The organism is Kocuria sp. CPCC 204721 (assembly GCF_040980945.1).
Classification (GTDB): Bacteria; Actinomycetota; Actinomycetes; order Actinomycetales; family Micrococcaceae; genus Kocuria; species Kocuria marina.
On record NZ_JAVKPO010000013.1, the window covers coordinates 1 to 57,671 of the forward strand.

At 69.3% G+C, this 57,671-nt stretch carries 47 protein-coding genes, 4 tRNA genes and 2 pseudogenes (1 of these 53 running past the window's edge); 30 read left to right on the top strand and 23 right to left on the bottom strand.

Annotation, left to right across the window (positions count from 1 at the left end; all coding sequences use genetic code 11):
* Nucleotides 1-1,056: pseudogene (locus RF637_RS10870) on the top strand (IS1634 family transposase); the annotation flags it as partial.
* Nucleotides 1,057-1,126: 70 nt separating this feature from the next.
* Here the strand turns inward: RF637_RS10870 and RF637_RS10875 are convergent.
* A complete protein-coding gene (locus tag RF637_RS10875; RefSeq protein WP_368844833.1) occupies nucleotides 1,127-2,137 on the bottom strand; it encodes an A/G-specific adenine glycosylase in 1,011 nt (336 codons plus the stop codon).
* Here RF637_RS10875 and RF637_RS10880 point away from each other — a divergent pair.
* Nucleotides 2,136-2,861: a hypothetical protein gene (locus RF637_RS10880; RefSeq protein WP_368844834.1), complete on the top strand. Its 726-nt coding sequence runs from the start codon at nucleotides 2,136-2,138 to the stop codon at nucleotides 2,859-2,861. The two genes, RF637_RS10875 and RF637_RS10880, sit on opposite strands and share 2 nt — an antisense overlap.
* A gap of 151 nt (nucleotides 2,862-3,012) precedes the next feature.
* Here RF637_RS10880 and disA read toward each other — a convergent pair whose 3' ends face one another.
* The 3 genes from disA to RF637_RS10895 form a co-directional block, all read right to left on the bottom strand.
* The gene (gene disA, locus RF637_RS10885; RefSeq protein WP_368844835.1) at nucleotides 3,013-4,089 is read right to left on the bottom strand and encodes a DNA integrity scanning diadenylate cyclase DisA; all 1,077 of its coding nucleotides are present in this window, start codon (nucleotides 4,087-4,089) and stop codon (nucleotides 3,013-3,015) included.
* Between the two features lie 108 nt (nucleotides 4,090-4,197).
* Complete coding sequence (radA, locus tag RF637_RS10890) at nucleotides 4,198-5,589, bottom strand: DNA repair protein RadA (protein WP_085108164.1); 1,392 nt, start codon at nucleotides 5,587-5,589, stop codon at nucleotides 4,198-4,200.
* Between the two features lie 57 nt (nucleotides 5,590-5,646).
* Nucleotides 5,647-6,804, bottom strand: a complete 1,158-nt coding sequence (locus tag RF637_RS10895) for an aromatic acid exporter family protein (protein WP_085108132.1) — start codon at nucleotides 6,802-6,804, stop codon at nucleotides 5,647-5,649.
* A 252-nt stretch (nucleotides 6,805-7,056) separates the two neighbouring features.
* Here RF637_RS10895 and pstS point away from each other — a divergent pair, with 252 nt between their 5' ends.
* The 4 genes from pstS to pstB all read left to right on the top strand — a co-directional run bounded on the left by pstS (nucleotide 7,057) and on the right by pstB (nucleotide 11,197).
* On the top strand, nucleotides 7,057-8,169 hold the full coding sequence (gene pstS, locus RF637_RS10900; RefSeq protein ID WP_368844836.1) for a phosphate ABC transporter substrate-binding protein PstS: 1,113 nt from the start codon (nucleotides 7,057-7,059) through the stop codon (nucleotides 8,167-8,169).
* A 149-nt stretch (nucleotides 8,170-8,318) separates the two neighbouring features.
* Nucleotides 8,319-9,266, top strand: a complete 948-nt coding sequence (pstC, locus tag RF637_RS10905; RefSeq protein WP_368844837.1) for a phosphate ABC transporter permease subunit PstC — start codon at nucleotides 8,319-8,321, stop codon at nucleotides 9,264-9,266.
* The gene (gene pstA / locus RF637_RS10910) at nucleotides 9,266-10,381 is read left to right on the top strand and encodes a phosphate ABC transporter permease PstA (RefSeq protein ID WP_085108135.1); all 1,116 of its coding nucleotides are present in this window, start codon (nucleotides 9,266-9,268) and stop codon (nucleotides 10,379-10,381) included. The genes pstC and pstA overlap by 1 nt, the downstream gene beginning before the upstream one ends.
* A gap of 36 nt (nucleotides 10,382-10,417) precedes the next feature.
* Nucleotides 10,418-11,197, top strand: a complete 780-nt coding sequence (gene pstB / locus RF637_RS10915) for a phosphate ABC transporter ATP-binding protein PstB (protein ID WP_064846305.1) — start codon at nucleotides 10,418-10,420, stop codon at nucleotides 11,195-11,197.
* A gap of 178 nt (nucleotides 11,198-11,375) precedes the next feature.
* Here the strand turns inward: pstB and RF637_RS10920 are convergent, their stop codons facing one another.
* The 4 genes from RF637_RS10920 to glsA form a co-directional block, all read right to left on the bottom strand.
* Nucleotides 11,376-12,407 (bottom strand): inorganic phosphate transporter, encoded by a 1,032-nt coding sequence (locus RF637_RS10920; RefSeq protein ID WP_035959146.1) that lies wholly within the window; start codon nucleotides 12,405-12,407, stop codon nucleotides 11,376-11,378.
* Between the two features lie 6 nt (nucleotides 12,408-12,413).
* Nucleotides 12,414-13,031 carry a hypothetical protein gene (locus tag RF637_RS10925; RefSeq protein ID WP_270258915.1) on the bottom strand — a complete coding sequence of 206 codons (618 nt, stop codon included), beginning with the start codon at nucleotides 13,029-13,031 and terminating at the stop codon, nucleotides 12,414-12,416.
* Between the two features lie 260 nt (nucleotides 13,032-13,291).
* Entirely contained in the window at nucleotides 13,292-13,912 is a 621-nt protein-coding gene (locus RF637_RS10930; protein ID WP_035959140.1) for a hypothetical protein, read from the bottom strand.
* A gap of 43 nt (nucleotides 13,913-13,955) precedes the next feature.
* Nucleotides 13,956-15,797 (bottom strand): glutaminase A, encoded by a 1,842-nt coding sequence (gene glsA / locus RF637_RS10935; RefSeq protein WP_144998942.1) that lies wholly within the window; start codon nucleotides 15,795-15,797, stop codon nucleotides 13,956-13,958.
* A 278-nt stretch (nucleotides 15,798-16,075) separates the two neighbouring features.
* On the opposite strand from glsA, the gene RF637_RS10940 reads away from it, so the two are divergent.
* A tRNA-Lys gene (locus RF637_RS10940) sits at nucleotides 16,076-16,151 on the top strand.
* Between the two features lie 143 nt (nucleotides 16,152-16,294).
* Here the strand turns inward: RF637_RS10940 and RF637_RS10945 are convergent.
* A complete protein-coding gene (locus tag RF637_RS10945; protein ID WP_368844838.1) occupies nucleotides 16,295-16,693 on the bottom strand; it encodes an SRPBCC family protein in 399 nt (132 codons plus the stop codon).
* Nucleotides 16,694-16,793: 100 nt separating this feature from the next.
* On the opposite strand from RF637_RS10945, the gene RF637_RS10950 reads away from it, so the two are divergent.
* From RF637_RS10950 to RF637_RS10960, 3 genes are all read left to right on the top strand, one after another.
* Nucleotides 16,794-17,834 (top strand): hypothetical protein, encoded by a 1,041-nt coding sequence (locus RF637_RS10950; RefSeq protein ID WP_368844839.1) that lies wholly within the window; start codon nucleotides 16,794-16,796, stop codon nucleotides 17,832-17,834.
* Between the two features lie 598 nt (nucleotides 17,835-18,432).
* On the top strand, nucleotides 18,433-20,589 hold the full coding sequence (locus RF637_RS10955; protein ID WP_368844840.1) for an ATP-dependent DNA helicase RecQ: 2,157 nt from the start codon (nucleotides 18,433-18,435) through the stop codon (nucleotides 20,587-20,589).
* Between the two features lie 81 nt (nucleotides 20,590-20,670).
* Nucleotides 20,671-21,804, top strand: coding sequence for a glycosyltransferase (locus RF637_RS10960; protein WP_368844841.1), 1,134 nt, complete (start codon nucleotides 20,671-20,673; stop codon nucleotides 21,802-21,804).
* 22 nt (nucleotides 21,805-21,826) lie between these two features.
* Here RF637_RS10960 and RF637_RS10965 read toward each other — a convergent pair whose 3' ends face one another.
* The gene (locus RF637_RS10965; protein ID WP_260850679.1) at nucleotides 21,827-23,329 is read right to left on the bottom strand and encodes a lipopolysaccharide biosynthesis protein; all 1,503 of its coding nucleotides are present in this window, start codon (nucleotides 23,327-23,329) and stop codon (nucleotides 21,827-21,829) included.
* Between the two features lie 10 nt (nucleotides 23,330-23,339).
* The gene (locus tag RF637_RS10970; protein ID WP_368844842.1) at nucleotides 23,340-24,461 is read right to left on the bottom strand and encodes a glycosyltransferase; all 1,122 of its coding nucleotides are present in this window, start codon (nucleotides 24,459-24,461) and stop codon (nucleotides 23,340-23,342) included.
* Nucleotides 24,462-24,661: 200 nt separating this feature from the next.
* Between RF637_RS10970 and RF637_RS10975 the strand changes: the two genes are divergently transcribed.
* Together RF637_RS10975 and RF637_RS10980 are read left to right on the top strand one after the other, a co-directional pair.
* Nucleotides 24,662-24,750, top strand: a tRNA-Ser gene (locus RF637_RS10975).
* Between the two features lie 179 nt (nucleotides 24,751-24,929).
* Entirely contained in the window at nucleotides 24,930-26,888 is a 1,959-nt protein-coding gene (locus RF637_RS10980; RefSeq protein ID WP_368844843.1) for a S8 family serine peptidase, read from the top strand.
* Between the two features lie 141 nt (nucleotides 26,889-27,029).
* On the opposite strand, the gene RF637_RS10985 is transcribed toward RF637_RS10980, so the two are convergent.
* On the bottom strand, nucleotides 27,030-28,520 hold the full coding sequence (locus RF637_RS10985) for an MDR family MFS transporter (protein WP_368844844.1): 1,491 nt from the start codon (nucleotides 28,518-28,520) through the stop codon (nucleotides 27,030-27,032).
* 246 nt (nucleotides 28,521-28,766) lie between these two features.
* Here RF637_RS10985 and RF637_RS10990 point away from each other — a divergent pair, with 246 nt between their 5' ends.
* Nucleotides 28,767-30,770, top strand: coding sequence for an FAD/NAD(P)-binding protein (locus tag RF637_RS10990; RefSeq protein WP_368844845.1), 2,004 nt, complete (start codon nucleotides 28,767-28,769; stop codon nucleotides 30,768-30,770).
* 158 nt (nucleotides 30,771-30,928) lie between these two features.
* On the opposite strand, the gene RF637_RS10995 is transcribed toward RF637_RS10990, so the two are convergent.
* Entirely contained in the window at nucleotides 30,929-31,864 is a 936-nt protein-coding gene (locus RF637_RS10995) for a sugar-binding transcriptional regulator (RefSeq protein WP_368844846.1), read from the bottom strand.
* Nucleotides 31,865-31,897: 33 nt separating this feature from the next.
* Nucleotides 31,898-33,172 carry a NupC/NupG family nucleoside CNT transporter gene (locus RF637_RS11000; protein ID WP_240918957.1) on the bottom strand — a complete coding sequence of 425 codons (1,275 nt, stop codon included), beginning with the start codon at nucleotides 33,170-33,172 and terminating at the stop codon, nucleotides 31,898-31,900.
* A gap of 122 nt (nucleotides 33,173-33,294) precedes the next feature.
* On the opposite strand from RF637_RS11000, the gene RF637_RS11005 reads away from it, so the two are divergent.
* From RF637_RS11005 to RF637_RS11015, 3 genes are all read left to right on the top strand, one after another.
* A complete protein-coding gene (locus RF637_RS11005) occupies nucleotides 33,295-34,590 on the top strand; it encodes a thymidine phosphorylase (protein WP_131333989.1) in 1,296 nt (431 codons plus the stop codon).
* A 100-nt stretch (nucleotides 34,591-34,690) separates the two neighbouring features.
* Nucleotides 34,691-35,347, top strand: coding sequence for a deoxyribose-phosphate aldolase (deoC, locus tag RF637_RS11010; protein ID WP_085108293.1), 657 nt, complete (start codon nucleotides 34,691-34,693; stop codon nucleotides 35,345-35,347).
* Nucleotides 35,347-37,047 (top strand): phospho-sugar mutase, encoded by a 1,701-nt coding sequence (locus RF637_RS11015; RefSeq protein ID WP_368844847.1) that lies wholly within the window; start codon nucleotides 35,347-35,349, stop codon nucleotides 37,045-37,047. The genes deoC and RF637_RS11015 overlap by 1 nt, the downstream gene beginning before the upstream one ends.
* 40 nt (nucleotides 37,048-37,087) lie before the next feature.
* On the opposite strand, the pseudogene RF637_RS11020 reads toward RF637_RS11015, so the two are convergent.
* Nucleotides 37,088-37,393: pseudogene (locus RF637_RS11020) on the bottom strand (sortase); the annotation flags it as partial.
* Nucleotides 37,394-37,838: 445 nt separating this feature from the next.
* A tRNA-Ser gene (locus RF637_RS11025) sits at nucleotides 37,839-37,926 on the bottom strand.
* Between the two features lie 181 nt (nucleotides 37,927-38,107).
* On the opposite strand from RF637_RS11025, the gene RF637_RS11030 reads away from it, so the two are divergent.
* From RF637_RS11030 to RF637_RS11045, 4 genes are all read left to right on the top strand, one after another.
* A complete protein-coding gene (locus RF637_RS11030) occupies nucleotides 38,108-39,091 on the top strand; it encodes an NAD(P)H-quinone oxidoreductase (protein WP_368844848.1) in 984 nt (327 codons plus the stop codon).
* Nucleotides 39,092-39,208: 117 nt separating this feature from the next.
* Complete coding sequence (locus RF637_RS11035) at nucleotides 39,209-41,494, top strand: carbon starvation CstA family protein (protein WP_368836095.1); 2,286 nt, start codon at nucleotides 39,209-39,211, stop codon at nucleotides 41,492-41,494.
* The gene (locus RF637_RS11040) at nucleotides 41,494-41,712 is read left to right on the top strand and encodes a YbdD/YjiX family protein (protein ID WP_085108305.1); all 219 of its coding nucleotides are present in this window, start codon (nucleotides 41,494-41,496) and stop codon (nucleotides 41,710-41,712) included. The genes RF637_RS11035 and RF637_RS11040 overlap by 1 nt, the downstream gene beginning before the upstream one ends.
* A 51-nt stretch (nucleotides 41,713-41,763) precedes the next feature.
* Nucleotides 41,764-42,348 carry a hypothetical protein gene (locus tag RF637_RS11045; RefSeq protein WP_368844849.1) on the top strand — a complete coding sequence of 195 codons (585 nt, stop codon included), beginning with the start codon at nucleotides 41,764-41,766 and terminating at the stop codon, nucleotides 42,346-42,348.
* Between the two features lie 519 nt (nucleotides 42,349-42,867).
* On the opposite strand, the gene RF637_RS11050 is transcribed toward RF637_RS11045, so the two are convergent.
* The 4 genes from RF637_RS11050 to tmk form a co-directional block, all read right to left on the bottom strand.
* Nucleotides 42,868-42,943: transfer RNA gene (locus tag RF637_RS11050), tRNA-Thr, on the bottom strand.
* 126 nt (nucleotides 42,944-43,069) lie between these two features.
* Nucleotides 43,070-44,638, bottom strand: coding sequence for an alpha/beta hydrolase (locus RF637_RS11055; protein WP_368844850.1), 1,569 nt, complete (start codon nucleotides 44,636-44,638; stop codon nucleotides 43,070-43,072).
* A 14-nt stretch (nucleotides 44,639-44,652) separates the two neighbouring features.
* Nucleotides 44,653-45,780, bottom strand: coding sequence for a DNA polymerase III subunit delta' (locus RF637_RS11060; RefSeq protein ID WP_368844851.1), 1,128 nt, complete (start codon nucleotides 45,778-45,780; stop codon nucleotides 44,653-44,655).
* Nucleotides 45,777-46,433 carry a dTMP kinase gene (gene tmk / locus RF637_RS11065; RefSeq protein ID WP_144998970.1) on the bottom strand — a complete coding sequence of 219 codons (657 nt, stop codon included), beginning with the start codon at nucleotides 46,431-46,433 and terminating at the stop codon, nucleotides 45,777-45,779. The genes RF637_RS11060 and tmk overlap by 4 nt, the downstream gene beginning before the upstream one ends.
* Nucleotides 46,434-46,526: 93 nt before the next feature.
* On the opposite strand from tmk, the gene RF637_RS11070 reads away from it, so the two are divergent.
* Both RF637_RS11070 and RF637_RS11075 read left to right on the top strand, forming a co-directional pair.
* On the top strand, nucleotides 46,527-47,657 hold the full coding sequence (locus RF637_RS11070; protein WP_085108318.1) for a PLP-dependent aspartate aminotransferase family protein: 1,131 nt from the start codon (nucleotides 46,527-46,529) through the stop codon (nucleotides 47,655-47,657).
* Between the two features lie 9 nt (nucleotides 47,658-47,666).
* On the top strand, nucleotides 47,667-48,014 hold the full coding sequence (locus tag RF637_RS11075; RefSeq protein WP_085108320.1) for a DUF2516 family protein: 348 nt from the start codon (nucleotides 47,667-47,669) through the stop codon (nucleotides 48,012-48,014).
* An 81-nt stretch (nucleotides 48,015-48,095) separates the two neighbouring features.
* Here RF637_RS11075 and RF637_RS11080 read toward each other — a convergent pair whose 3' ends face one another.
* Nucleotides 48,096-48,911 (bottom strand): SAM-dependent methyltransferase, encoded by an 816-nt coding sequence (locus tag RF637_RS11080; RefSeq protein WP_085108356.1) that lies wholly within the window; start codon nucleotides 48,909-48,911, stop codon nucleotides 48,096-48,098.
* A gap of 68 nt (nucleotides 48,912-48,979) precedes the next feature.
* On the opposite strand from RF637_RS11080, the gene RF637_RS11085 reads away from it, so the two are divergent.
* Nucleotides 48,980-49,738 (top strand): phosphoglyceromutase, encoded by a 759-nt coding sequence (locus RF637_RS11085; protein WP_167318797.1) that lies wholly within the window; start codon nucleotides 48,980-48,982, stop codon nucleotides 49,736-49,738.
* Nucleotides 49,739-49,933: 195 nt separating this feature from the next.
* Here the strand turns inward: RF637_RS11085 and phoU are convergent, their stop codons facing one another.
* Complete coding sequence (phoU, locus tag RF637_RS11090; protein WP_085108323.1) at nucleotides 49,934-50,632, bottom strand: phosphate signaling complex protein PhoU; 699 nt, start codon at nucleotides 50,630-50,632, stop codon at nucleotides 49,934-49,936.
* 233 nt (nucleotides 50,633-50,865) lie between these two features.
* On the opposite strand from phoU, the gene RF637_RS11095 reads away from it, so the two are divergent.
* Both RF637_RS11095 and RF637_RS11100 read left to right on the top strand, forming a co-directional pair.
* Complete coding sequence (locus tag RF637_RS11095) at nucleotides 50,866-52,053, top strand: cell wall metabolism sensor histidine kinase WalK (RefSeq protein ID WP_064846277.1); 1,188 nt, start codon at nucleotides 50,866-50,868, stop codon at nucleotides 52,051-52,053.
* Nucleotides 52,050-52,730 (top strand): response regulator transcription factor, encoded by a 681-nt coding sequence (locus RF637_RS11100; RefSeq protein ID WP_085108326.1) that lies wholly within the window; start codon nucleotides 52,050-52,052, stop codon nucleotides 52,728-52,730. Before RF637_RS11095 ends, RF637_RS11100 begins: the two co-directional genes overlap by 4 nt.
* A 168-nt stretch (nucleotides 52,731-52,898) precedes the next feature.
* Here the strand turns inward: RF637_RS11100 and RF637_RS11105 are convergent, their stop codons facing one another.
* Nucleotides 52,899-53,438 (bottom strand): hypothetical protein, encoded by a 540-nt coding sequence (locus tag RF637_RS11105; protein ID WP_082943372.1) that lies wholly within the window; start codon nucleotides 53,436-53,438, stop codon nucleotides 52,899-52,901.
* Nucleotides 53,439-53,738: 300 nt separating this feature from the next.
* Between RF637_RS11105 and RF637_RS11110 the strand changes: the two genes are divergently transcribed.
* The 5 genes from RF637_RS11110 to rlmB form a co-directional block, all read left to right on the top strand.
* On the top strand, nucleotides 53,739-54,224 hold the full coding sequence (locus RF637_RS11110) for a CarD family transcriptional regulator (protein ID WP_064846759.1): 486 nt from the start codon (nucleotides 53,739-53,741) through the stop codon (nucleotides 54,222-54,224).
* Nucleotides 54,225-54,242: 18 nt separating this feature from the next.
* Nucleotides 54,243-55,091: a 2-C-methyl-D-erythritol 4-phosphate cytidylyltransferase gene (locus tag RF637_RS11115; protein WP_368844852.1), complete on the top strand. Its 849-nt coding sequence runs from the start codon at nucleotides 54,243-54,245 to the stop codon at nucleotides 55,089-55,091.
* Entirely contained in the window at nucleotides 55,084-55,617 is a 534-nt protein-coding gene (gene ispF, locus RF637_RS11120; RefSeq protein ID WP_368844853.1) for a 2-C-methyl-D-erythritol 2,4-cyclodiphosphate synthase, read from the top strand. The genes RF637_RS11115 and ispF overlap by 8 nt, the downstream gene beginning before the upstream one ends.
* 138 nt (nucleotides 55,618-55,755) lie before the next feature.
* The gene (gene cysS, locus RF637_RS11125; protein ID WP_368844854.1) at nucleotides 55,756-57,198 is read left to right on the top strand and encodes a cysteine--tRNA ligase; all 1,443 of its coding nucleotides are present in this window, start codon (nucleotides 55,756-55,758) and stop codon (nucleotides 57,196-57,198) included.
* A gap of 84 nt (nucleotides 57,199-57,282) precedes the next feature.
* A protein-coding gene (gene rlmB / locus RF637_RS11130; protein WP_368844855.1) for a 23S rRNA (guanosine(2251)-2'-O)-methyltransferase RlmB crosses the window boundary here: on the top strand, nucleotides 57,283-57,671 show its 5' portion. Its footprint extends 580 nt past the window's final position; the window shows 389 of its 969 coding nt (coding positions 1-389); its start codon is at nucleotides 57,283-57,285; the stop codon falls past the right edge of the window.

Sequence of the window (57,671 nt, forward strand, 5' to 3'; positions counted from 1 at the left end):
AGGTCGCCGCGGCGTGCTTCGCCCACGCCGCCGGGCACGGGGACCTGTCGCTGGTCCTGTACGACGTAACCACCCTCTACTTCGAGGCCGAGCAGGAGGACGAGCTGCGCAAGGTCGGCTATTCGAAGGAGCGGCGCGTGGACCCGCAGGTCGTCGTGGGGCTGCTCGTGGACCGTGCCGGGTTCCCGCTGGAGGTGGGGTGCTTCGAGGGCAACAAGGCCGAGACCGCCACGATCCTGCCGATCATCGAGCAGTTCCAGCAGCGCCACAACCTGGCCGACATCGTGGTGGTCGCCGACGCGGGCATGCTCTCCTCATCGAACCTCAAGGAGCTGGATGCGGCCGGGTTGCGGTTCATCGTCGGCTCGCGGGTCACCAAGGCCCCCGGCGACCTCGCTTCTCATTTCCGGTGGCACGGGGATGCGTTCACCGACGGACAGATCATCGACACCATCACTCCACGGGTGGCCACCACCAAGGCGGCCTCGGTCAACGACGTCACCAAGCGCGCCGAACCCGTGTGGGACCCCGCGGTGCACGATCGGTCGTGGCGGGCGGTATGGGCGTACTCCGTCAAGCGCGCCGCACGGGACCGGGCCACCCTCACCCTGCAGGAGAACCGCGCCAAGGCGGTCATCGCCGGCGAGAAGCCAGCCCGCACACCGCGGTTCGTGAAGACGGTGAACGGCTCGACGCGCCTGGACGAGGACGCCCTGACCCGCGCCCGCAGCCTGGCCGGGCTGAAGGGCTACGTCACCAACCTGCCCGTCACGACCATGCCCGCAGCGGAGGTGATCGCCTCCTACCACTCGTTGTGGCAGGTCGAGGCCTCGTTCCGGATGAGTAAGACCGACCTGCGGGCCAGGCCCATGTTCCACCACGACCGCGATGCCATCGAGGCCCACCTCACCATCGTCGTCACCGCCCTGGCCGTCGCCCGTCACCTGCAGGATCAGACCGGGATGAGCATCAAGAAGATCGTCCAGGCCCTACGCCCGCTGCAACAGGTCACCGTCGTCATCGCCGGTCACCCCCACGTCGCCGCCGACCCGCTGACCGGCAGCCAGCGAGATCCTCACCGCCACCGGCACCGAATGGCCAACACACTAAATTGGCACGACTCGGGTCACCCCGGAAGGCTGACCGCGCCGTCGTTCGAGGTGGCCAGACCGTCCGCGAGCAGTCCGTTCAACGCACGCTCCCGTTGTTCGGCGGGCGCGGGCAGCCGCCACAGGGCCCCGAGCCGTTCGATCACCACAGCGGGCGGGGCCGCGTGCTCCCCGGCGATCTGTTCCGAGCCCGCGAGGTCCGTGAGCAGCAAGTGCGCGGGCACGGGCTCGTCCGCGGCGCGCAGCACCGCCATCATGGCCCCGCGGACCTGGCGGTCCGTGCCGTGCCACAACTGGCCCCTGGGCGTCTCCTGCGCGGGAGGGCTGCCAGCCGCGACCCACGCGCAGTCCCACCGCACGGGGCACTCGTCGCAGCGCGGGGAACGCGTGGTGCAGATCAGTGCCCCCAGCTCCATCACGGCCTGGTTCCACGCGACCGATTCCGCGACGTCCTGCGGCAGGACGTCCTGCGCCAACCGGGTCTCCGCCGCGGTGAGGGAACGGGACGGCAGGGCCCGCCCGGAGAACACCCGGGCCTCGACCCGGCGGATGTTCGTGTCCACGACCGTGTGGCGCTGACCGAACGCGAACACGGCCACTGCCGCCGCGGTGTACGCGCCGATCCCGGGCAATGCCAACAGCTGTGCGTGGTCCTCGGGCACCCGCCCGTCGTGCTCCGCGGCGATGTTCTGGGCAGCCGCGTGCAGCCGCAGCGCGCGGCGCGGGTAGCCGAGCCTGTCCCACGCGCGCAGGACCTCCGCCGGCGACGCCGCCGCGAGATCGCCCGGCTCCGGCCACTGTTCGAGCCACCGGCGCCACACCGGCAGGACGCGCCCCACCGGGGTCTGCTGCAGCATGATCTCGCTCACGAGCACCTGCCACGGTGTGCGTTCGGGCGCGCGCCACGGCAGGTCGCGGGACGCCCGCCGGTACCACTCGATCACGGCTGCGTGAATGCCGTGAAGTCGCTCGTCGCGGGCTGATGTGCGGCTCAAGTTCATAACTGTCCACGGTAGCCTGGAGACCATGGCTTCCGGTTCCGAACAGCACGATCCCCCCACGTCCCCCGCGGAATCCGCAGACACCGGGGGCAGGCTCCCGGAGCACGTCTACCGGCGACGCCGCATGGTCGCGCTCGCCGTGATCGTCGCCCTGGTCCTGGCCCTGCTGTGGGCAGTGGTCTCGGGCGTGCGCGCACTCACGGCACCGGACGCCGACGGCACGAATGCCACGCAGCAGCCCGACGCCGCGGCGCAGCCGAGCACGGATCCGCAGAACAAGTTCGCGGACTTCACTGCCCGGCCCACACCGTCCGGGTCTGGTGCACCCGGCGCGTCCGGCAGCCCGAGTGCGAGCAGTACGGCGGCGCCGGAATGCGGCGCGGATCTGGCGGTGAGTGCCGCGACCGACAAACAGAGTTACGCGGCGGGCCAGAACCCGGTGCTCGAACTGACCCTCGAGAACAAGGGCCAGCACTCGTGCCGCGTGGACGCCGGTAGCAATCACATGGCCTTCGTGGTGACCTCCGGTGCGGACACCGTCTTTGATTCACGGCACTGCGTGGCAGCCGGTGAGGACCGTCAGATCACCCTGGACACGGGGCAGAAGGAGACCGCACGGCTCACGTGGAACCGGGTGCGCACCGCGGAGGGCTGCCCGGCCGGCCAGTCCGAGGCGCTCGCCGGGTACTACAACCTCACGACGTCGCTCGGGGACGTCGCGAGCCAGCAGGCCGTTTTCAGTCTGCAGTGAGTGGGCGACGGGCGGCTCGCGGCTCGCGCAGATCCACTGGCGACGGCGGTCCCGGGGTTTGCGCGGCCGACTGACGGCCCTCGAGGTGACCATCGGTGGGCGATGCCCGGGCGGTGCACGGGCCGCGTCCGCGACCGGGCCACCCGGACTGCTACATGAACCGTTCCAGCAGGCTCGTCTCGGCCGTACGGGACAAGGACTCGCGTACGGTGCGGGCACGCTGCTCGCCGATGCCCTCCACGGACATCAGGTCCTCGAGGTTCGCGGCCATGAGCGACTGCAGGCCGTCGAACTGGGCCACGAGCCGTTTCGCCACCGCACGCGGCATGGATTTGATGCCCTCGAGCAGGCGGTAACCGTGGGGGTGTAGGTCCACCTCCAAGTTGCCCTGCGGTCCGGTGAGACCCGCGGCCACCGCGACCCGCTGCAGATCGATCAGTTCGGTGGACGACAACCGGGCGAGCCGGTCCAGGGACTCCGCGACCACCTCGGGCGTCGTGGCCTCGGGTAGGTAGTCCCGCAGGACTACGCCGGGCCCCGGTCCCGTCCCGGCCGTGAGCTCCTCGAGCTGCAGGGAGATCAGACGCCCGTCCGAGCCGAGTTCCAGGACGTACCACCCGATCTCGTCCGAGATCCTGCGCACCATCTCCATCCGCTGCAGCGTCAGGGCCACGTCGCGGGCGGTCACGGCGGCTTCGATCTCGAGCGCCGAGAGGCTGCCCAGGACCTGCTCGAGGCGGTTGCTGTAGTGCTCCAGGGTCTGCAGGGCCTGGTTCGCGCGGGCCATGATGGCCTGGGAACCGTCGATCGCGTAGCGGTAATCGGCCACGTAGATCGTGATGACGCTCATGGACTGACTGACCGAGATCACGGGAACACCGGTCTGCTTGGCGGTGCGCTCGGCGGAGCGGTGACGCGTGCCGGACTCCTGGGTGCGGATGGACGCGTCCGGCATGAGCTGGACCCCGGCCTTGAGGATGCGGGTGGCTTCCTTGTCGCACACGATCGCCCCGTCCATCTTGGCGAGTTCACGCAACTTGGTGGGGGTGAATTCGGTGTCGATGTCGAACCCGCCCGAACACAGCGACTCCACGGAGCGGTCGAATCCGAGCACGATGAGCGCGCCTGTGCGGCCCCGGAGGATGCGCTCCAGCCCTGTCCTCAGTTCGGTACCGGGGGAGACCCTGGCCAGGGTCCGTCTCAGGGCAGTCTCGTGCGATTTCACCACGGCCTCATTCTATGTGCGCTCGCCCCACCCGAAGGCCAACATGCCCCGCGTGGCATGTGTGTTCGGACTCGGCCTTGCCCCGGCGGACTCGGCCGTACGGCGTCGGACTCAGCCCTGCCGCGGCGGGAAGAGCAGCTCCATGGCCTGTGAGACGGTGGTGACCTCACGCACGGAGAAGCCCGGAGGGATCTTGCCGGGTCCGTTGGGGGATGCCGGGACCACGGCGTGGGTGAAGCCCAGCCGGGCGACCTCCTGGATCCTGCGGTTGATCTCGGGTACGGGGCGGACCTCACCGGCCAGTCCGATCTCCCCGAAGCACACGAGCCGCTGGGGCAGCGGTCGATCCTGGGCAGCGGACGCGAGCGCCATGCACACCGCGAGGTCCGTGGCGGGTTCGGTGAGCCGCACACCACCCACGGTGGACACGTAGCAGTCCATGGTCGCGAGGGCCACGCCCGCCCGGCGCTGCAACACCGCGAGCAGCATGGCCACCCGGGAACCGTCCAGGCCGGAGGTGGCCCGGCGGGGTTGCGCGGTGCTGGACTTGTCCAGCAGGGCCTGGACCTCCGCGAGCAGCGGCCTGCGCCCCTCCACGGTGACACTCAGACATGTTCCCGCGACCGGGACGGGGGTGCGGGAGACGAACAGGCCGGACGGGTCCGAGACCGAGCGGATACCGTTCTCCTCGAGATCGAAGCACCCGACCTCGTCCGTGGGGCCGAACCGGTTCTTCACGGCCCGCAAGAGGCGGATGCGCGAGTGCTTGTCCCCCTCGAACTGACACACAACGTCCACGAGGTGTTCGAGCAACCGGGGGCCGGCGATCGACCCCTCCTTGGTCACGTGGCCCACGAGCAGGGTGGTCATGTTCCGGGTCTTGGCGGCGTGGATGAGGCTCGCCGCGACCTCCCGCACCTGGCTCACCCCGCCCGCCGAACCCTCGATCTCCGGGCTCGCGAGGGTCTGCACCGAGTCCACGATCAACAGTTCCGGTTTCAAGGCCTTGACCTGCGCGAGCGCCGCGGAGAGGTCGGTCTCCGCGGTGAGGTACAGCTTTTCCGAGAGGGCATCGATGCGCTCGGCCCGCAGTTTGACCTGCGCCGCGGACTCCTCCCCGGTCACGTACAACACGGTGCGGGGATCGGGCCCGCCCGCCACCTTGGCGGCTGCGTCCAGGAGCAGCGTGGACTTACCCACGCCGGGTTCCCCCGCGATCAGGATGACCGCACCGGGCACGAGTCCGCCGCCCAGGACGCGGTCGAACTCGGTGACGCGCGTGGGGGTGAAGCGGGCCACCGAGGAATCCACCTGGCCGATGGGCTGAGCGGGCACCGCCACGCTGGCCGCGGCCCGGGTGCGCCCGTGTTCCTGGTTCGTGGAGATCTCCTGCACGGTGCCCCAGGACTGGCACTCACCGCACCGGCCCACCCATTTGGCCGTGGTCCAGCCGCATTCCGTGCACCGGTAGGAGACGGACGGCTTCCTGGTCTTCGCGCTCATGCTGTCACCGTAGGGGGCGGATCTGACGCCCATAAGCGGCACGGATCCGTGGCTCGGTCACCGACCGCCCAGCGTGGGCAGGTACCGGATCGCCTCCTCGTGGGTGAGACCGGTGGACTCCAACAGGTCCACGACCAACGGACGGATCAGCAGCACGAGTGCCTCGCCCTCCATGGTCCGCACCCCCATGAGCCCGGGTTCCAGGCGACCGGCCACGGAGATCAGTTCATTGCGCGTCTGGCGCAGGTAGCTTTCACGGGTCTGGGGATGACTCGCGGAGAACGTGTGATCCAGGCTCAGGATGGCGTCGGAGAGATCGGCGAGGGCCTCGGAGAGGGAGGCCACGGCGTCGTCGGACAGGGAGACGCGGTTGAGGACGGACGCGAGGCGGCGTGCGAACACGCGCGAGTTGCGCACGGCGAGGTCCACGTACCGGATGCTCTCGCTCAGGTCGTCGATCTCGCGGCGGTGCCGACGGTGCAGAGGGGATGCGTGGGCGATCTCCCGGGAGGCGGTGAGCCCCGAGCGTACCGAGTCCACGAGCGGCTGCGTCTGACGAGCCCGCACGAGGGCGTGCCACGCGAGGCGCGAATCGGTGTCCGAGACCGCACGGGAGCAGTCCGTGAGCACCTGGGTGAACTCCACGATGAGCTTGCTGAGGTCCTGGCGCGGTTCGCGGCGCGGGTCTTGGGGAATCACGTACGCGAGGAGCAGCGCGCACAGGCACCCCACCACGGCGTCGAAGGACCGCGCGAACACGCCGTCCTGCGATGGCGGGAGGAGCACCACCAGCACGGACTGCAACCCCATCTGCGTGGTGAAGATCGCGCCGTTGTCAAGGAACCGGGCGAGCAAGAGGGACAGGAGCAACACGAGGGCCGCTTGCCACTCACCATGGCCCAGGACCTGGATGAGCAGATCGCCCATCACGATCCCCAGGGTGCACCCGATCGAGACCTCCAGCACCCGGCGGTAGCGCAGCCCGCCCTTGGCGTACCCCAGGGACACGAGCGCGGCGGTCGCGGCGAAGATGGGGCCTTGATGGCCCAGCAGCCGTTCCGCGATCACGTACGCGCCAACGGCCGCCACGGTCATCTGCACGGCCTGGAAGAAACCGGACGTCATGCGTGCCCAGCCGGAGCGCCCGCGCTTGCCCACGACCTCGGGAACACGACGGAATCGGGAGCGGTACGGAGCTGCTTCCGAGGACGTCATGACTCCCATCCTAGGCGGGCGCCTCGGACGGACGCGTACCGCGCGGGACGCGTGACCGGGCGGCGTCGTGGCCAGGGGTGGCGCCGGTCACAGGGGTTGTTAACCGCCAGTTCACCTTCCTGGCCGCATCTGTCAATATCGCCTGCCTACGGTAATTCCCGGGCGCGCTGCGGACGCAGCGGCGTTGGACTCCAAGATCCGGTTGTCCGCACCCACCGGGCTCTCCGGTTCACGCTTTCGAAGGGAAATACAGTGAAGGTTTCGCATGTCGGCCGTTCGGCCGCAGTCCTGGCCATTGGTGCCCTCGCTCTGACCGCTTGCGGTTCCGACAACGCCACCGGCAACACCAACAGCGGCGGGGGTTCGGGCGAGAGCAGCGGCGTGTCCGGAACGCTGACCGGCATCGGGGCGTCCTCCCAGCAGGCCGCCATGACCGCGTGGCAGAACGGCTTCCAGTCCGCTAACAGCGGCTCCACCGTGCAGTACTCCCCGGACGGCTCCGGCGCCGGGCGCAAGGCCTTCCTGGCGGGCGGCGCGAACTTCGCCGGCTCGGACGCCTACCTCTCCGACGACGAGGTCGAGCAGGCCAAGCAGCAGTGCGGCCCCGACGGCGCCATGGACCTCCCGGTCTACATCTCCCCGATCTCCGTGGCGTTCAACCTGCCCGGTATCAAGTCCCTGAACCTGGACGCCCCCACCATCGCCAAGATCTTCAAGGGTGAGATCAAGCGCTGGAACGCGGAGCAGATCAAGCAGCAGAACCCGGACGCCGATCTCCCGGACACCCCGATCACCGTGGTGCACCGCAGCGATGACTCCGGGACCACCGAGAACTTCACCGACTACCTGCACAAGGCCGCTCCGCAGGAGTGGACCAAGGACCCGGCACAGGCCTGGCCCTCCGAGTACGCGGCGGAGAACAACAAGGGCACCTCCGGCGTGGTCTCCACGACCTCCGGCACCGAGGGCGCCGTGACCTACGCGGACTCCTCCGCCGTGGGCGATCTCGGCACCGCCGCGATCAAGGTGGGCGACCAGTACGTGACCCACTCGCCCGAGGCCGCCGCCAAGGCCGTCGAGGTCTCCGCCCAGGCCGAGGGTCGGGGCGAGCACGACCTCGCGATCAACATCGGGCGCGACACCAAGGAATCCGGTGCGTACCCGCTCGTGCTGATCTCCTACCACATCGTGTGCTCCCAGTACGACTCCCAGGAGACCGCGGACCTGGTCAAGGCCTTCGAGAACTACGTGATCTCCGAGGACGGGCAGAAGGCCGCTGCGGACTCCGCCGGTTCCGCCCCGCTGAGCCAGACCCTGCGCGACCAGGCCAAGGCGGCCGTGGACTCCATCACCGCGAAGGGCTGATCCGCCCCGACGACGTGTGAGTGCGGCGCCGGCGTGTCATCGCGCGTCGGCGCCGCAGCCACGCACGCGGTCATCTCGGACCCCCACGTCCTACGCTGGCCGAATTCACCGCTCAGCTCGTTCCACACCTTGATCGAAGGGACTGGTTCATGTCCACCACCATCAGCGCCCAGAAACCGGGGACCCGGCAGTCCTCGGCCGGACGTGCCGGTGACTCCGTCTTCTCCGGACTCAGCCTGGCCGCCGGCATCCTGATCTTCGCGGTGCTCGCGGCCGTCGCGCTATTCCTGTTACTGCAGGCGCTGCCCACGTTCGCCGCCCCCGCCGAGGAGATCACCGGTGGGCAGGGCTTCTTCCACTACATTTGGCCGCTCATCGTGGGCACGCTCATCGCCGCGGTGATCGCCCTGCTGATCGCCACACCCGTGGGCATCCTGGTGGCGCTCTACATCTCCCACTACGCACCGGCCAAGATCTCCAAGCCGGTGGGCTACGTGATCGACCTGCTCGCGGCCATTCCCTCCGTGATCTACGGCGCGTGGGGTGCCACGGTGCTCGCGCCGGCGCTCGCACCGCTGTACAACTGGCTCACCGAGCATCTGGGCTTCATCCCCATCTTCGACGGGCCCGCGTCCCAGACGGGTAAGACCATGCTCACCGCAGGCATCGTGCTGGCCATCATGATCCTGCCGATCATCACGTCCATGTCCCGCGAGATCTTCACGCAGACGCCCAAGCTCCACGAGGAGGCCGCGCTGGCACTGGGGGCCACGCGGTGGGAGATGATCCGGATGGCTGTGCTGCCGTTCGCGCGCCCCGGGATCATCTCCTCGATCATGCTGGCCCTGGGCCGCGCGCTCGGCGAGACCATGGCGGTGGCCCTGGTGCTGTCCTCCGGGCCCATGATCGCGTCCCTGATCAAGTCCGGTAACCAGACGATCGCCGCGGAGATCGCGCTGAACTTCCCCGAGGCCTACGGCCTGCGGTTGTCCGAACTGATCGCGGCCGGTCTCGTGCTGTTCCTGATCACCCTCGTGGTCAACATGATCGCCCGCGCCATCATCGCTCGCTACAAGGAATTCTCGGGGGCCAACTGATGACCACGTCCACCCAACCCGGAACCTCACCCGTCCGCCAGTCAAGGCTCACCCGCGGTCAGCGCCCCAAGTGGCTCGTCCCCGTCATCGGCGTGGCCGCGATCGTGGCGGGGGCCGCGCTTGCCGCTCTGGTGGGGTTCAGCATCGCGCTGTGGGCCCTGTTCGCCACCGTGATCTTCCTGGTGGTCGGCCCGCTGGCCGTGGGCATGATCGAGGGTTCCCGCGCCGGGGCCGATTCGCTCATGACCTTCCTGGTCTATGCCGCCTTCATCCTCGCGGTGATCCCGCTGATCTCCGTGATCTGGACGGTGCTCGCCAACGGCATCCCCGGTCTGACCTCCAACATGTTGTTTACCTCCATGAACGGGGTCACGGGCTTCCACGACAACCAGGCCGATGCGCCCAGTCAGGTGATGGGCGGCGCCTACCACGCGATCATCGGTACGGTGTCCATCACGTTCTGGGCCACGCTCATGTCGGTGCCCGTGGGGTTGCTCACCGCGATCTACCTCGTGGAGTACTCCCGGGGCGGCTGGCTCGGCAAGGCCATCACGTTCTTCGTGGACGTCATGACCGGTATCCCGTCCATCGTGGCTGGTCTGTTCGCGGCCGCTCTGTTCGGCATGATCTTCGGCCCCTCGACCCGTACCGGGTTCGTGGCGGCGGTCGCGCTGACCGTGCTGATGATCCCCACGGTGGTCAAGAACACCGAGGAGATGCTGCGGATCGTGCCCAACGAACTGCGCGAGGCGTCCTACGCGCTGGGTGTGCGCAAGTGGCGGACCATCCTCAAGGTGGTCATCCCCACGGCCATCTCGGGTATCGCCTCGGGTGTGACCCTCGCGATCGCCCGTGTGATCGGTGAGACGGCGCCGCTGCTCGTGACCGCGGGCTTCGCCACGGCCATCAACTGGAACTCGTTCTCCGGCTGGATGACCACGCTGCCCACGTTCATCTACTACCAGATCATGACGCCCACCTCGCCCACGAACCCCGATCCGTCCCTGCAGCGGGCCTGGGCTGCGGCGCTGATCCTGATCGTGATCGTGATGCTGCTCAACCTCGTGGCACGCTTGATCGCCAGGGCCTTCGCTCCCAAGACCGCCGGCCGCTGAGTGCTGGCCGACCATTCGACCTAAGGAAACACACCCATGTCGAAACGAATCGACGTCGAAAACCTCAACGTCTACTACGGCGATTTCCTGGCGGTCCAGGACGTCAGCATGAACATCGAACCGCGCTCGGTCACCGCGTTCATCGGTCCCTCCGGTTGCGGCAAGTCCACGTTCCTGCGCACCCTCAACCGCATGCACGAGGTGATCCCGGGTGCTTACGCCCAGGGCAAGGTGCTGCTGGACGGGGACGATCTCTACGGCAAGGGCGTGGACCCCGTGACCGTGCGCTCCATGGTGGGCATGGTGTTCCAGCGCCCCAACCCGTTCCCCACGATGTCCATCCGCGACAACGTGCTCGCGGGCGTGAAGCTCAACAACAAGCGCATCTCGAGCAAGGACGCGGACGAGCTCGTGGAGAGCTCGCTGCGCGGCGCGAACCTCTGGAACGAGGTCAAGGACCGTTTGGACAAGCCCGGTTCCGGTCTCTCCGGTGGTCAGCAGCAGCGGCTGTGCATCGCCCGCGCAATCGCGGTCAAGCCGGACGTGATCCTCATGGACGAGCCGTGCTCCGCGCTGGACCCCATCTCCACGCTCGCGATCGAGGACCTGATCAACGAGATCAAGACCGATTACACCGTGGTGATCGTGACCCACAACATGCAGCAGGCGTCCCGTGTGTCGGACAAGACCGCGTTCTTCAACATCGAGGGCACGGGCAAGCCCGGCCGTCTGATCGAGTACGCGCCCACCACGGACATCTTCAACAACCCGCAGAAGAAGGACACCGAGGACTACGTGTCCGGCCGCTTCGGCTGATCCGCGTCATCGCGCACGCGAACGGTGCCCTCCGTCTCGGAGGGCACCGTTCGCGTGCACGCCCGGGGGTACGACGACGCACGCACCGGGAGCGCGCAGCGATCCGCACCGTGCGACGTCGTCAGCCTCCGCGTGCCCCCGATCGTGACGCGTGCCCCGAGCGAACCGCGGGTACGGATCAGGCCGCGGGGACCTGGATCAGCGGGGAGGCCGCCAGGAACAGGATGGCGGAGACCAGGCCGCACACGGGGACCGTGGCGACCCACGAGGCGATGACCCGCAGCACGGTGGCGTGATACACGGTACGGAACTTCTGGGCGGAACCCGCGCCCAGGATCGCCGCGGTGGTGGTCTGGGACGTAGAGAGCGGAATGGGGGAGAGGAACCCCCCTACGAACAGCAGGGCGCCAGACACCGTTTGCGCCGCCGCTCCGCGCAGGGGATCCAGCGTCACGATACGTGCGGAGAGGGTGTAGGAGATCCGCCAGCCGCCCAGCAGGGTACCGAACGCGAGACACGCCCCCACGAGCACCGTGAGCCACACGGGGATGCTGTCCCGGGAGAGGTTGGGGTTCACGATCAGCAGGAGGACCAAGAGGATCCACAGCGTGCGCCGGGCGTGCTGGATCCCGTGTCCGAAGTGAATGGCCGCGGCACCCGTGGCCTGCACGACCCCGGCGCGGAAGTTCACGCGTCCCGGGGTCTCGTGGCGTACCAGGTACACGATGGGCACGACCAGCAGGAACGCGAGCCCGAACGCGATCACGGGGGAGATCAGCAGGGGCAGCAGCACGTTCCAGGAGAAGTAGGAGCCCATGGCCAGGTGCTCGTCGTAGAGCCCCGCGGCGCGTGCTCCGAGCAGAGCACCCACCACGGCGCCGCCGATCGCGGCGGTGGAGGACGTGGGCATGCGCCACCACCACGTGAGGAGGTCCCACCCGATGGCCGTGAACAGGGCGCACAACAGGGCCACCACGCCCGCGTCGTTGAGGGGGATGGGGATCTCGAACGAGATCAGCCGGTCCAGGACCAGCCCCACCAGGAGGGCGCCCATGAGGTTGAACACCGCTCCGGTCCACAGGGCCACACGGGGTGTCAGGGCGTTGAACCGTACGGGCAGGGCCACGGCGTTGGAGGCGTCGTGGAAACCGTTGACGACCGTTAAGACCAGGGTCAGGAGGATGCCTACGACGGCCAGTAACTCTGTCACGGCGAGTCAGGACTCTGCCACGAGGATCCGGCCCACCTCTGCGGAGACCTGGCCCAGGGCGCGTGCGGCATCGAAGAGCTGGCTGGCGGCGTCCATGCGGCGGATGGCCTGGGCCGTCTTGAACTGATCCAGCAAGCTCGCGCGGTACACCCGGTGGGTCCGTTCGGCCTGGCGTGTGAGACGGATCATCTCGAACCAGTAGTCGTCCAGCTCGTTCAAGCTGGTCAGCCGGCCCATGGCCTTGGTGGTCATGAGCGACATGTGCTGGATCACCGCGAGCTGCTCGGTCGCGTGCGAGGTGGGCCGCTCCAGCTTGTACAGCTGGTGGGTCTCGGCACTCGCCACGAGGCACTGGACGGCTCGCAACAGCCACTGCCCCAAGATGTAGACGTCCTGACGCGGGATGGGCACCACGTACGAGGAGCGCGTGGTGGTCATCAGGGAGAAGTAAAGGTTGGTGCAGCGGTCCTCGGTGTCCAGGAGGTCCGTGATGGGGTGCTGCCAGGTCTTGTCGATCTGCCCGATGTGTTCGGCGAGCTGATCCACCGCGGTGCCCACGCACTGGGACATCTGGACCAGGAGCTCGGTCACCCGCTCGTCCTCCGGGAAGATCCGAAAGGCCATCCGTTTCGTCCTCCCGTTGAACCGTTCACCTTTCGGCCGTCACTGTACCGAACGAAAGTTAACCGGGGAGACATGTGGATCTTGGTGAGGGGGGGCGGTGCCGGACCGGGAGCGCCTCTCGGCGGAAGGCCGCTCGTAGCGGCTAAATGATGGAGCCCGGGGCTGCCACGGCCCGACACCTGCCTCCATCATAATCCCCGACCCCAGGGGTGCCGCAAAGCGGTCCGTCCGGACGAGGACGCCCCGCGGAGGGCAGACCCTTACTCGAGCGCACCCCTGCGCCACGCGGCGGCCGCGGACTCGAGTTCCTCCGCGGTGCGGATCAGGCGGGGGATGCGGCGCCACGGATCGCGCACGCCGAGGCTCGAGATGTCCAGCGTGCGTTCCTGGCCCGTGGCGATCACGCGGCAGAACGCGGCGGAGCGTTCGAGAGCGACGTCGAACTCGCCGTCGAACGCGCCGGAGAGGATGGCGTCCGCGACCTCGCAGATCTCCTCCGCGCCGGGCGGGTCCGCGACGCCCGCGACCACGTTGGACACCTGCGCGGTCTGCTTGCCCGCGGCGAACCAGCGGCCCATGCGGTAGGGGTCCTTGCGGGCGGCGGCGCGCAGCGCGTAGAGCCGCCACAGCGCACCCGGGAGGGACACCGCGGGGGCCTGCGCCCACATCTCCGCGATCCCCTCGAGACCCTGCTCGTCCGTGAGCCGAACGAGGCGATCGTGGACCACCGGATCCGCCGATTCCCGGCCCCGCGACACGAGCGCCTGCGCGGCCAGGTGGGCCGCCTCCGACACTCGGGCGGGGTCCGTGCCGCCCTCGTGGGCGTCGAACTTCTCGGGGGAGAACTTCACGGGCGAATGATGTGTGCGGCGTTCGGACATGCGCCCGAGTGTACGCCGCGCACCTATCACGGGGCTCGGCGGATCAGTCGACCGTGTGCGTCTCCCCGGCCTGCTGACGCCAGCGTTCCTCGATGCGCAGCAGGGCCTGCTGGGACACCGCGCGCCACCACCGCAGGGCCAGCCGGGGGTCCTCCTCCTCGATCTCCTGGATCGCCTCCGGGGAGAGCCTGCGCGCGGAGACGTCCGTGAGCGCGGTGAAGCTCACCATGTGGCGCATATTGGTACCCAGGGCGATCTCACCGAAGCTCATCCCCGGGCCGATCACCTCCAGTTCCACGCGGTCACCCTGCGGTGAGCGCCGGGAGACCTCCACGTTGCCGGACGTGACCATGTACACGCCGTTGAACTTCTGGCCCGTGCGCAACACCGTGGTCCCGGCCTTCCAATCCACGGACTCGGTGCGTGAGCGGATGCGCTCCACGTCCTCCTCGCCGAGCGTGCTCAGCAGTTCGGAACGGGTGGAGTGCACCTTGTCCGGGGTGCACTCGGGGCCGCCGAAGCGCTCCAGGATCTGGTCCTCGGCCCACGTGAGGGCCTCGGCGCGCGTGGCGAAGACCGTGAGCGGGTGTTCGAGGTTCCGCGTGTTCTCACCGCTCTTCTCCGCGACGAGCACCATGTGGTGGCCCGTCTTCTCGATCTGTTCGGCGGTGCGGCTGAGCATGGGCAGGACGAAGCGGGCCATATCGTCCACCTGCCGGATGTCCACGAGCACGTAACTGGACCTGCGGGCGGCGTCGCGCACCGTGCGCACCGCGGTCTCGGCCCCGGCGAAGCGCAGATCGCCCTGCAGCTCGATGATCCGAGCGTCCTCGCCGTGCGCGTCGAGCACCTCGGTGGCGGCCTCGTTGCGCCGCACCAACGACGGCGCTTCCGCCAGGGTGTACTCGGAGCGCACCGTGGAGTGCCCGTTGCGTTCCGTGCGGGCGAAGTGCAGGTCCAGGTCCTTGGTGAGCCGTTCGCATGCGGCCACGCCGCGCACGGAGTTGCCGTGGCGGTCCAGGGGCGGGGAGAACACCGCGACCGCGAGCTGCCCCGGGAGCACGGTCACCACGCCACCGCTGACCCCGGACTTGGCGGGCAGGCCCACGCGGATGGCCCAGCGCCCGGCGTCGTCGTACATCCCGCACGTGCTCATCACGGACAGCACGTCCGAGACGACCTCGGGGTCCAGGACGCGCTCGCCGGTTACGGGGTTGCGCCCGCCGGCCGCGAGCGTGGCACCCATGCGGGCCAGGTCCACGCAGTTGAGCATGATCGAGCACTGGCCGAAGTAGTCCTCGAGCGCGCCGGTGGGATCCCCCTCGATGATCCCCCGGGACGCGAGCAGCCAGCCCAGCGCGCGGTTGCGGTCCCCGGCCTTGTGCTCCTGCGACTGGATGTTCTTGTTGATCCGCAGCTGCCGGCCCGCGCATCGGGAATGCAACCGCAGGATCCGTTCCATCCGCGTGCCGTGGGACGTGTTGCGCACGAGGGAGGTCGCCGCGATCGCGCCCGCGTTGATCATGGGGTTCGCGGGGCGTCCCGTCTCCGGCTGCAGTGAGATCTCGTTGAAGGCGTCACCGCTCGGTTCCACGTCGATCTTCTCGAACACACCCTCCGGGCCGCGGTCCGTGAGCGCCTGGGCATACGTGAAGGCCTTGGAGATGGACTGGATGCAGAATTCGAGCTTGGTGTCCCCGGCCTGGTAGAGCGCGCCGTCCACGGTGGCCACGGCGATCCCCACGATGTTCTCGTCCGCGGCCGCGAGCTCGGGGACGGAATTGTTCACCGTGCCATCCGTCAGCGGGCGCAGGTCCTCCACCACGCGGCGCAGGTACTCGGTGACGGGGGAGGGGCCCAGCTTGGACATCGCAACGGTGCTCATGGGTCATTCCTCGAAGGCTCGGCGGGAACCCCGCGGCGGGCTGCGCACGCCCCGGGTGTCGTCTCCTCCCAGGGTCCCATATTGCGGACGGGCCCGGTCGACGACGACGCCGCGCGCTCGCCCACGGCGCGGTGGCTCGTCGCGCCGCGCGGTGCGGCCCGCTGGGCCCGCCCGTGGTTGCCGTCGGTGCCGCGCGGGAGGCCGCTTCCCGAACTGGAAATGCGCCCGCGCTGCGGTAGAGTAGCCGTGCTCGGTGGCGGGAACTCGCGGCTGGGCACGCGCCTTTAGCTCAGTTGGTAGAGCAGTGGACTTTTAATCCATGGGTCGTGGGTTCGAGCCCCACAGGGCGCACCACCTCCCGGAACCGGAGACCATGTGCCCCGTGGCGATCACGATCGCGCGGGGCATTTCCGTGTCCGCTCGCATTCCGGGCCCGGGGCAAGCGGCCTTCGGTGCCCCGGACCTGCCCGCGTGCAGCGCCTCTGGCCGAGTCGCGCTCAGTGCGCCGGGCCGACCCATACGAGGCGCGCGAGCGCCCAGCCCATGAGCGGGCGGTAGGCCAGCAGGACGGGGGCGGGGCCCTGGATCCTGACGTCCGCGCGGGAACCGCCGCTCGGGGTAGGAGCGACATCGTGCGTGAGCTCCAGCGTCACGGGACCCACGCGCACGCGCCAGGACCACGAATGCAGGTTGGCGCGGACGCTCAGCACACGGAACGCCGCGGGCACCACGCCCAGCGCCGTGACCACGCCCGAGGTGCCGGGGGCCAGGGTGGCGGAATCGGCGCGGACGTTCGTGAGGTGGGGAGCCCACACGGTCCACAGGTCGAGGCGCTCGTAGTGCTGCCACACGTCCGCCGGGCGAGCGGGGCCGGTGCGGGTCACGGTCATGTCCATGGCACCAGTGTGCCCGGGATCCGTGCGGACGGGGGCGTCACGCAACGGTAAGCCCACTGTCGATTGTGGGGCGAGCCGGCGGGCTGGGATCATGGGGCGCATGGACCCGGCCTATCGCGTAGACGTCTTCACCGATCCCGGGCTGTGCTCCGCGATCTTCAGTCGATTGCAGCAACGCCACGGCGGGGACGGCTTCGGGGACTACCAGCTCGTGCGCCGGGACAGGACCATCCCCCTGCGCCCCGACAACAGCCTGGACGTGGACGCCGTGCGCGCGTGGTCCCGCGAGGGCGAGGCCGATTTCCAGGTCGTGATCACGGAGATCCCCCGGCGGGCGGGCAAGCTGCCCAAGATGGCGGAGCTGCACTTCGAGGACGGGCTCGTGATCATCTCGCTGCCCGCGCTGGGCTGGCGGGGGCTCACGACCAAACTGGAACGCGCCATCTTCGACTCCCTGGACACCCTGGCCCATCAGGACCTCCCGGACGTCCAGGACCGGCGTGTGCGCTTCGGAGTGGTCCACGAGCAGGACGTGGACACCGGGCGTTCCGTGTTCATTGCGTCGCCGTGGTGGTGGCCAGGTCGCGTCCGCCTGGTCCTGGGCATGGTGCGCACCAACCAGCCGTTCCAGGACGTCACCAAGCTCAAGCGCATGTGGGCGGCGGCCTCGGCCACCGGCGCGTTCGGCGTGTTCTACTCCTCCATCTGGCAGATGTCCCTGGCGTTGCCCTCGTGGCGGCTCGCCCTGATTTCGCTCCTGGCGGTTGGGGCCATGGTGGGGTGGCTGATGTTCAGCAACCGCCTGTGGGACCCGCCCCGGCGGCTCGGCAGTCGCGTGGAGGCCGCGATGTACAACGCCTCCACGATCGCCACGCTGCTCGTGACGGTTCTCACGTTCTACACCGTGCTCATGGCGGGGATCCTCGTGGCCGCTCTGGTGGTGATCGAAGTCGGATACATGCAATCCGTGATCGGAGTCTCTCCCTCGCTGAGCAACTACGTGGACATCGCGTGGCTCTCTGCCTCGCTCGGCACGATCGCCGGTGCTCTCGGGTCGAACTTCGACAGCCACGCGGACATCGAGCGGTTGACGCACGGTCAGCGGAACGCCGAGCGGGTCGAGAAGGACGACGACCACTGACACGGGTCCCCATGACGGGCATTCGGGGCGTCCGAGCTGTCCCCATTTTGCGCTACGAATCAGCGCCGCCGTCCGGTCGATTGCGCGCAATGGAAGCAGGGAATCGGCCTCCGACATGGGAGAACATACGCTTGAGTTGATTTGTCCACAAAACTGCGATGGGTCTTGCGCGACGCGGTGACCGCTGGAAATCCTGGAGCGGGCGTGCCAGCATATTCATGTCGCAACACGGGACATTCAGTGATGTGCGGTCATGACCGGGGGGAATACGGGCCGCACGTCGATGACGGATTCGTACGCGTTCCACGCTGGGGGGCGTGGTGTGTCCGGGTCACCCGTGAGGCGACGGTACGAGGTTCATGCCGGGGGGCATGTGCTTCGAGCGGACCTGATCCGCGCCGGTTCTCCGGCATATGCGTCCGCTGCGCCGCATGGACTCCTTCGGGGGAATGAGTCCTGGCGCAGCGGACGCAACGCGTTAAGGGGTCGTACGCCCGACCCGGCGCGTCATGGGGCCTGATACAGAGGGCCGCACCTCGTGCCGCGGTGGGCGCTCCGGTCGCTTCTGCGTGTCCGAACCTGCTGGGACACTCGAGTCATGATCGCGCCTGCGCACGAGAACACCGCATCCCTCCGGGACCGAGCCCTGCACCACCTCCGTGAGCTCACGGGGAACCCGCACGCCGATTTCCACCCCGGTCAGTTCGAGGCCATCTCCGCACTCGTCCAGGAGCACCGGCGGGCACTCGTGGTGCAGCGCACCGGGTGGGGGAAATCGGCGGTGTACTTCCTGTCCGCGCTGTTGATGCGGGCCCAGGGCTACGGCCCCACGCTGATCATCTCCCCGCTGCTCGCACTCATGCGGGACCAGGTCGCGGCGGCCCAGCGCGCGGGTGTCCGCGCCGCGGCCATCTCGTCCGCCAACCCCACCGAGTGGGCGGAGATCTCCGCGGCACTGGATCGCGGTGAGATCGACGTCCTGTTGGTGTCCCCGGAACGCCTCAACAATCCCCGTTTCCGGGACGAGCAACTCCCACAGCTCGTCTCCCGGCTCGGACTGCTCGTCGTGGACGAGGCCCACTGCATCTCGGACTGGGGTCACGACTTCCGTCCGGACTACCGGCGAATCAAGGACCTGCTCGCGGACCTCTCGGACTCGGTGGCCGTACTGGCCACCACGGCCACCGCCAATGAACGCGTGATCGAGGACGTCCGGGAGCAGCTTGGGGTGGGCTCCGGGTACCGCGGCGAGGTGTTCACCCTGCGCGGTCCGCTGTCCCGCGCGTCCCTGCGGCTCGGCGTGCTGCGACTGCCCTCCACCGCCACACGGCTCGCCTGGTTGCTCGAACACCTGGACCAGCTTCCGGGCAGCGGGATCATCTACGCGTTGACCATCGGGGCGGCGGAGGACACTGCCCGAGCGCTGACGGAGGCGGGCCATCCCGTGGCGGCCTACACCGGTCGCACGGACGCGGCGGAACGCGAGGAACTCGAGGTCGCCCTGAAGGAGAACCGGGTCAAGGCCCTTGTGGCCACGTCCGCGCTGGGCATGGGCTTCGACAAACCGGACCTGGGTTTCGTGGTGCACCTGGGAGCGCCGTCGTCCCCGGTGGCGTACTACCAGCAGGTGGGCCGCGCGGGGCGCGCGACCGACACCGCGGACGTCCTGCTGCTACCGGGCGGCGAGGACCGGGAGATCTGGGAGTACTTCGCCACCGCGTCCATGCCCACCGAGGAGAAGGCCACCGCGGTGCTCACCGCGCTCGCGGAGAACGGCGGCCCGTTGTCGGTCGCGGCTCTCGAGCCGCGGGTCAACATCAAACGCACCCCGCTCGAGCTGTTGCTCAAGGTGCTCGCGGTGGACGGCGCGGTGGAACGGGTCTCCGGCGGCTGGCAGAGCACGGGCCAGCCCTGGACCTACGACGCCCCGCGTTACGAGCGGGTGCGCAAGGCCAGGATCGCGGAACAGCAGGCCATGATGGATTACCAGTTCACGAGCGAGTGCCGCATGCGCTTCCTCACCCGTCAGCTCGACGACGCCACCGCGGAACCGTGCGGTCGGTGCGACGTGTGCGCCGGGCCGTGGTACCCCACCACCGTGCATTCCGACGCCTCCGCCGCAGCGGACGCCGCCCTGCACCGGGTCGGTGTCCCCGTGGAACCCCGCGCGCAGTGGCCCACCGGCATGGATCGATTGGGGTTGCAGGCCAAGGGGAAAATCCCGGAAACGGAACGCGCCGAACGCGGCCGCGCCCTGGCCCGGCTCACCGATCTCGGATGGGGGCAGCGGTTGCGGGAAATCTTCCGCTCGGACGAGCACGGCGATCCCGTGGATTCGGTGGTCACGGCGGACCTGGGACGCGCGAGCATCACCGTCCTGGCGCAGTGGGACTGGCAGGAACGGCCCACCGCGGTCGTGGCCATGCCGTCACTGTCCCGCCCACAGCTCGTGGACTCGCTGGCCCGCGGGCTCGCCTCCGCGGGGCACCTGCCGTTTTGGGGCTCGCTCGAACTGAACCCGGACGTCCCCCGCGGCTCCCACGGCGGCAACAGCGCCTACCGGCTCGCCGAGGTGTGGGACCGGTTCCTGGTCCCGGAGCCCCTCGCGGAACAGTTGGCGCGGGCGCCGCGGGCGAGCGTGCTGCTCGTGGACGACCTCGTGGACAGCCGGTGGAGCCTCACGGTCGCGGCCCGGCAGTTGCGCCATGCCGGGGCGGACGCGGTGCTGCCGTTCGTACTCGCCGCCCAGGCGTGAATCGGGCCGCCGTGGGATGGATCGGGCACTCTTAAGGGGACACCCAGGCGACGGGAAACGTGTGTGAATTATCCTTGTGACATGGTCGAACTCCCGCAACCGCCGCTCGTGGACATCGTGATCCCGGTCCACTCCACCTCGCGGCCTTTGCAGCGGGCCGTGTCCTCGGCATTGCGTGCGGCCCCCGGTGCGGCCCCCGGTCAGTGCCGGGTGACGGCGGTCGCGCATCACCTCACCGCCGAGCAAGTGCATTCCATGTTGAGCGTCGAGCAACGCGCCGTGGTGGACGTCATCGAGTCCGAGGACCGGGGGAGTACCGCGGCCGTGCCGCGCAACGAGGCGCTGCGACGGACCAGCGCCCGCTACATCAGTTTCCTGGACAGCGACGACACCCTGGATCCCGGCGCGGTGACCCGGTGGCTCAGGATCGCCGAGCGGCGCGGTAGCGACCTGGTCATGCCCTTCCAGCACCACGAGAACCCGAGGGTGGACATTACCCCCATCGTCAGGCCGTTGCGCCGTTCGGATCTGGATCCCGTGAAGGACCGCCTGGGGTACCGCAGCTCGGCGTTCGGCCTCGTCCGGGTCGACGCCGCTCGGCAGATGGGCGCCCGGTTCGACGAGTCCGTGCGTACAGGGGAGGACCAGTCCTTCGTCATGGCCCTCTACGCGGGTTCCCGCCGGATCGACTCCGCGCCGGGCACGCCCGGTTACCTCGTCCACGCCGATGCCGACGCGCGTGTCTCCCGGCAGTCCCTCCCAGTACGCGACGAGGTGGCCGCCGCGCTGGACCTGACACGCGAACCCTGGTTCGCAGGGGTTCCGGACGAGCTGAAGCGGTCCTACATCCTCAAGTACATCCGCGTGAACTTCTTCCCCGCTCTGGAACATGCCGTGCGCTCGGGGGCGTGGGACGCCAACTACGCGCGGTCGGCGAACGCCGTGTTCGAAGAACTGACGCAGTACGCGCCGCGCGTCGCGGACCAGCTCTCGCGGGCGGACCTGCGGGTCGCGCGGTTATTGTCCCCGGGCACGGGGGAACAGGAGTTGCTCACGGCCCTGGCCGAGCGACGTCGTTTCGCCACGCCGGACGCGCTGCTCACCGAGCGCTGGACCCGGGTGCTGGGCCGGCAGGCACCCCTGCGGGTGGTCGCCGCGAGCGCCGTCCAGATCCTGCGTTACCGTTGGGCGCTCGCGGCAGGGTCACGGAACTGAACCGACCGCCGTCGCGAACGGGTCAGCCGCGACGGAGCCTGCGCCTGACCATGTCCACACGCGGTGCGAGATCACGCCATGAGATCACACACCACAGCGCCAAGAATCCCACGGTCGCCAGGACGGTCACGAGCACGCCCTGGTGTGTGAACACGAGCCACAGCCCGGCCAGGATCAGCACGTACCCCAACACCACCCGGAGCATGAGACCGGACCACTTCATGCGGTCGTGGACCCACACAATGATCAGCGGCCCCACCGCACTGATGAGGCAGCCGACCAGGTACCCCATGGCCGCGGCCATGACACCGAGCCGCGGACCCCACCACAGGACGGTGGCGACGCCCAGGGCCAGCCCGAGCGCGTTGCACGCCGCGAGCGCGCGGACTCCCCAGCTCTCCCCGCCGTTGAGCCGCGAGTTGGAGGCGTTGAAGCTCGTGGCGGAGACCGCGAAGAACAGGACGATGAGCAGGGGGACGGCCCCGGTGAACTCCTCGGCGCGGGCGTTGTAGAGCCCGTGGATCACGTACGGCGCCCAGAGGATGCCCACGCCGAACACGGGCAGGAACACGAGCACCATGACCCGCAGGATGGAATCGAGCTGCCGTTTCATGCCGGCCATGTCCCCGGCGGTGAACATGCGGGCCACGGCCGGCGCGAGGGCCACGAGCATGGAGGAAGAGAGCATGCTGGCCGGCGTCGCGATGCTCACCGCGGCGGAGTACTGACCTACCGCGGCGGGGGTGTCGTAGTGCTTGCCGAGCATCATGGACAGCTGCAGCAGACCCGAAGCGGTGAGGATGTTGATGGACGCCCACGCCGTGAACGAGTTGATCTGCCGTTTGAGGGATGTGGGCAGCGGGCCGCCGGAACGGTGCGGCCAGCCCGGGATCGCGTAGATCAGGTAGCCCAGGCTCAGCGGCACCAGCAGCAGCGGTGTGAAACCACCCAGCAGCACCACGAGCAGGAGGGTCAGGGTGATCCCCGAGCTGATGCAGTCCCACACGGCCGTGGTCACGAACTGGTTGTTGCCGGTGCGCACACCGCGTACGAAGTTGTAGGCAGACAGCGCCATCACCAGCAGGCCCGCGGACAGCGCGTAGCTTGGGGGCAGGTGCAGGAAGTACGTGGCCACCACGACCGCCACCACGGCCAGCACCGCCGAGGCCAGGGCCGCGGTGCGTGACGTGTAGACCGCCACGGACAACTGCTCCTCGCGGTGTTGCTGACCGCGCGCCATGGCGATGAACTTGGCCGCCGCGTTGCCCGAGGCCTGCGGCCACAGCAGGACCAGGAACAGGGCCAGGGAGATGGCCAGGTTGACCCGCCCCAGGATCTCACTGCCCAGGATGTTGCCCACCAGCAGGCTGTATCCGAAACGGGAGAGTCCCTGCACGAACACGGCGATCACGGTTAACGCGAACGACGAACCGATGGGGTTGTCCCGGTTCTCGTGATTCGGTGGGGGGAAGAGGATTCCCCGCCACCGCCGAGAGGGGGAGCCTGAGGTGGGGGAGGATGTCACATCGTGGAGTTTATCGACTCGCGTGTCGACCGGATGCATCCCGCGTCACGGCACGGTAGAGCCGGGAGAACTGCGCACCGATCTCCGCGCGGGAGAACCGGGAGCGCACGGTGGCGGCGATGGCGGCCGGATCGGCCTCACGGAAGCGGTCCCGCGCGGTCTCGATCGCGTCCGCGAGTACGGGGACGTCCCAGCTGTGGGTGAGCACCGAGTTCTCGGGGGTGCAGTAGTCGTCGAACCCACCGCTCAGGGGGACCGCGGCGGGCCGTCCGGCCGCGATCGCCTCGGCCACGGCAGTGAAGAAGTTCTCCTGGGCGCTCGGGAGGAAGAAGATGTGCGCGTCGGAGAGCCGCTGGGCGATCTCAGACGGGGGGACCGCCCCGGTCAGCTCGACCCGGTCCTCGATGCCCAGCTCACGGGCGGTCTGCGGGAGGGACTCCATGAGGGGGCCCTTGCCCACCAGGGTGTAGTGCACGTCCACTCCGCGGCGCACCAGTTCCGCGACGGTCTCCAACGCCAGGACAGGGCGTTTGCGTTCGATGAGTGCCCCCACGCCCACCAGTCGCAGGGGCGGGCTCGCCGGGAACTCGGCGGCCGGGTGAGGGTTCTCCACGACGCACGGCACCACGTGGGTCGCCCCGGGGCGGGAGAAGCGCGCCATCTCGGTGCACAGCTCGGCGGTCACGCCCGTGACCACGTGAGGCAGTCGCAAGGCATGCCGCAGCCACGCCAACCGCTGCCACAGCGGATTCACACTCGCGGGATTGACCACTCCGTTCCAGTGCTCGGTGTGTACCCAGGGCAGCCGTCGCACGGCCCAGGCCGGTGCGCTCAGCAGGACCGCGGAGAACGCCATCGTGTGCAGCACGTCCGCGCCGCGCAGCCCGGCGGAGAGAACGCGGGTCACGTGCGCGTAGGACCGTGGATCCGTCACGTCGAGCCACACGCGGGTGACAGGGATGCGCTGGTAGACCTCTTGCGCCGTGGTGCGCGTGCGTCGACCGATGTTCACGTGCACCGCAGCGACTTCGTGGCCCGCTTCCTGCAGCGCCCAGCAGTGCTCCACGATGAAGGGGGTGCGGCTGGGGGTTTCCGCGTCGGGGAACCACGCGGTGACGACGAGTGATCGCACGGGACGAAGACCTTTCGGGAGGAAGCGGACGGAGCACAACGCCCCGCACCATGACTACCACGCCGGGGTGTGCTGCCGCTGCATCCCGGCGGGAACGACGCGCCCGCCGCTTTGACCGCTCGCGCACCGTGCCGATAAGCTGACGTCCGTTGTTTTGGGATGAGCCTGTTCTCATGGAACTGGAGCATCACGAACGACACGGAGACGTGCCAGAGCGGCCGAATGGACTTCACTGCTAATGAAGGGTCCGGGTTAAACCGGACCGGGGGTTCAAATCCCCCCGTCTCCGCGAAATGTCGAGGGCCCCACACGTCATGTGGGGCCCTCGTTCGTGTCGGGGGTACCCTCGCGATATTTACATTGGTAAAGTCCGTGGCACTCGCAGTCCGGTGCTCCCGCCCGCGGGCGTCAGCCACCTCGATCCGGTGCTGATCCCGCCTCCGCGAGCTGATTCCCGAGGGGGACATCATGCCACGACGCTCCGCACGAACACTTCTCACGTTGTCCGTCTCCGCGCTGTTGCTGGCCACGGCCGCACCCGCCTCGGCGGCACCCCCGGAGGGACCCACCCCGGAACAACAGGCTCAGACGAAACCCCCGACCGTGGGCGGCGTCGAATCCCTCGGAAGAGGAACGGGCGCCCAGGGCAAGGTCCTGGCGGAAACCGACCGGGTCGTGGTGAAGTTCAAGGACCACGTCCCCGAGGCGCAGAAGGAAGAGGTCCTGACCGAGGTGGAGACGGCCACCGAGATCGAGGACCCGGAGATCGTCAAGACCACGGGCAACGCCGAGCAGGTCGTGGAATCCGACACGATGCTCGACAAGGCGGAGCAGCAAGCGGTGGTCGAGACCCTCGAGAAGGACCCCGCCGTGGAATCGGCGGAACCGGACCTGATCGTGGTCAACGGGCTCGCGGCGCACGCGGCGTCCGCCCCGAACGACCGCTACTGGAACTACCAGTGGGGTCCCCGCAACATCGGCGTGCCCTCCGCGTGGTCCCACGGCACGGGCAATGGTGTGGTGATCGGAATCGCGGACACGGGCCAGATCAACCACCCGGACCTCAATCAGCGCACGGTGCGCGGGTACGACTTCCTCTCGGACCTGTACCACTCACGGGACGGCAACGGGCGGGACGGCAACCCCCAGGACGAGGGCGACTGGAGCCCCGGACGGCCCAACTGGTGGCACGGTTCGCACGTGGCCGGGATCGCCGCGGCCCACACCAACAACCGCACGGGGATCGCCGGGGTGGCCCCGGACGCCCGGATCCAGCACGCCCGCGTCCTGGGAGCGGACGGTCGCGGGTACGTCTCGGACATCGCGGACGGTGTGATGTGGTCCGCGGGCATCGCCATCCCCGGGGTCCCGCGCAACACGACCCCCGCCAAGGTCGTGAACCTCTCCGAGGCGTGGGACGCTCCCACGTGCGCACCCGTCATGCAGAACGCGGTCAACCGCATGCACAAGATCGGGGTCCCGCTCGTGGTCGCGGCCGGGAACGCGGGCAAGAGCGCCAATCTCGCCGCCCCCGCCAACTGTGGCGGCGCGATCGTGGTCGCCGCGACGTCGTCCCAGAACCGGATCACCGGCTACTCCAACTGGGGGCCCATGGTGGACGTCGCAGCCCCGGGCGGGGACACCAACGCGCCGATCTGGTCCACGGTCAACACGGGGGCGTTCAGCCTGGGCGCTCCCTCGTACGGGGACCTGAGCGGGACGTCCATGGCGGCGCCGCACGTGTCCGGGGTGATCGCGCTCATGAAGGAACGCAACCCGAACATCGGCGTGGAGGCCATCCGCAAGACCCTGCGGGACACCGGCGTGAACGTGAACGGTTACCGCAAGGTGGACGCGGTGCGCGCCGCCCGCGCGGTGGCGCCCACCACGCGCGGGGCGATCGCCACGTACTACAAGTCCCACGGTGGGGCGGGCGTCTACGGCAATCCGACCACCGGGGAGCGGGACACGGGCGTGGGCGGCGTCGTGCAGCACTTCGTGAAGAACGGGCGCACCACCAAGCTCTACTGGTCCTCCCGCACCGGGGTGCGCGAGGTCCGCACGTGGACGGGCATCGGCTCGCGCCACGAGGGCCTGGGCGGTGCCCGCGCGGTGGGCATCCCGTTCAACAACGAGCAGCGCACCGCCACGGGAGGCTACTACCAGAGCTTCGTGGACCCGCGTTCGGGCAAGACCACCAAGATCCTGTGGAGCGCTCGCACGGGTGCGCAACCGATCGTCGAGAGCTCGGGCATCGGCCGGGTCTGGGTCCGCAAGGGGTACGAGACCAAGGCGGGGTACCCGATCTCTTCGGAGGTCCGCACGTCCACCGGCGCCTACCAGCGGTTCCAGAACATCAAGACGGGCGAGCGCACGCAGTACACCTGGACCCCGCGCGGGGGTGTCAAGGTCACCCGCATCAAGTGACCGCCCCGCGGTGATCCACCCGCTGCATTCCTGGCCCGAAAGGGCACGCCACCGATTGGCAGCGTGCCTTTTCGGGCCTCGGATGTTCTCGAGCGGTTCATGGGCGGGGTACGACAGCGCTGCGGCATCCGCGCGCGGACATTACCGAGCGGCGTCGTCCCCCACGCGGGTCAGTTCCGTGGGGGTGGAGCGGCGCATGAAGCACGTGAGCACGAGGGCGATCGCCGCGATCACCGTGGCGGTGACGAATGCCGCGTGGACGCCGGGGATGGAATCGGTCACGGTGGTGCCGTCGGCCTGCCGATGAATCACGGTGCCGGCCTGCAGGACGCCCACGAGCAACGCCGTGCCCGCGCCGCCGGCCACCTGTTGCAACGTGGACAGCGTCGCGGAACCGTGCGAGTACAACTGCGGCGGCAGCGGGTTCAGCCCGGAGGTGAACGCGGGCGTGAAGATCAGCGCGAGCCCCACGGACATGGAGATCTGCAGGGTCACGATCCACCACACGGGGGTGTCGGACTGCAACCGGGAGAAGCCGAACATCACGAGGGTCAGCAGTGCGGCACCGGGAACAGCCAGGGGACGGGGGCCGAACGCGTCGAACAACCGACCCACGAGCGGTCCCAGCAGACCCATGATGAGCCCACCGGGCAGCAGGATCAGGCCGGTCTGCAGGGTGTCCAGCCCGCGGCCCGTCTGCAGGTAGAGGGGCAACACGATCACACCGCCGAACAACGCCATCATGCCGAGCGCGAGCACCGCCACGGAGACCGTGAAGTCCCGGTGCCGGAACGTGCGCAGGTCCAGGAACGGTTGGTCCTTGCGCTGCAACCGGATCTGCCGCCACACGAACAGGGCCACGAGGACCACGCCCAGCGCGAGCACGGTGGCACCGCCGGCGGTCGTGGAAAGCCAGCCGGACTCGGCGCCGGCGTGAGAACCGGCGGCCCCCACCACGGAAAGGCCCTGGACCAGGGAACCGAAGCCCAGCACGGACAGCACCACGGACAGCAGGTCCAGTGTGAGGCTCCCGCGTTCGCTCACGTCCCGCAACCGCAGCAGGCCGATCACCAGGGCCAGCAGGACGATGGGCAGTACGAACCAGAACACCGTGCGCCACGGGAAGTGCGCCAGGATCAACCCGGATAGCGTGGGACCCAGGGCGGGGGCCACCGAGATCACGATGGACACGTTGCCCATCACCACCCCGCGGCGCTGCTGGGGGACGAGCATGAGGATGGTGGTCATCAGCAGCGGGAGCATGATCGCCGAGCCGAAGGCCTGAATCACGCGCGCGGCGATCAGCACCCCGAAACTCGGGGACAGCGCGGCCAGCAGGGTCCCGGCCGCGAAACTGCCCATGGCCAGGGCGAAGACCGCGCGGGTACTGAAGCGTTGTAGCAGGAACCCGGTGGTGGGGATCACCACGGCCATCGTGAGCATGAAGGACGTGGTCACCCACTGCACTGTGGCGGCGTCCACGTGCAGGTCTCCCATGATGTGGGGCAGCGCCACGTTCAGGACGGTCTCGTTGAGGATCACCACGAACGCGGCCACGAGCAGCACCGCAATGGTCCCGGTGGTGCCCTGGGGGGCGAGCGTGCGTGGTTCGGCCGGAGCGGCAGAGGACATGGAGAGGTTCCCAGCGTTGGAGCGGACGGGGTCGGGCGGGCCTTCCGGGGCCGGGCCCCTGTAAGGGTAACGGTCACAGACGAGCGCGTGCACATGCGCATCGGGAGCGCTCCGCCAGGCCCGCGGCACGCCCGCGGGTGGTGTGCTGGTCGGTCCGTCGAGCACTCGAGCGCGACACCGGCCGGACGTCCACGTCGGATTCATGCCCGGCCCGAACGGGGGTCACCCTTCGTTATCCTGAAGGACGTGGTGATTCAGCAACGCGTGGTGGTGGTGGGAGCGGGCCCCAGAGGCCTGTCCGTGGTGGAACGGCTCGCGGCGCACTCCGCGGCCCACGGGATCCGCGTCCACGTGGACCTGGTGGATCCTTTTCCTCCCGGACCGGGGCACGTGTGGCGCACCGACCAGTCGGAGCTGTTCCTCATGAACACCCCTTCTCTTTTCCCCACCGTGATCGCCGCCGACGGCGCATTGGCAGTCCCCGCGCTGGAGCCCCTGCGGGGGGTGAGCTTCGAACGGTGGCGCCGCGGCGTCGTCGCCGGGGAGATCACCCCGGTGAGCCCGCTCACGGACGAGCAACGCGACCAACTCGCGCGGCTGACCCCGCAGGGGTACCCGCCGCGCGCCACGTACGGGCGCTACCTCGCGTGGGTCTTCGCGACCCTGCGGGAGAACCTGCCGCGCACCGTGGAGCTCACGGTGCACCGCGCCGAGGCCGTGGACGCGTGGGTCAGGACGGACGGGCGTCATCGCTACTCCGTGGAACTCGCGGGCGGTGTGGTGCTGCCCGCGGACGCTGTCGTGCTCGCGCTGGGCCACCTGGACGCGCACCTGCGTCCGTCCCAGAAGGAACTCGTGGACGGCGCCGCCGAACACGGACTGACGTACTGGCCGCCCACCGTGCCCGCGGACGCCGCGTGGCTCGATCTACCGCACGGCGAGACGGTGCTCGTGCGGGGCATGGGCCTGAACTTCTGCGACGCGCTCGCCCAGCTCACCGAGGGGCGGGGAGGCCGCTTCACGACCGATCTGGACAACCCTGAACGGTTGGTGTACCACCCCTCCGGACGGGAACCGAAGATCGTGGCGGGCTCGCGTCGCGGAACGCCGTATCGGGCGAAGCCGCGGCTCCGGGGGTACTACGCGGCGTCGTTGCAGACCCGCTTCTTCACCGTGGACGCGGTGCGCCACGTTGCGGCCTCGAGCCCCGGCGAGCTGTCCTTCGACCGGCAACTCGGACCCCTGATCCGCAAGGACGCCGTGTGGAACTACTACGTGGTGCTCGCGCGCACGGCACCGGACGCGTTCCTGGGGGACCCCCGGGCGTTCCTGGACCGGCTGGATGAAATCCTCACGGATCGCACGGACGTGAACTGGGCGCGCACGAGCGATGCGCTGATCTCGGACTCGGTGGTCCCCGGGCGGCAACTGCAGCAGGCCCGGCTCGCTCGGCCCTTCGAGGACGTGAGCTTCGCGAGCCACGACGAGTACGCGGCTGCCGTGGTGCACTACCTGGACCGGGACGTCCACGGGTCCCTGCAGGGTGAGGACGATCCCGTCAAGATGGCGATCGCGTCCCTCAATGCCGCGCGCAGCGTGCTCAAGTGTGTCCTTGCGGAGATCGGCATCTCGGACTCGTCCTGGGTCCACGAGCTGCAGCGCGAGTTCGAACCCTTGGTGGAGGGGCTGGCCTCCGGACCGCCCGTGCTGCGGATCCAGCAGCTCGCCGCGCTGACCCGCGCGGGGATCGTGCGGTTCCTGGGTCCCGAACCGCGCTTCGTCGTGGACCGCTCCGAGGGTTACTTCGTGGCCGCGTCCCCGTGGGTCGAGGCGGCACCCGTGCGCTCACGGTGGATGATCGAGGCCATGTCCCCGAGTAACGACGTCCACCGCAACATCTCCCCGCTGCTCACGCACATGCACGAGCGCGGCCTGGTGCGCGCGAAACTCATGGAGACGCGCGACGGCGCGAGCCCCGAGACGGGCACGGGTCTGGACGTCTCGCGCGAGCGTCCGCGGGGTGCCCACGACGACGACGCCGCGGCCGGCTCGTTCGTCTACCGCGCCGTGGGGGACAAAGACGCGGTGGAACCCGGCATCCACGTGATCGGTCTACAACTGTCCTCGGTGCAGTGGGGTGTGTCGATCGCGGCCGAGGCCGGTGCACCGGCCCACCTGGGTGCCCGGACCATCGCGGACGCGGACGCCATCGCCCGGGAGATCCTGGGGGAGCCGCGCGCGCGGCAGTGATCCGGCCCGGGCGGCGTCATACGGGGAGTGACCGTGCGCGGGGCAACCGCGCGCCATGGGACCGGGACGGGTGGGCTCGGGCCGACACCGCCGGGATCACGTCGACCCGCCGGGATCGCGCCGAACCATGCGGGTCCCACCACAACCGCGCCGCCGGCTCAGCCCAGGACGGTGCGGGCGGTGCGTTCGTCGGTGACGAGGTGGGACACGTACCCGGCCCGCAGTGCCGCGCGCAGGACCGGGGTCTTCGCCGCGCCGCCGGCCACGCAGATCCGGATCTCCTTGTGCCGCAGGGAGTCCAGGGGGATGGCCACGGTGCGGGCGTCGAGCTCGGGCACGGCGGGGTTGCCGGCGTCGTCAATGAAATGCGAACACAGGTCACCCACCGCGTGCTGCGCGACCCCTTCCCGCTCCTCGGTGGTCAGGTAGTCGCGTGCGAGCAGGGGTGCGTCCCGTCCGGCGGAGCCCACGGTGAACACCCCCACCCGGGCGCTGCGGCCCAGGTCCAGGACGTACTCGATGTGCCGGTCCTGCGCCACGAGGCGTTTGACCTCGGGGCTGTCGAAGAGCGCCGGGAGGGGCAGCGTGTGGGGGTAGGCGTTGAACGCGGTGCAGAACATCCGCACGGTCTCGAAGTGCCCCGCCGCCGGTGAGGCCAGGCTGCTGCCGCCCTTGAGCTGGACCATGTGCACACCACTGCGCGGTTGGGGCGTCAGCGCCTGGGCCACGGCGCGCATGGTGCGACCCCACGTGATGCCCACGAGATCGCCGTCGGCCACATTCTCCTCGAGCATCCGCGCCCCGGCGACACCCAGGTTGTGCAGCAACTCGTGCTCGGTCTCCGCATCGGCCACCACGGTGGCCTGGGCGAGCCCGAACGCGGAGCACAGCTCGCGCCCCACGTCCGTGGACACCGTGCGGGGGTCCCGGATCTCGATGCTCACGAAACCGCGCTCGCGCGCGTGCTGCAGCAGTTTGGACACCGTGGGGCGGGACATGGCCAGTGTCCGGGCCACCTCCGCCTGGGACAGGCCGCGTTCGTGGTAGAGCCGGGCCGCCTCCAGGGACTGGACGTCCCGCGCGGTCAGGTCCACGACGGCGCTCCGGTCACCGGCCGTGCAGCCACGTCACAGCCCCATGATCACGCCGACGAGCGCGGCGTTGAGCATGTTCGTGAGGAACCCACCGAGCAGGGCGAACAAGCCCAGCTGGGCCACGTCCGCGCGCCGGTCCGGGGCCAGCCCGCCGATGGAACCGATCTGGATCGCGATCGAGGACAGGTTGGCGAAGCCCGCGAGCGCGAACGTGGTGATCAGCACGGACTGGGGATCCAGGTTGGGGATCTCCGGGCCGAACGCGGTGTAGCCCACGAACTCGTTGAGGATGGTCTTCTGGCCGATGAAGTTGCCCACCTGTGCGGCGTCCTGCCACGGCACGCCCAGGGCCCACGCAAGCGGCGCGAAGATGATCCCGAACAGCCCCTCGAGGGACCAGCCCTCGAAACCGAAGAGTGAGCCGACCCAGCCGAGCACGGCGGAGACCAAGGCGATCAGCGCGATGAACGCGATCAGCAGGCAGCCCACGATCACGGCGATCCGGCCGCCGCTGATGGCGCCGTTGCCGATCGCGTCGATCAGGTTCTTGGACTCGGTGTCCCGGACCTTCAGCGTGTTCACGGAGGCCACGGAGGTCTCGGTCTCGGGCATGAGGGCCTTGGCCACGAGCAGGGAACCGGGGGCGTTCATCACAGACGCGGCGAGCAAATAGGGCAGCGGTGCGCCCAGCAGGGAGTACCCCACGAGGGTCGATCCGGCCACGGCGGCGAACCCACCGGTCATACACGCGAACAGTTCGGAGCGGGTGAGCTTGCTCAGGTACGGCTTGATCATGAGCGGTGCCTCGCTCTGGCCCAGGAAGATCACGGTGGACGCGAACACGGACTCGATCTTGGACGTGCCCATGATCTTGTTCAGCGTCGTGCCCAACACATGCACGAAGACCTGGATGACCCGCAGGTAGTACAACGCACCGATCACGGCACCCAGGAAGATGATCACGGGCAGCACACTGAGCGCGAACACGAACCCGTTGTTGTCACTGAGCAGCCCGCCGAAGACGAACTGCGTGCCCTCGTTCGTGAACCCGATCAGTCCCTGGACCAGGCCGGAGAACCATTTCAGGGCCTCGTAGCCCGGACCCCACTTGAGGATCAGCAGCGCCACGCCCACCTGCAACAGCAGTCCCACCGCCAGGGTGCGCCACTTGATCGCGGTGCGGTGGCGGGATAGGAGAATGATGATGCCCAGGATGAGGACGATCCCCACCAGGCCCTGGAAACGGTCCACGGTGACCCCAGCTTTCGACTTCCGGCGCCGGGACGGGATCCGCCGCGGCGCGAACATTTGTCAAAACTATAATTGACAAATTTTCCGATACGCCGCCTAGGATTGCAGGACAGGTCGTGTCCTGGGACGCCCGGCGCCGACACGACACCGTGCCGCAGCTACACGAGGGAGTGATCACGGTGGTTGAAGCGTTCGACGCCGTCGACGTCATCCGCATGAAACGGGACCGCGAGACGCTGTCTCCCGAGGCCATCGACTGGGTGATCGACGCCTACACGCGCGGCGCGGTCGCGGACGAGCAGATGTCCGCGCTAGCCATGGCGATCTTCCTCAACGGGATGGACCGAGCGGAGATCTCGCACTGGACCCAGGCCATGATCGATTCGGGCGAGCGCATGAACTTCGGGGAGCTGTCCCGCCCCACGGCGGACAAGCACTCCACGGGTGGCGTGGGGGACAAGATCACGCTGCCGCTCGCCCCGCTCGTCGCGAGCTTCGGGGTGGCCGTCCCGCAGCTGTCCGGGCGGGGGCTCGGGCACACCGGTGGGACCCTGGACAAGATGGAGGCCATCCCCGGGTGGCGTGCGGATCTGAGCAACGCCGAGATGATGGACATCCTGGACACCGTGGGCGCGGTGATCTGCGCCGCCGGAACCGGCCTGGCCCCCGCGGACAAGAAGCTCTACGCGCTGCGTGACACCACCTCCACCGTGGAGTGCATCCCGCTGATCGCCTCCTCGATCATGTCCAAGAAGATCGCCGAGGGCACCGGAGCCCTGGTCCTGGACGTCAAGACCGGCCCGGGCGCGTTCATGAAGGCGGAGGAGGACGCCCGCGAACTCGCGCGCACCATGGTCGAGCTCGGCAAGGACCACGGCGTGGATACCGTGGCCCTGCTCACCGACATGTCCCGCCCGCTGGGGCGCACCGTGGGCAACGCCCTGGAGGTGCGCGAATCGGTCGAGGTGCTGGCCGGGGGTGGCCCGAGCGACGTCGTGCGCCTGACCGTGGCGTTGGCCCGCGAGATGCTCGCGGCGGCCGGCGTGCACGACGCGGACGTCGAGGAGGCCCTGCGCGACGGCCGCGCGATGGACACGTGGAAGCGCATGGTCGCCGCCCAGGGCGGGGACCCGGACGCCCAGCTGCCGCAGGCGGAGCACACGCAGGACGTGCTGGCCGAGACCTCGGGCGTGCTCATCGAGATGGACGCGATGTCCGTGGGCGTGGCGTCCTGGCGACTGGGTGCTGGCCGCGCCCGGCAGGGCGACCCCGTCCAGGCCGGCGCCGGCGTGGAGATCCACGCGGTGCCCGGCGAGCGTGTGAGTAAGGGCCAGAAGCTGTTCACCCTGCACACCGACACCCCCGACCGCTTCGAGCGCGCGCTCGAGTCCCTCCACGGCGGCGCCACGATCGACCCCGATGCCGCCGAGGGCACCGGGGCGCGCGACGACGTCGTGCTGGACCGCATCGCCTGACCCACCGTCCGACCGCAACGACGACGCTCGGGGACCGGGCGTCGTCGCCCCACCGTGGTGCATTGTCACCGCGCCGCACCACCCCCGCGAGGAGAACCGCATGATCACCCGTGAAGAACTGGCCGCCATGGTCGACCACACCCTGCTCAAGCCCGAGTCCACCGCCGATCAAGTCGCCGAGCTCGCCCGGGAGGCGGGTGAACTCGGGACGTACTCCATCTGTGTCTCCCCGTCCCGGCTGGACGTGGACCTGCCCGAGGGGGTCAAGCTCGCGACCGTGTGCGGCTTCCCGTCCGGCGCGCACCCCGCCCAGGTCAAGGCCGCGGAGGCAGCCGTGTCCGTGGCGAACGGCGCGGACGAGGTGGACATGGTCATCAACCTGGGCCTCGCCGTCGCGGGGGCCTGGGACGGCGTGCGCGACGACATCGAGGCCGTGCGCGCGGCGTGCCCCGCGCCCGCGGTGCTCAAGGTGATCATCGAGTCCGCGGCCCTGACCGACGATCAGATCGTGGCCGCGTGCCGCGAGGCCGAGGCCGCCGGCGCGGACTTCGTCAAGACGTCCACGGGCTTCCACCCCGCGGGCGGGGCGTCGGTCGAGGCGGTGCGCCTCATGGCCGAGACCGTGGGCGGGCGCCTGGGCGTGAAGGCCTCCGGCGGGATCCGCACGACCGAGGCCGCGCTGGCCATGATCGATGCCGGCGCCACGCGCCTCGGGCTGTCCGGGACCCGCGCGGTGCTCGAGGGGCTCGATTCCTGATGAGCGACCAGCTGCTCGAGCGGGTGCGGCAGTGGGTCGAGCACGACCCCGATCCCGCGACCCGCGACGAACTCACCGAGCTGTCGAACGCCGCCGCCTCCGGTGACGAGCCCGCGCTCGCCGAGCTCGACTCGCGCTTCTCCGGACCGCTCGTGTTCGGCACCGCCGGGCTGCGCGCGGCCGTGGGCGCGGGGGAATCGCGGATGAACCGCGCGGTCGTGATCCGCGCGAGCGCAGGGCTCGCCTCCTTCCTCACGGAGCGCGTGGGGCCCGCGCCCCTGGTCGTGGTCGGGTGCGATGCGCGCCACGGTTCCGAGGACTTCGCCGCCGACGCCGCTGCGGTCTTCTCCGCCGCCGGATGCCGGGCCGTGCGGTTGCCGTCCCGGCTGCCCACCCCGCTCGTGGCCTACGCCGTGCGACAACTGGGCGCGGACGCCGGCGTCATGGTCACCGCGTCCCACAACCCGCCCGCGGACAACGGGTACAAGGTCTACCTGGGTGGTCGCGCGGTGGGCTCCGACGACGAGCGCGGCGTGCAGATCGTGCCCCCGGACGACGCCCTGATCGCTGAGCACATGGCTGCCGCCCCTCCTGCAGATCGCGTTCCCCGGGACTCCTCGCGTGTTTCAGCCGCCGACGCCGATCTGGTCGCCAGCTACATCGAACGCGCCGGGTGCCTGCGCGACCCCGAGGCCCGTTCCGAGATCTCCATCGCGCTGACCCCCATGCACGGCGTGGGCCTGGACACCGCGCTCGCCGTACTGCGTGGCGCCGGTTTCGAGCGGGTCTCCGTGGTGGCCGAACAGGCCGAGCCGGATCCCGACTTCCCGACCGTGGCCTTTCCCAATCCGGAGGAACCCGGGGCCATGGACCTGCTCGTGGCACTCGCAGCGGACCAGGACGCGGACGTCGCGATCGCCCTGGACCCGGACGCGGACCGCTGCGCCGTCGCCATCCCCACGGGCGCGGGCACGGGCGATCCCGCACGTGACTGGCGGCGACTGAGCGGCGACGAGCTCGGCGCGTTGCTGGGGGAGAACGCCGCAGCGGATCCCGATCGCGCGGGGGACACCCTCGCGTGCTCGATCGTCTCCGGGCGGTTGCTCGGGCGGATCGCCGAGCACCACGGGCTCTCGTTCCGTCAGACCCTCACGGGGTTCAAGTGGATCGCCCGCACCCCCGGGCTGCGTTTCGGGTACGAGGAAGCCATCGGCTATTGCACCGATCCCAGCGCCGTGCGTGACAAGGACGGGATCTCCACGGCCGTGCGGGTGGCCTCCTACGTGGCCGCTCTCAAGGACCGGGGCGCCACGGTGCAGCAGGAACTGGACCGGCTCGCCACGCTCCACGGGCTCTACGCGACCGCGCCGTTGACGTTCCGGGTGGCGGATCTCTCGCTCATCACCCGCGGGCTGGACCGGTTGCGGGAGAACCCGCCGCGGGAGATCGCGGGCTCGTCCGTGGTCGAGTACACGGATCTGTCCAAGGGCGGGCCCGAGATGCTGCCCACCGAGGGGATCCTCATCCGCACCGAGGCCGATGACCGCGTGATCGTGCGGCCCTCCGGGACCGAGCCCAAGCTCAAGTGCTACCTCGAGGTCGTCCTCCCGGTTCCCGAGGGCGGTACCGTTCCCCGCGAGGAGGCCGCCGCGCGGCTCGAGCGGATCAGTGAACAGCTGCGGGAGGTCGTGGGGCTCTGAGCTCCGCGCCCGGACTGCACTTCGGGAACCGCTGAGTGGTTCACCTGGTGACGAGGGTCGCGTAGGCCACGAGATTCTCGTCGAAGGTGCCGGTGGCGGGGTCGTAGCGGTCGCACGTGATGAGCCGCAGTTGCGGGTCCGCCGTGTTCCCGTAGACGCGCATCGTGGGGAAGGCGTCCTTGGCGTAGCGTTCCGCGTGCGTAACCCGGAACTGGGCTTGCGTGCCATCTGCACGTTGCACGCGGATCTCGTCCCCCGGCGTCAGGACGGGCAGGTCCGCGAAGACGCCTGGCCCACCGCCCGTGGCGTTCACGTGGCCCAGCACCACGCCCGGTCCCATCTGCCCCGGTGTCGGCGGGGCCTCCGGGCATCGCCATGTGCGAGGACACGAACTGGCCGCACGCGATGGGCACGTCCGTGGCCAGGGGTAGCGCGGGGTTCATCGGGTTCACGGCACCCGCGGCCGCGGGTGTGAGCGCCAAAGCCCCCAGGGTGAGAGTGGGAAGGGCGAGGAGAGCGGACCTCTTCTTGACGATGGCCTTTTGGGCGGATGGGTGCGGGGCCCAGCTGTGAGGCAAATCACAGACTGCTGTCTATTTCGGAGGCGGCCAGGATCCATGCAAACGACAAACTTTTTTTGACGTGGGGCGACCTCGGTGGGCCGCCGTGTGCTCCGCCGCGCGCCCCATGAACCCGAGGGCTGGTGGGGCGACTGATCCGTGCCAGTAGGGCCGGACATACAAAGGCCCCGGATTCCTGACGGAACAGGAATCCGGGGCCTTTGAACTGGGCGGAAGGTAAGGGATTTGAACCCTTGGTACGGGGTTACCGCACACTGGTTTTCAAGACCAGCTCCTTAGGCCGCTCGGACAACCTTCCAGTGTCGCGCGCTCCCGCGGTGGCGCGGGCGAACGAATCGCCATTATTCCATGCGCCGCGCCCGGGGGGCCAATGCCCTCGGCGCGGTGCAGGGAGGGAGGGGTGCGGTGGTGCCCCCTGGCGCGGGTGATGCCGCTGCGGGAGAATGAAGTACAACACCGTCGTCAGAGAAGGAAGTGCCATGCGAGCAGTACGCGATGTCCGATCGGGGGGCCCGGAGGTCCTCGAGGCCGCGGAGACCGCCGAGCCGCAGCTGACCCCAGAGGGGGTCCTGATCGCCGTGACCGCCGCGGGGCTCAATCGCGCGGACGTCATGCAGCGCAACGGCAACTACCCCGTCCCGCCGGACGCCACGGACATCTTTGGCCTGGAGGTGTCGGGCACGGTCGTGGAACTCGGGGCGGACGTCCCGGAGGCGGCGGGTCTCGCGGTGGGCGACAGCGTCGTCGCCCTGGTGGACTCGGGCGGCTACGCCGAACGCGTGGTCGCGCCGTGGCGGCAGGTCCTCCCGCTGCCCGACGGTGTGGACCCGGTCGCCGCGGCGGGGCTGCCCGAGGTGGCAGCGACCGTGTACTCCAACGTGTTCATGGCCGCCGCGGCCCGGGAGGGGGAAACCCTGCTCGTCCACGGCGGAGCGGGCGGGATCGGGACGCACGCGATCCAGGTGGCCCGCGCCCTGGGGCTCACGGTGCTGGCGACCGTGGGCAGTGACGAGAAGATGCACGTCGTGAGCGAGCTCGGCGCCACGCCCATCAACTACAAGGACGAGGACTTCGTGGACCGGGTCCACGAACTCACGGACGGCCACGGCGCGGACGTGATCCTGGACGTCGTCGGCGCCAAGTACCTCGAGCCCAACCTCCGGGCCGCGGCGACGAACGGGCGCATCGTGATCATCGGGATGCAGGGCGGGGTCAAGGGCGAACTCAACGTGGGACGGTTGCTCAACAAGCGGGCCGCGGTGATCGGTACGACCCTGCGGGCACGCCCGGCGGACGAGAAGGCGCGGATCATGGCGGCGGTGGGCGAATACGTGTGGCCGCTCGTGGCGTCCGGACAGGTGCGCCCCCTGGTCGCGCGCACGTTCCCGCTCGACCAGGTGCGTGAAGCGCACGAGTACTTCGACAGCGGATCGCACGTGGGCAAGGTGCTGCTGACCGTGTGATCGGGGTGCCCGAGACAGGGTGCCAATGCCGGGACAATGTGGTCCCGCTCGCATACACTCGTGCCAACAATCTCACGCTTCTGCCAGCGTGTTGGCACGAGATCCGGAGCCTTCCCCATGAGCACCACACATCAGCAATCGGCGGGCGCGCCACGGCCCGCGGGCGAGGGTCGCACCGACCTTCCCCCCAATCACGTGGACCCCGAGGTCCTGGAACACGAGCAGACTCGCTGGACCCCGCTGCGGATCGTGATCTGGGTGGGCATCGCCCTGCTGGGCGCGATCGCATGGGCCATGATCGCGTTCGCGCGTGGTGAGTCCATCAACGCCATCTGGTTCGTCTTCGCGGCGGTGTGCAGCTACTTCATCGCGTACCGCTTCTACTCCAAGTTCATCGAACGGAAGCTGACCCGCCCGGACGACCGTCGCGCTACGCCGGCGGAGTACAACGCCAACGGCAAGGACTTCATGCCCACCGACCGGCGGGTGCTCTACGGCCACCACTTCGCGGCCATCGCCGGCGCGGGCCCGCTCGTGGGACCGGTGTTGGCCGCCCAGATGGGCTACCTCCCCGGGACCATCTGGATCATCGTGGGCGTGATCCTGGCCGGTGCGGTCCAGGACTACCTGGTGCTCTTCTTCTCCATGCGCCGCGGTGGCCGTTCCCTGGGTCAGATGGCCCGTGAGGAGCTCGGCGTGGTGGGCGGGTACGCCGCCATCATCGCGACCTTGGCGATCATGATCATCATCGTGGCCATCCTCGCGCTCGTGGTGGTCAATGCCCTGGGCGAGTCGCCGTGGGGTGTGTTCTCCGTGGGGATGACGATCCCCATCGCGCTGTTCATGGGTGTCTACCTACGGTACTTGCGCCCGGGCAAGGTCATGGAGGTCTCGATCATCGGGTTCGTCCTGCTCATGGCCGCGATCGTTGCCGGTGGCTGGGTCGCGGGCACGGACCTCGGCGCCCAATTGTTCACCTTGGACCGTGTGACCCTCGCGTGGTGCGTGATCGTCTACGGTTTCATCGCGGCCGTGCTACCCGTGTGGTTGCTGCTGTCCCCGCGCGACTACCTCTCCACGTTCATGAAGGTGGGCACCATCGTGCTGCTCGCGGCCGCCATCGTGGTGGTGCGCCCGGAGATCACAGTCCCCGCGGTCAGCGAGTTCGCGGGCCGTTCGGACGGGCCCGTGTTCTCCGGTTCTCTGTTCCCGTTCCTGTTTGTGACCATCGCGTGCGGTGCGCTCTCCGGGTTCCACGCCCTGATCGCATCCGGGACCACGCCCAAGATGATCGAGAAGGAACGCCAGACCCGGTTCATCGGGTACGGCGGCATGCTCATGGAGTCCTTCGTGGCCATCATGGCGCTCGTGGCGGCGGTGTCGATCGACCGCGGCATCTACTTCGCGATGAACTCCTCCCCGGCGGCCACCATGGGCACCGTGGAGGGCGCCGCGGCGTTCGTGAACTCGCTGGGTCTCTCCGGCGTGCACGTGACCCCGGAACTGCTGCAGGGCACCGCGGACGCCGTGGGCGAAGAGACCATCATCTCCCGCACGGGTGGCGCACCCACCCTCGCGCTCGGGCTGTCGCACATCATGCACCAGTGGCTCGGCGGGGCCTCCATGATGAGCTTTTGGTACCACTTCGCGATCATGTTCGAGGCCCTGTTCATCCTCACCGCGGTGGACGCCGGCACGCGCGTGGCCCGCTTCATGCTCACCGACACCCTGGGCAACTTCATCCCCAAGTTCCGCGACGCCGATTGGCGCGCGGGTGCGTGGCTCACCACGGCCATCATGGTCGCCGGCTGGGGATCCATCCTGATCCTGGGCGTCACGGACCCGCTGGGCGGTATCAACACGTTCTTCCCGCTGTTCGGCATTGCCAACCAGCTGCTCGCGGCCATCGCGCTCGCGGTGTGTCTGGCTATAGCGGCTAACCTGCACCGCTTCAAGTACCTGTGGATCATCCTGCTGCCGCTCGCCTTCGACGTCCTGGTTACCGTCACGGGGTCCTGGCAGAAGATCTTCTCCCCGGACCCCAAGGTGGGCTACTGGGCCAACCACTCCGCGTTCAAGGACGCACTGGCCCAGGGACAGACGAGCTTCGGGACCGCCAAGAACGTGGAGGCCATGGAAGCGGTCGTGCGCAACACGTTCGTGCAGGGCACCCTGTCCATCCTCTTCGTGGTGCTCACGATCATCGTGGTGATCATGGCCGTCGTGGAGGCCGTCAAGGCGTTGCGCGGGCACGAGCGCCGCACGCACGAGGACCCCTATGTGGAGTCCCGCTTCTACGCGCCGTCGGGCCTGGGAGCCACACCGTCCGAGAAGGCCCTGGTCAAGCAATGGGACGCGCTGCCGATCGAGCAGCGCACCCCCACCGGCGGAGGACACCACTGATGTCGGGCGCGGCGCAGATCCCGATGCTCGCCCGCGTCGGCTCGTGGTGGCGCGGCGCGTTGCGCTTCGGCAACGGGGTGCTCGGTGCGGACAAGTACGAGCACTACGTGCAGTACCACCGGGCCTCGGGGTGCGGGACGCCGCTCATGACGGAACGCGAATTCTGGCGGGACTACCAGGACTGGCAGGAGGCGCACCCCGAGGGCCGGTGCTGCTGAAGCGGTACCATGGACTGCTGCCCGCGGGTGGCGGATCGGAAAGGGGTATCGGTGGGTTTCTTCAGCGACTACAGGGCCACGCGCCGCGACGAGCGTGAACTGGGCGAGGGCGTCTGGCGCCGGGCCCACGACCGCTTCAAGCGCGGCCTGGACCGCTACCACCAAATCCTGGAATCCGTGCGCGACACCGAACTGCGCGCCGCCGCCGTGCCGGTGGCCAACGACCTCGCGGACCTCTTGCCCAGGGTGCGCGCCGTGTGCATGGAAGCGCACGTGCGCGCCCCATCGCGCTCGCAGGACATCCCGCACTCCACGGACGGTTACCTCTCGGACGTGCACCGGCAGCTCTCCCGGGCCGGCAATTCCATGGCTCAGGCCGCGGAGGCGCTCACCATGGCGCGGTTCGCCGCGGGTTCCCATGCCCATTCGTCCGCGTCGGGTATGGCGGGGGAGGGGACGTCGGGTCTCGTGGGTGAGCCAGGTTCCGGGGGCGACGCCGCTGGGTCCCCCGAGCAGCTCTCGGCACCATCGCAGGGTGTGAGCGCCATCCAGCGCCGCTCAACGGTCGTGACGGAGTACGTAACTGCGGCGGAGCGGCTGCTCGGTGAGCATGCGGAGCACTCGCCGGAGGATTGAGGGCCCCACCGGGTAACGGGTGTGTGACCGGATCCGTTACGTCTCTCGGGATGGTTGACGTTCCCCTGGGTGGTTGACGTTCACCTCGGATGAGCGGTGCCTCAGAGGTATTGCACCCTCAGCGCACCCGATGCCCGCAGGCAACAAATGTGGGTGTGGACGGTGGCGTCTCAGGCTCGGGAGGGGCTCCGGGGGTTCCCCTTGCCCGTCGGTCGTGGATCTCGGCCGATTGAAGGAACCCCCGGGGCGCCATGGTGTCCCCTGTCCTGGATCATTGGGCAGCCAGAGCCACAACGTCCTGACACATATGTTATGGAACAGCGTTGTGTTTAGGAAGTGTTGCGCGAAATCGTTGCCAATATGTCACCGGCGTAAGGACCCACAGGCCTGAAACCACAGATGCCGGCCGGCGGAGGGTGGGTGACAGGGGCCGGCCGCACTAGACAGGGAGCGGGCGCGGAAATGACGATCCCCGCCCTCCGCGCAGCAGGTCCTACCGGGGAGAACGGGGATGGTCCATGGAGCCGCCTGCCGGAATCGAACCGGCGACCTATTCATTACGAGTGAATCGCTCTACCGACTGAGCTAAGGCGGCGTGACCGGGACCATTGCGGCCCAGATGCACCCGGAAACAGTATCAGATCGGGCCGGAACACCACCAATCACGGATCACCCGGGTACAGGGGCCGGTGGCCGCGTGGATGGCACCCGGCGGCGGGCCTCAGTCACCGCACGTGGCACCCTCGTCCGGCAGGGTGCCGTCCAGGAGGTAGTCGTCCACGGCGCGGGTCACGCAGGGGTTGCCGGAGGTGTAGGCGGTGTGCCCGTACCCCTCGTGGGTGAGCAGACGGGCGTCGCCCATCTGCTGCTGCAGGGAATGGGCCCACGGATACGGGGTGGCGGGATCGTGGGTCGTGCCGATCACCAGGGTGGGAGTCTCCAGATCCGCCCGATACGTGTCCAAGGGCTTGACGGGCTTGTCCGGCCAGCCCTGGCACGCGGCCGCACCATAACCCAGGTAGGGACCGAACGTGGGGGCCTGCTGGGTCATCTCACGGGCCGCCCGGGCCATCTGTTCGTCCGTGACGCCGTTGGAGACCGTGTCCAGGCAGGAGACCGCCGTGAACGCCATGGACACGTTGGACGTGTACTTCCCGGAGGGTTCACGCCCGTGGTTGGAATCGGAGAACGCCATGAGCGCGTCCAGGTTGCCGTCCAGGGCCTGCTGCAGGGCGGAGTTCAGCTGCGGGTACGAGGCGGTCGAGTAGAGGGGGACCAGGATCCCCTCGATCGCATTGGTCGGCGTCACGGAGCGTCCGTCCGAGACCGTGGGGCGATCCTGGGCCACCGAGCGCAACATGCGCTGGATGGTGGCCATCCCCGCGTCCACGTCCGCGCCGGCCACGGCGCAGTCGTTGTTCGTCTCCTGGCAGTCGGCCACGAAGTGGCGCAGGTTGTCCTCGAAGCCCTTGGCCTGCGCGAGCGTGGTGGCGCGATCGTCCAGGGTGGGGTCCACGGCGCCGTCCAACACCATGCGACCGGCACGCTGGGGGAACAGGTGCGCGTACGTGGCGCCGATCTCGGTGCCGTAGGAGAACCCCAGGTAGTGGGTCGTGGGCTGGTCCAGGACGGCGCGCAGGACGTCCAGGTCCCGGGCCACGCTCTGGGTGTCCATGTGGGAGACCACGGCCGAGGAGTGCTCGTGGCACTTCTCACCGATCTGCCGGGAGCTCTGCCGCACCTCGTCCAGGGACTGCCGGCCCGGGTCGAAGGCCGGTTCGGAACGCCACTGGTCCATCTCCCGATCCGTGAGACAGCGGATCCCGTCCGAACGGTCCACACCGCGGGGGTCGAACCCCACGAGGTCGTACTTCCTGCGCACCTCCTTGGCCGTGAAGTAGTCTGCGGAGCCCATCATGTCCACGCCGGATCCGCCCGGACCGCCGGGGTTGAGGAACAGGGCACCCACGGGGGAGGAACCGGTGGCCTTCAACCGGGCGATCTCCACGGTGGTGTCACCGGCGGAGGGGTTCGCGTAGTCCACGGGGACCGTGATGCCCGCGCACTCCAGACCGCTCGGGAACTGTTGCCGTTCGGAGGTCTTGGTGCACTCCCGCCACTGCGGCGTCTGGGTGTAGTAGGACGTCAGCGCGGAGTCCACGCCGGAGGTGACGTCCGGGTCCGCGCTGCCCCGGGCGCCGGACTCCCTGGAGGGATCGGCGCACGCGGTCAAGGCCAGCGCGGCGGTGCACAGCAGGACGGCCAGGCGGCGGGGGAGGGAACGGTTCACGGGGTCCTCTCGGCTCAGACGATGGCCACCATCATGGCCTCGAACGCGAGTTGTGCGCTGACGTTGGTGCGGATGCGGCGCCGGGTCTCGCTGATCACGTCGATCTTGTGCAAGGTGTGCTCGGCGGTGGTGTTGGTCGCGTACCCGTGGATCTGCTCACCCAGGTGTTGGTTGATCAGGGCCGTCCCGGTGTCGAGCTGAACGCTCAGCACGTCCCGGTAGAACGTGGTGAGGTCGATCAGGAAGCGGTCCAGGGTGTCGGTCTGGATGCGCCGGGAGCGTCGCTTCTGATCGGCTTCGAGGCGGTTGAGGGCACCCCGGATGGCGGGTGGCACACGGCCGGTTTCGGGGGCACCCATGGCCGCGAGCAACTGCTCGCGTTCCTCGTTGTTGCGGGCCTCGGCGTCCGCGGTGGACTCGTCCACGGCGAGGCGGTGCAAGCGGTCCGCGGCCTTGACCGCCCGGGTCACCCCGTGCATGGACAGTGGCAGGGAGACGACCTCCTGGCGGCGGGTGCGGGCGTCGTCGTACAGGGCGAGTCGCGTGGCCACGCCCACGTGGCACTGGGACAACCGCGCGCACTCGATGGCGCGCTGCTCCGGGACCCCGTGCCGGGCCACGAGCAACCGGGCGACGTCCTCGGGGGACGGGACCTTGAGGGTCACGGGGCGGCAGCGGGAACGGATGGTCACGAGCACGTCCATGGGGGAGGGGGCGCACAACAACCAGATGGTGTGCGGAGGGGGTTCCTCTATGCCCTTGAGCATCACGTTGGAGGTGCGCTCGGTCATCCGGTCGGCGTCCTCGACGATCATGATCCGCCACGAGCCCACGGAGGGCCGGTCCTGCGCCTTGACCACGAGCTCGCGGGCTTCCTCGATGCTGATCTGCGGGTTCTCCGTGACGAAATGGGTCACGTCCGCGTGGGTCCCGGCGAACGCCGTGCGACACGCGTGGCACGCGCCGCAGCCCGTGCCGTGCTCGCACAACAGCGCTGCGGCCAGGGCGCGCGCGGCCGTGGAGCGACCGGAGCCCGGGGGCCCGGTGAACAGCCACGCGTGGGTCGGGTCGTTGTCGCGGGCCGCGCGTTGTAACTGCTCCACCACGCGGGGCTGACCGACGACCTCGTCCCACACGCTCACGCGGAGACCTCTGTGCGCTCGGCGAGGATCCCGGTGACCCGGTCCACGATCGCGTCCGTGAGCTCGGCCGCGGGCGCGGACGCGTCCAGGACCAGGTAGCGGGAGGGTGCATGCGCGGCGAGCTCGCGGAAGGCCGCGTTGACGGCGTCGTGGAACGCCCGCGCCTCGGACTCCATGCGGTCCGTGGCCAGGGCGCGCTCGCGGCGTCGGGCCTCGGCGGTGGTCTGGTCCACGTCCAACAGCACGGTGAGCTCCGGGACGAGACCCTGCACGGCCCACCGGTTCAGTTCGAGCACGCGTTCGGTGCCCAGCCCGCGTCCCGCCCCCTGGTACGCCACGGAGGAGTCCACGAACCGGTCGCAGATCACGACCTCCCCGCGCTCGAGGGCGGGGCGGATCCTGCGCGCCACGTGGTCCGCGCGCGCGGACGCGAACAACAGTGCCTCGGTCACCGCGGACACCGGCGCGTGGGAAGGATCGAGCACGAGCGCGCGCACCGATTCCGCGAGGGGTGTACCCCCGGGCTCGCGCGTGAGCGTCACGGTACGACCGTCGCGGCGCAGGGCGGCCACCAGCGCCGCAGCCTGGGTGGACTTCCCGGCGCCGTCACCGCCTTCGAACACGATGAGGGCCCCGCGCGCTGATTGCTTCACGCCCCCACTGTAGCGATCGCACCCGACAGCTACAGCGGTGCCGTGGGTGTCCACAGGACGGGCCGCACGGCGCCGCGGGATTAGGCTGGAGCAATGCGTAAAGACACCGTGGTGGTCGCCGGCGGCCGCCCCGACCACGAACACGACGCGCCCGTGAACCCGCCCGTGGTGCTGACCTCCACCTACCGGGGCACCGGGGAGCTCGACCCCGCGGACCGCACCTACGCGCGGTTGACCAACCCCACGTGGGAGGCGTTCGAGGACGTCCTGGCCCAGCTCGAGGAGGCCCCGTGCCCCGCGCTGTCCTACGCGTCCGGGCTCGCCGCGATCACCGCGGTGCTCACCCTCGTGCCCGTGGGCGGCACGCTCGTGCTGCCGCGCCACAGCTACCAGGGCAGCGTGGCACTCGCGCACACATGGCAGGAGCGCGGCATCTTCACGGTGCGCACCGTGGACATCACGGACACCGAGGCCACCTCCGCGGCACTCGACGGCGCGGACATGCTCTGGGTCGAGAGCCCCACCAACCCCATGCTCGAGATCGCGGACGTGCCCGCACTCGTGCGCGCCGCACGGGAAAAGGGGGTGCTCACGTGCGTGGACAACACGTTCGCCACGCCCCTGCTGCAGCGTCCCCTGGGCGTAGGGGCGGATCTGGTGGTGCATTCCGCGACCAAGTACATCGCCGGTCACTCGGACGTGTTGATGGGTGCGGTGCTGTGCGCCACGCCCGAGTTGCGGCAACGGCTGCATTCCCAGCGATCTCTCGAGGGCGGGATCCCCGGGCCCTTCGAGGCGTGGCTCGCGCTGCGCGGCGTGCGTACCCTCGCGGTGCGCGTGGAGCGTTCCATGGCCACCGCCGCGGAACTGGCCCGCCGGCTCGAGGCCCATCCCGCCGTGGCCCACGTGCGCTACCCGGGCCTCGCGTCCGATCCCGGCCACGAGCGCGCCGCCGCGCAATTGCAGGGCGGTTTCGGTTCGGTGATCTCGGTGGTCCCCCACGGCGACGTCGCTGCGGCCGAACGTCTCCTGACGGACCTTCGCGTGTGGACCCCCGCCACGTCCCTGGGCGGGGTGGAGTCCTTGATCGAGCGGCGTCGTCGCCACCACGACGAACCGGAGACCGTCCCCGAGAACCTGCTGCGCCTGTCCGTGGGGATCGAGAACGTGGAGGACCTCTGGGAGGACCTCCGGGCCGGACTCGATGCGCTCGCGGATCGATAGACTGACCCCGTGACTTCCATTCCTTGGGCCATCGTTCTGGCGAACTACCTGGACTACGCCATCACCCTGGTGGTGGCCGTCCTCGCGCTGCTCGCGGTGCTCGACTGCTTGCGGCGTTCGGCGGTGCAGTTCGAACGCGCGTGGAAGCGGACCAAGACGTTCTGGCTCGCCCTGACCGGTGGTGCCGCGGTGGTGTCCGTGTTCAGTGCAGTGTTCTCCACCCTCACGCTGCTGGCCGTGGGTGTCCCGGGGACCGGGTCGTTGATCCTGATGCTGATCGCCGCGACGATCGCCGGGGTGTACCTCGCGGACGTGCGCCCCGCCGTCTCAGGTGAGTCCAAGAACCCCGGGTACTAGTAGTAGGCATTTACCGTTCGAGGTCTCTCCCGGAGCGCATGTCGAGCCACCGTGGGGTCGACCTCCCACGGGCTCGGTGGGTCAGCCCTCGACGCGCCATCCCGGTTCGTCCGGCGCGACCGCGGACCACGACACCGTGAGTTCCCCGAGCCGCCACCGGTGGGGCCCGTGCAGTACGGGCCACCCGGCGGCGCGCAGGTCCCGGCACATCGCCGTCCAGCGCTGTCGATGACCGAATGGTGACAAGGCCGCGTTGGCCAGCCACGCGGCGTCGGCGGCCGCGAGGAATGCGTGGACCCGCTCGCCCGGAACGTTGCGGTGGATCAACGCCTTGGGCAGTCGCGCGGCCACGTCCGAGGGCACGGTGAACGCACCTGGACGCATACTCACGGTGAAGGTGCGGGGGCCCTCCACGGTGCAACACAACCACGTGGCCAGGCGCCCGATCTCGTCGCACGTGCCGTCCATCAGGACCCCGTTCGGCGCGAGCCGCCCGCACGCGAGGTGCCACGCGGCGGGGACCTCTTCCACCGGGTACTGCCGCAGCACGTTGAACGCGCGTACAAAGACCGGGGAGCGTGACCCCGAGGGGATCTCGAAGCCCCCGCACCGGAAGGACAGCCCCGGGCGGGTGTGGGGTTGGGCCGCGGCCACCCGGTCCGGGTCGATCTCGATGCCCATGACCTCCACGTCCGGGCGCACCGTGCGCGCCCGCTGCCACAGCTCGACCGCGGTGATCGGGGCCGCCCCGAACCCCAGGTCCACGAGCAGGGGGTCGTACGCCCGGCGCACGAGCGGGGCCAGGACCCCGGTGAGGTACCGGTCCGCGCGCCGGAGGCGGTTCGGGTTCGTGGTCCCGCGGGTGATCGATCCCACGGGACGGGGCTGGGTTGGCACACCCACACTGTAGTGCGCACATCACGACACGCGTTCCCTCGGTGGCCCCGGGGTGGGACAATGGCCCCATGGCTAACGATTCCGCTACCCACAAGCTCATCCTGCTGCGCCACGGTCAGTCCGACTGGAATGAGAAGAACCTGTTCACGGGCTGGGTGGACGTCCCGCTCACGGACAGGGGCCGCGCCGAGGCCACCCGCGGCGGTGAACTGATCGCTGAGAACCAGCTGCTGCCGGACGTGGTGCACACGTCCCTGTTGCGCCGCGCCATGAACACCGCCAACCTCGCGCTCGACGCCGCGGACCGCCTCTGGATCCCCGTCAAGCGGTCGTGGCGGCTCAACGAGCGCCACTACGGTGCCCTGCAGGGCAAAAACAAGGCGGAGATCCGCGAGCAGTACGGCGAGGAACAGTTCATGGTCTGGCGCCGTTCCTACGACACCCCGCCGCCCGCCCTGGACGATTCCTCCGAGTGGTCGCAGGCCGGGGATCCCCGCTACGCGGACGTTGCCGACCTGCCCCGCACCGAGTGCCTCAAGGACGTCCTGGAGCGGTTCCTGCCGTACTGGGAGGAGCAGATCGTCCCCGATCTCAAGAGCGGCAGGACGGTCCTCGTGGCCGCGCACGGCAACTCGCTGCGCGCACTCGTCAAGCACCTGGACGGCATCTCGGACGACGACATCGCCGGGCTGAACATCCCCACGGGCATCCCGCTGTACTACGAGCTGGATCAGAACCTCAAGCCCGTGACCCCCGGTGGGCGCTACCTGGACCCGGACGCCGCCGCCGAGTCCATCCAGGCCGTGGCCAACCAGGGCAAGAAGTAACCCTTCTGGCACCGTGAAGAATCCCCGGCACACTTCGGTGCCGGGGATTCTCATTGTCGCCGTGTCTCGCGGGGCCGCGTGTACGCCGCCGTTCGGAGCGATCGGACGACGCCGCTCGGGCCGGTCCCCGGATGATCCCACCCGGGGCGCGCCGTCACGGGTTCCGGCGGCTCACGCCACCGGGACCCGCACCGCTCACTCGCCGGCGTCGGCGCCGATGTGTCCGTGGCCGGTGGGGTGGCTGTCGGTCGCGGGGGCCCAGTCGCCGGTCACGAGGTAGGAGACCTTGCGGGCCACGGAGACGCCGTGGTCACCGATGCGTTCGAGGTAGCGGGAAGCGAGCGTGACGTCCACCGCGGTGGGCACGGAGGAATCCCAGTTGGGATCCGCGAGCATCTCGAACACCTGCTGGTGCTTGAGGTTCAGCTCGGACTTCAGGGCGAAGATCTGGTCCGCCTCGGAGATGTCCCGGTCCTCGAGCACGGAGATCACGCGCTCGACCAGACGCGCGTCGATGTCGAACATCTCCTCGAAGTGCCCACGCATGGCCTCGGGCAGGACGGGCTCGGGGAAGCGCAACCGGGCCAGCTGGGCCAGGTGACGGGCCAGGTCGCCCATGCGCTCGAGCGAGGCACTCATACGCAACGCGCCCACGATCATGCGCAGGTCGGAGGCCACGGGGGACTGCAGGGCCAGGATGTCGATGGAACGCTCATCGAGATCGTTCTGCAGGAAGTCGATGCGAGCGTCGTTGGAGATGACCTCTTCGGCCACCTGGATGTCGGCGTCGAGGAATGCGGTGCGGGCGCTGCCCAATGCCTGCTGCACGAGCGTGGCGATCTGAATCAGCTCCTCACCGACCTGGTGGAGCTCAGCCTGGAAAACCTTACGCACAGGGGGCGTCCTTTCGTTCATGGCAAGTCCTGGTCCGTAGCCTACGCGGGTTGAGTGGGCCGGGTGCCATCGGGATGTCATCGGGGGAGCGGCACGACGAATTCGCACGCGCCCGACCAGGTTCACAGGCTGCCGTGAACGAATCGTCATCCCCAGGTGAACGTTCGTTGAACCGGCCCCCACGGGGCGCGGATGACCGGGGTGCGTCCGGGCGGGCCGTCTAAGCTGACACCGTGAGCGATACGTCGATTGCCCTGCTGGCCGGTTTCATCGGCTTCTTGCTCGGCATCAGCGGGGTGATCGCCGTGCGGGTGAGCCAGCGGCGTCGTCATTCGCTGGCGGACGTCCAGGAACCCACGCTGCCCGAGGGCACCGCGGAGATCCTCGCGGCACTGGGCCTCGCGTACGTCGTGGTCGACGGCGTGGACGGCGTCGTGCGCGCGTCCCCCGCGTCCTACGCGTACGGGATTGTGCGCGGGCACACGGTGGTGCACCAGGACCTGCTGGAGATGATCCGCAATACGCGCCGCAACGGCGTCGTGGAGGAGAAGCGCCTGGAGCTGACCCGCGGGCAGTTCCAACACGGGTCGATCGTGCTGGACGTGCGGGTCGTGACCATCGCGGACGAGTACATCCTGTTGCTCGCGGACGACCAGACCGAGATCGTGCGCGCCCAGTCCATCCGCACCGACTTCGTGGCCAACGTCTCCCACGAGTTGAAGACGCCCGTGGGCGCCATCAGCCTGTTGTCCGAGGCCATCGAGGACGCTGCGGAAGACCAGGACGCGGTCCGCCACTTCGCCGCGAGCCTGCAGCGCGAGTCCATGAGGCTGAGTGCGCTCGTGCAGGACATCATCGAACTGTCCCGGTTGCAGGCCACGGACGTGGTGGCCAAAGGCACTGCCGTGGATCTCAACCGCGCAGTGCGTGAGGCCGTGGACCGGAACAAACTGGCCGCGGAGGCCAAGAACATCAGCATCAAGGTGGGCGGGCGGATCGAGACCCCCGTGTTCGGGGACCCGGACATGCTCGTGACCGCGGTGCGCAACCTGATCGACAACGCCGTGCGGTACTCCCCGGAGAACACCCGCGTGGGCATCGGCCTGCGGGAGCGGGAGGGGATGGCGCACATCACCGTCACGGATCAGGGCCCCGGCATCACGGAGACCGAGCAGGACCGGATCTTCGAACGTTTCTACCGGGTGGACAGCGCTCGGTCCCGCCAGACCGGGGGTACCGGTCTGGGATTGAGCATCGTCAAACACGTCATGGCGCAGCACGGCGGGGAGGTCTCCGTGTGGTCCCAGCCGGGCCGGGGGTCCACGTTCACCCTCGTGCTGCCGCCCATGGAGGAACCCGAGGACCAGGCGGAGCCCCCGCGCGGAGGGCTGCGTAAACAGCGAGTGGAGGAGCGCGCGTGACCCAGATTCTCATGATCGAGGACGAGGAATCCCTGAGCGACCCGTTGGCGTACCTGCTGGGCCGTGAGGGGTTCGAGGTCACCGTGGTCGCGGACGGGCTCGAGGCCGTGGCGCAGTTCGACCGCACGGGGGCGGACCTCGTCCTGTTGGACCTCATGCTGCCCGGCCAGTCAGGGACCGAGGTCTGCAAACAGATCCGGCAGCGCTCCACGGTCCCGATTATCATGCTCACCGCCAAGGACGCGGAGATTGACAAGGTGCTCGGGTTGGAGCTCGGCGCGGACGACTACGTGACCAAGCCGTATTCGTCGCGCGAACTCGTGGCGCGGATCCGGGCGGTGCTGCGGCGGCATTCCGAACCGGAGGAACTGATCACGGCCACGGTCGCCGCGGGTCCCGTGCGGATGGACGTCGAGCGTCACGTGGTCCACGTGGGCGGGGAGCCGGTGGCCATGCCGCTCAAGGAGTTCGAACTGCTGGAGATGCTGCTGCGCAACGCGGGCCGCGTGCTCACCCGGGGCCAGCTCATCGACCGGGTGTGGGGTTCCGACTACGTGGGGGACACCAAGACCCTGGACGTGCACATCAAGCGGCTGCGTTCCAAGGTGGAACCGGAGCCGTCCGCGCCGCAGCACATCGTGACCGTGCGCGGTCTCGGGTACAAGTTCGAGCCCTGATCCCGACGCCTCCACCGAGCGGCACCCGTATGACGTAAGAACCGCACCCTTAGCAGGGTGCGGTTCTTACGTCTGTACACCGGTCTGAGAAAGCGAGCGCCCGGACCCTCGTGTTCGGGGCCCGGGCGCTCGCTCGATCGCGCCGGTTGGCGCGGGTGGTGTGAGGGGTCAGTGCCCGCCGTGCGCCTCGCCCGCGGGGGCCGGGGTGTTGGAGGGGTTGGCCGGGGTGGACGGTGCGCCGCCGGGCACGAAGGATGCGTAGCGCGGGTAGGTGTGGTCCAGGACGGGGACCTGGGTGGTCTGGTCCTGGTCGTCCGCGGTGAACGTGGTGTCCACCATCAGGCCGGGGTTCGCGCCGGCTCGGTCCAACAGCACGGGCCGGGACTTCTCCAGCACGACCTCCTGGTTGGCGGGGACCTCCACGCTCGCGCGGGCGCCGTTGGCGTCCATGGTGACGGTTTCGGTCTGGTCGCCGGTGTTGATCAGGGTGCCCAGCACGCGGCCCTCGGAGTTCTCGTCCTCGGCGACGACCAGGATGTTGCGCAGCTGGACGTCGCCCAGGTCCATCTGGATCCCGTCCGTCGGGGCGTAGCTGTCCATGGTGGCCTGCGGGCTGATGTACGCGCACCCGCTCACACCGGTCAGGACGGCGAGTGCCGCCGCACCCATTCCGAGGTGCTGCAACTTCTTGTGGGCGGCGTTCTTCACGGCACGAACTCCTCGGGCTCTCTGACAGCGGGTGCAAAATCTGCAGTCAGTCTATCGGTTTGGCCACGGATCGTCTGCATCAGCGCCCCGTTCGTGGCGCGCCCGTGGGCCCGTGGTGCGCGCGCTTATGGAGTGACGACGACGCCGCACGGCCGGGTCACGCACACCCACCCGGGCGCTGCCCGGGTGGCCTCCATAAGGCCCCGTGATGCGGTCCGTGGAGCGGCCACGGACGGGGCTCGCGGAAAGGTGGGCAATCATACACCGTGGTAGACTTGGCGGGCTGAAAGGGGTTTGTGCATGGTTTTTGAGGTTGGCGAAACGGTTGTCTATCCGCACCACGGTGCCGCAACTATCGAGGAGATCAAGACTCGAACCATCAAGGGTGAGGAGAAGATGTATCTCCGGTTGAAGGTCACCCAGGGCGATCTCATGATCGAGGTCCCGGCGGAGAACGTCGATCTCGTGGGTGTACGGGACGTCGTGGACGAGGAAGGCCTCAAGGAGGTCATCGCGGTCCTGCAGGCCAAGGACGCCGAGGAAGCCTCCAACTGGTCGCGCCGCTACAAGGCCAACCTCGAGAAGCTCGCCTCCGGCGACGTCCTCAAGGTCGCCGAGGTCGTGCGTGACCTGTGGCGCCGCGATCGCGGCAAGGGCCTCTCCGCCGGCGAGAAGCGCATGCTGACCAAGGCCCGCCAGATCCTCACCTCCGAGCTGGCACTGGCCAAGAAGATCGACGAGGAAGAAGCGGAGAAGCGCCTGGACGACATCCTGTCCGCGGCCTGATTCCCGCAGCACGTCTTCGTGTCCCAGATTTCCGACCTCGCGAGCCCGTCCGCCATGGACGGGCTCGCGGTCATTGTGGTGGCCGCCGGTTCCGGCACGCGGCTCGGGTACGGGATGCCCAAGGCGCTCGTCCCCGTGGCCGGTCGACCGATCCTGGAGCACGCGCTTGCCACGGTGCGCGGGACCCTGCCCGGTGCCGCGATGATCGTGACCGTGCCCGCCGGAGACACGGACCTCACGGCCGTCGCGCGCGCCGCGGGGGCCGCGGCCGTGACCGGGGGTGCCACACGCGCCCAGTCGGTCGCGGCGGCACTGACCGCCCTGCCCGCGGGTGTCACCCACGTTCTGGTGCACGACGCCGCTCGCTGTCTCACCCCGCCCGCCGTCCTCGAGCGGGTGGTCACCGCCCTGCATACGGGTGCACAGGCCGTGGTTCCCGTGACCCCGGTGACCGACACCGTGCGCGGGGTGGACACCCACGGGCGCAGTACCGGGACGGTGGACCGGGCGGGGCTGCGCAGCGTCCAGACACCCCAGGGTTTCGACCGTGCACTGCTCGAACGGGTGAACCGCGCGGCCGGTCTGCTCCCGAACGGCCCACTGGACGCCACGGGGGAGGACCCCCAGCTCGGGCACAGTGTTCGAACGGCAGAGGCGGTCACCACGGCGACGGGTTCCGCAGGGGATCCCGAAGGCATCACGGACGATGCGAGTCTTGTGGAACTGTTCGCCCCCGAACACCCCGTGGAGTTCGTGGCCGGGGACGAGGAGTCCTTCAAGATCACCCGTCCCCTGGACCTGGTACTCGCCCACGCGATCGTGCGTGAGCGGGACTCAGCCTGTCCGGCACAATGGCCGCATGACTGACGCAACCCCAGGCCCCGCCGATCCATCGACCCCGGAACCCGGGCCGTACCCCGTCCCGCTCGTGGGGATCGGGGTGGACGTGCACGCCTTCGGCCCGGAGGGCACCCCGCTGTGGATCGCCGGACTCATGTGGCCCGGCGAGCGGGGACTGAGCGGGCACTCGGACGGGGACGTCGTGGCACACGCCGCGGCGGACGCGCTGTTTTCCGCGGCCGGCGTGGGGGACCTGGGAGCGCACTTCGGAACGGACCGCCCGGAGTTCGCGGGGGCCTCGGGGTGTCGGATCCTCTCGGAGGCAGTGCGGATCGTGACCGAGGCCGGCTTCCGGGTGGGCAATGTCTCCGTCCAGCTCGTGGGCGACCGACCCAAGTTCTCCCCGCGGCGGGACGAGGCCGCCGCGGTGCTCACGGAAGCGGCCGGCGCGCCGGTGCACCTGAGCGCGACCACCACGGACGCCCTGGGGCTCACGGGCCGGGGCGAGGGTCTCGCGGCGATCGCCACCGCGATCGTGTTCCCGCGCAGCTGAGCCCAAACGGGCGGCGACCGAGCCCACCGGCCGCAACCCAGCAGACCGGTCGAGTCCACCGGGGGAGCCCGCCAGTAGTGTCGGGCGACCGAACCCGCCCGCCGCGAGCGTGCGGCGCCACCCCGTTAGACTGGCAGGGTGACTTTGCGCTTCTACGACACCGCTTCCGCGACCGTCAAGGACTTCGTCCCCGTGCGACCCGGCGAGGCGGGCCTCTACTACTGCGGTGCCACGGTGCAGGGCGCACCGCACATCGGCCACGTGCGTTCCGCGCTCGTGTTCGACATCCTGGCCCGCTGGCTGCGCTTCCGTGGCTACGAGGTCACCACGGTGCGCAACGTGACGGACATCGACGACAAGATCCTGGCCAACGCGCACGCCTCGTTCGAGAACGACTACCAGGGTGACCACCCGCGCGAACCGTGGTGGGCGCTGGCCTACCGGTTCGAGCGTGTGTTCGGGCGGGCCTACGCCGCGCTCGGTATCGAGGCCCCCACGTACGAACCCCGGGCCACGGGCCACGTCCCGGAGATGCACTCGCTGATCCAGGAGCTGATCGACGCCGGGCACGCGTACCCCGCACTCGACGATTCCGGCGATGTCTACTTCGACGTCCGTTCATGGCCCCGCTACGGCGAACTCACCCGGCAACGCGTGGAGGACATGCAGGACGCCCCGGACGCCGATCCCCGCGGCAAGCGCGATCCCCGCGACTTCGCGCTGTGGAAGGGACACAAGGAGGGCGAGCCCGCCACGGCGTCGTGGGATTCCCCGTGGGGCCGCGGCCGCCCCGGCTGGCACCTGGAGTGCTCGGCCATGGCCCACAAATACCTGGGCGCGCACTTCGACATCCACGGCGGCGGCCTAGACCTGCGCTTCCCGCACCACGAGAACGAGCTCGCCCAGTCCACCGCGGCGGGCCGCCCGTTCGCCAACTTCTGGCTGCACAACGGGCTCGTGACGTACGAGGGCGAGAAGATGTCCAAGTCGATCGGCAACACGGTCTCCCCGGCGAGCATGCTCGAGGAAGCACGGCCGCTCGCCGTGCGCTACTACCTGGGCCAGGCCCACTACCGTTCCGTGCTGGACTACCGGCCCACGTCCCTGCGGGAGGCCACCGCCGCCGTCGAGCGCGTGGAAGCCGTCCTCGCGGCCGCGCAGCATTCCGGACTCAGCGTGTCCTGGGAGCACGCGGATGTGCCTGAGGAGTTCGTCGCGGTCATGGACGACGACCTCAATGTGCCCCGCGCGCTCGCGGTGCTGCACGAGACGGTGCGCGCGGCCAACACGGCTCTCTCGGGCCCGGAGGCCGCGACCGCCCAGCCGCTCGTCTCCGCGATCGCGGGCATGTCCGACGTCCTGGGATTGCTCCCCTTGATGAGTCTCGACGGCGCTCGGGACGCCGACGGCGCCGAGCACCGCGCGCTCGACTCCCTCGTCCAGGACCTGCTGGCCCAGCGTGCCGCCGCGCGTGAGGCGAAGGACTGGGCGCTCGCGGACCGGATCCGGGACCAGCTGGCCGCTGCCGGCGTCGTCGTGAAGGACGGCGCCCGGGGGTCCGAGTGGTCCGTGGGGGGATGAGCCTGGCCTAAACTGGAGCCAGATCGCCGACCACCCCGGGGCGGCCCGCGGGCCGTGACCCGTGACAGACACGGAGTACTGACCATGGCCCAGAAGAACCGACCCGGAGCCACGCGCAAGAAGAAGGGTCCGGTCGTGGGTAGCGGCGGCCAGCGCCGCAAGGGCCTGGAGGGCCGCGGCCCCACGCCCAAGGCCGAGGACCGCGTCTACCACAAGGCGTACAAGGCCAAGCAGGCGGTCGCGCGCAAGCAGCAGAACCTGCACCGGCGTCCGTCCCGCACGGGGGCCGGGCCCATCAAGGAGGACCTCGTCACGGGGCGCAACGCCGTGCTGGAGGCCCTGCGCGCAGGGGTGCCCGCCAAGACGTTGTTCGTGGCCACCAAGATCGAGATGGACGACCGCGTCAAGGACATCCTGCAGTTGTGCGCCGAGGCTCAGGTGCCCACGCTCGAGGCCTCGCGCGGCGAGCTGGA

Excerpts from the sequence above, each read along its gene's own strand:
- RF637_RS10880 (WP_368844834.1), top strand. The coding sequence starts at position 2,136 with ATGGCTTCCGGTTCCGAACAGCACGATCCCCCCACGTCCCCCGCGGAA.
- RF637_RS10875 (WP_368844833.1), bottom strand. The coding sequence starts at position 2,137 with ATGGTCTCCAGGCTACCGTGGACAGTTATGAACTTGAGCCGCACATCA.
- radA (WP_085108164.1), bottom strand. The coding sequence starts at position 5,589 with ATGAGCGCGAAGACCAGGAAGCCGTCCGTCTCCTACCGGTGCACGGAA.
- RF637_RS10895 (WP_085108132.1), bottom strand. The coding sequence starts at position 6,804 with ATGACGTCCTCGGAAGCAGCTCCGTACCGCTCCCGATTCCGTCGTGTT.
- pstC (WP_368844837.1), top strand. The coding sequence starts at position 8,319 with ATGTCCACCACCATCAGCGCCCAGAAACCGGGGACCCGGCAGTCCTCG.
- pstA (WP_085108135.1), top strand. The coding sequence starts at position 9,266 with ATGACCACGTCCACCCAACCCGGAACCTCACCCGTCCGCCAGTCAAGG.
- pstB (WP_064846305.1), top strand. The coding sequence starts at position 10,418 with ATGTCGAAACGAATCGACGTCGAAAACCTCAACGTCTACTACGGCGAT.
- RF637_RS10925 (WP_270258915.1), bottom strand. The coding sequence starts at position 13,031 with ATGGCCTTTCGGATCTTCCCGGAGGACGAGCGGGTGACCGAGCTCCTG.
- RF637_RS10930 (WP_035959140.1), bottom strand. The coding sequence starts at position 13,912 with ATGTCCGAACGCCGCACACATCATTCGCCCGTGAAGTTCTCCCCCGAG.
- glsA (WP_144998942.1), bottom strand. The coding sequence starts at position 15,797 with ATGAGCACCGTTGCGATGTCCAAGCTGGGCCCCTCCCCCGTCACCGAG.
- RF637_RS10945 (WP_368844838.1), bottom strand. The coding sequence starts at position 16,693 with ATGGACATGACCGTGACCCGCACCGGCCCCGCTCGCCCGGCGGACGTG.
- RF637_RS10950 (WP_368844839.1), top strand. The coding sequence starts at position 16,794 with ATGGACCCGGCCTATCGCGTAGACGTCTTCACCGATCCCGGGCTGTGC.
- RF637_RS10955 (WP_368844840.1), top strand. The coding sequence starts at position 18,433 with ATGATCGCGCCTGCGCACGAGAACACCGCATCCCTCCGGGACCGAGCC.
- RF637_RS10960 (WP_368844841.1), top strand. The coding sequence starts at position 20,671 with ATGGTCGAACTCCCGCAACCGCCGCTCGTGGACATCGTGATCCCGGTC.
- RF637_RS10980 (WP_368844843.1), top strand. The coding sequence starts at position 24,930 with ATGCCACGACGCTCCGCACGAACACTTCTCACGTTGTCCGTCTCCGCG.
- RF637_RS10985 (WP_368844844.1), bottom strand. The coding sequence starts at position 28,520 with ATGTCCTCTGCCGCTCCGGCCGAACCACGCACGCTCGCCCCCCAGGGC.
- RF637_RS11000 (WP_240918957.1), bottom strand. The coding sequence starts at position 33,172 with ATGTTCGCGCCGCGGCGGATCCCGTCCCGGCGCCGGAAGTCGAAAGCT.
- deoC (WP_085108293.1), top strand. The coding sequence starts at position 34,691 with ATGATCACCCGTGAAGAACTGGCCGCCATGGTCGACCACACCCTGCTC.
- RF637_RS11015 (WP_368844847.1), top strand. The coding sequence starts at position 35,347 with ATGAGCGACCAGCTGCTCGAGCGGGTGCGGCAGTGGGTCGAGCACGAC.
- RF637_RS11030 (WP_368844848.1), top strand. The coding sequence starts at position 38,108 with ATGCGAGCAGTACGCGATGTCCGATCGGGGGGCCCGGAGGTCCTCGAG.
- RF637_RS11035 (WP_368836095.1), top strand. The coding sequence starts at position 39,209 with ATGAGCACCACACATCAGCAATCGGCGGGCGCGCCACGGCCCGCGGGC.
- RF637_RS11040 (WP_085108305.1), top strand. The coding sequence starts at position 41,494 with ATGTCGGGCGCGGCGCAGATCCCGATGCTCGCCCGCGTCGGCTCGTGG.
- RF637_RS11070 (WP_085108318.1), top strand. The coding sequence starts at position 46,527 with ATGCGTAAAGACACCGTGGTGGTCGCCGGCGGCCGCCCCGACCACGAA.
- RF637_RS11085 (WP_167318797.1), top strand. The coding sequence starts at position 48,980 with ATGGCTAACGATTCCGCTACCCACAAGCTCATCCTGCTGCGCCACGGT.
- RF637_RS11110 (WP_064846759.1), top strand. The coding sequence starts at position 53,739 with ATGGTTTTTGAGGTTGGCGAAACGGTTGTCTATCCGCACCACGGTGCC.
- ispF (WP_368844853.1), top strand. The coding sequence starts at position 55,084 with ATGACTGACGCAACCCCAGGCCCCGCCGATCCATCGACCCCGGAACCC.